This window comes from Nitrosopumilus sp. (assembly GCF_025698945.1).
In the GTDB taxonomy this organism is placed as follows: domain Archaea; phylum Thermoproteota; class Nitrososphaeria; order Nitrososphaerales; family Nitrosopumilaceae; genus Nitrosopumilus.
In genome coordinates this window covers 57,672-115,342 of record NZ_JAILWM010000005.1, presented here as the reverse complement: position 1 = coordinate 115,342, position 57,671 = coordinate 57,672, and the positions used below count along the sequence as shown (strand labels likewise).

62 protein-coding genes, 3 tRNA genes and 1 other RNA gene (2 of these 66 cut by a window edge) are annotated in these 57,671 nt (G+C 31.2%); 32 read left to right on the top strand and 34 right to left on the bottom strand.

The features are described 5' to 3' along the window. On the top strand, nt 1–459 hold the end of the coding sequence (locus tag K5790_RS10175) for a tetratricopeptide repeat protein (protein ID WP_297594747.1). 501 nt of this gene lie to the left of the window's left edge; only the last 459 of its 960 coding nucleotides appear in the window; the start codon falls outside the window, past its left edge; it ends in the stop codon at nt 457–459. Here K5790_RS10175 and K5790_RS10170 read toward each other — a convergent pair. Further along, a tRNA-Gly gene (locus K5790_RS10170) sits at nt 460–533 on the bottom strand. A 51-nt stretch (nt 534–584) separates the two neighbouring features. Here K5790_RS10170 and K5790_RS10165 point away from each other — a divergent pair. Further along, nucleotides 585–758 carry a zinc-domain-containing protein gene (locus K5790_RS10165; RefSeq protein WP_297594745.1) on the top strand — a complete coding sequence of 58 codons (174 nt, stop codon included), beginning with the start codon at nt 585–587 and terminating at the stop codon, nt 756–758. Here the strand turns inward: K5790_RS10165 and K5790_RS10160 are convergent, their stop codons facing one another. Beyond that, nucleotides 759–881: a hypothetical protein gene (locus tag K5790_RS10160; RefSeq protein ID WP_297594743.1), complete on the bottom strand. Its 123-nt coding sequence runs from the start codon at nt 879–881 to the stop codon at nt 759–761. A 74-nt stretch (nt 882–955) separates the two neighbouring features. Here K5790_RS10160 and K5790_RS10155 point away from each other — a divergent pair, with 74 nt between their 5' ends. From K5790_RS10155 to K5790_RS10140, 4 genes are read left to right on the top strand one after another with little or no spacing between them, the layout of a single operon-like run. Then, nucleotides 956–1,366: a S6e family ribosomal protein gene (locus tag K5790_RS10155; RefSeq protein ID WP_297594742.1), complete on the top strand. Its 411-nt coding sequence runs from the start codon at nt 956–958 to the stop codon at nt 1,364–1,366. Nucleotides 1,367–1,397: 31 nt separating this feature from the next. Then, nucleotides 1,398–2,660 carry a translation initiation factor IF-2 subunit gamma gene (locus K5790_RS10150; protein WP_297594740.1) on the top strand — a complete coding sequence of 421 codons (1,263 nt, stop codon included), beginning with the start codon at nt 1,398–1,400 and terminating at the stop codon, nt 2,658–2,660. After that, the gene (locus K5790_RS10145; RefSeq protein ID WP_297594738.1) at nt 2,653–3,021 is read left to right on the top strand and encodes a twitching motility protein PilT; all 369 of its coding nucleotides are present in this window, start codon (nt 2,653–2,655) and stop codon (nt 3,019–3,021) included. The genes K5790_RS10150 and K5790_RS10145 overlap by 8 nt, the downstream gene beginning before the upstream one ends. Before the next feature lie 34 nt (nt 3,022–3,055). Next, nucleotides 3,056–3,514 carry a YbhB/YbcL family Raf kinase inhibitor-like protein gene (locus K5790_RS10140; RefSeq protein ID WP_297594736.1) on the top strand — a complete coding sequence of 153 codons (459 nt, stop codon included), beginning with the start codon at nt 3,056–3,058 and terminating at the stop codon, nt 3,512–3,514. A gap of 41 nt (nt 3,515–3,555) precedes the next feature. Here the strand turns inward: K5790_RS10140 and K5790_RS10135 are convergent, their stop codons facing one another. The 3 genes from K5790_RS10135 to cobO are packed head-to-tail and all read right to left on the bottom strand — an operon-like array spanning nt 3,556 to nt 5,084. Further along, nucleotides 3,556–3,711 carry an RNA-protein complex protein Nop10 gene (locus K5790_RS10135; RefSeq protein WP_297594734.1) on the bottom strand — a complete coding sequence of 52 codons (156 nt, stop codon included), beginning with the start codon at nt 3,709–3,711 and terminating at the stop codon, nt 3,556–3,558. A gap of 1 nt (nt 3,712) precedes the next feature. After that, the gene (locus tag K5790_RS10130) at nt 3,713–4,510 is read right to left on the bottom strand and encodes a translation initiation factor IF-2 subunit alpha (RefSeq protein WP_297594732.1); all 798 of its coding nucleotides are present in this window, start codon (nt 4,508–4,510) and stop codon (nt 3,713–3,715) included. Between the two features lie 40 nt (nt 4,511–4,550). Further along, the gene (gene cobO, locus K5790_RS10125; RefSeq protein ID WP_297594730.1) at nt 4,551–5,084 is read right to left on the bottom strand and encodes a cob(I)yrinic acid a,c-diamide adenosyltransferase; all 534 of its coding nucleotides are present in this window, start codon (nt 5,082–5,084) and stop codon (nt 4,551–4,553) included. A gap of 87 nt (nt 5,085–5,171) precedes the next feature. Here cobO and K5790_RS10120 point away from each other — a divergent pair, with 87 nt between their 5' ends. Beyond that, nucleotides 5,172–6,527 (top strand): cobyrinate a,c-diamide synthase, encoded by a 1,356-nt coding sequence (locus K5790_RS10120; protein WP_297594728.1) that lies wholly within the window; start codon nt 5,172–5,174, stop codon nt 6,525–6,527. On the opposite strand, the gene K5790_RS10115 is transcribed toward K5790_RS10120, so the two are convergent. From K5790_RS10115 to K5790_RS10100, 4 genes are read right to left on the bottom strand one after another with little or no spacing between them, the layout of a single operon-like run. Beyond that, nucleotides 6,516–7,157 carry a precorrin-8X methylmutase gene (locus K5790_RS10115; RefSeq protein ID WP_297594726.1) on the bottom strand — a complete coding sequence of 214 codons (642 nt, stop codon included), beginning with the start codon at nt 7,155–7,157 and terminating at the stop codon, nt 6,516–6,518. The two genes, K5790_RS10120 and K5790_RS10115, sit on opposite strands and share 12 nt — an antisense overlap. Further along, complete coding sequence (locus K5790_RS10110) at nt 7,147–7,899, bottom strand: sirohydrochlorin chelatase (protein ID WP_297594724.1); 753 nt, start codon at nt 7,897–7,899, stop codon at nt 7,147–7,149. The genes K5790_RS10115 and K5790_RS10110 overlap by 11 nt, the downstream gene beginning before the upstream one ends. Continuing rightward, nucleotides 7,896–8,948 (bottom strand): cobalamin biosynthesis protein, encoded by a 1,053-nt coding sequence (locus tag K5790_RS10105; protein ID WP_297594722.1) that lies wholly within the window; start codon nt 8,946–8,948, stop codon nt 7,896–7,898. Before K5790_RS10105 ends, K5790_RS10110 begins: the two co-directional genes overlap by 4 nt. A gap of 31 nt (nt 8,949–8,979) precedes the next feature. Next, a complete protein-coding gene (locus K5790_RS10100; RefSeq protein ID WP_297594720.1) occupies nt 8,980–10,074 on the bottom strand; it encodes a cobalt-precorrin-5B (C(1))-methyltransferase in 1,095 nt (364 codons plus the stop codon). Nucleotides 10,075–10,158: 84 nt separating this feature from the next. Here K5790_RS10100 and K5790_RS10095 point away from each other — a divergent pair, with 84 nt between their 5' ends. Beyond that, the gene (locus tag K5790_RS10095; protein WP_297594718.1) at nt 10,159–11,028 is read left to right on the top strand and encodes an NAD-dependent epimerase/dehydratase family protein; all 870 of its coding nucleotides are present in this window, start codon (nt 10,159–10,161) and stop codon (nt 11,026–11,028) included. On the opposite strand, the gene metK is transcribed toward K5790_RS10095, so the two are convergent. Continuing rightward, nucleotides 11,005–12,171, bottom strand: a complete 1,167-nt coding sequence (metK, locus tag K5790_RS10090) for a methionine adenosyltransferase (protein ID WP_297594716.1) — start codon at nt 12,169–12,171, stop codon at nt 11,005–11,007. The genes K5790_RS10095 and metK overlap by 24 nt on opposite strands. 12 nt (nt 12,172–12,183) lie before the next feature. Further along, on the bottom strand, nt 12,184–12,429 hold the full coding sequence (locus K5790_RS10085; protein WP_014964213.1) for a U6 snRNA-associated Sm-like protein LSm6: 246 nt from the start codon (nt 12,427–12,429) through the stop codon (nt 12,184–12,186). A gap of 108 nt (nt 12,430–12,537) precedes the next feature. On the opposite strand from K5790_RS10085, the gene K5790_RS10080 reads away from it, so the two are divergent. Next, nucleotides 12,538–13,188: an ATPase domain-containing protein gene (locus K5790_RS10080; protein ID WP_297594714.1), complete on the top strand. Its 651-nt coding sequence runs from the start codon at nt 12,538–12,540 to the stop codon at nt 13,186–13,188. A gap of 107 nt (nt 13,189–13,295) precedes the next feature. Continuing rightward, nucleotides 13,296–16,037 carry a DEAD/DEAH box helicase gene (locus K5790_RS10075; RefSeq protein WP_297594711.1) on the top strand — a complete coding sequence of 914 codons (2,742 nt, stop codon included), beginning with the start codon at nt 13,296–13,298 and terminating at the stop codon, nt 16,035–16,037. On the opposite strand, the gene K5790_RS10070 is transcribed toward K5790_RS10075, so the two are convergent. After that, the gene (locus K5790_RS10070) at nt 16,034–17,410 is read right to left on the bottom strand and encodes a single-stranded DNA-binding protein (RefSeq protein ID WP_297594708.1); all 1,377 of its coding nucleotides are present in this window, start codon (nt 17,408–17,410) and stop codon (nt 16,034–16,036) included. The genes K5790_RS10075 and K5790_RS10070 overlap by 4 nt on opposite strands. A gap of 244 nt (nt 17,411–17,654) precedes the next feature. On the opposite strand from K5790_RS10070, the gene K5790_RS10065 reads away from it, so the two are divergent. After that, nucleotides 17,655–18,593, top strand: coding sequence for an ABC transporter ATP-binding protein (locus K5790_RS10065; RefSeq protein ID WP_297594707.1), 939 nt, complete (start codon nt 17,655–17,657; stop codon nt 18,591–18,593). Next, the gene (locus K5790_RS10060) at nt 18,577–19,338 is read left to right on the top strand and encodes an ABC transporter permease (protein WP_297594705.1); all 762 of its coding nucleotides are present in this window, start codon (nt 18,577–18,579) and stop codon (nt 19,336–19,338) included. Before K5790_RS10065 ends, K5790_RS10060 begins: the two co-directional genes overlap by 17 nt. Nucleotides 19,339–19,342: 4 nt before the next feature. Here the strand turns inward: K5790_RS10060 and K5790_RS10055 are convergent, their stop codons facing one another. The 3 genes from K5790_RS10055 to K5790_RS10045 form a co-directional block, all read right to left on the bottom strand. Further along, the gene (locus K5790_RS10055) at nt 19,343–20,083 is read right to left on the bottom strand and encodes an NAD-binding protein (RefSeq protein WP_297594703.1); all 741 of its coding nucleotides are present in this window, start codon (nt 20,081–20,083) and stop codon (nt 19,343–19,345) included. A 66-nt stretch (nt 20,084–20,149) separates the two neighbouring features. Beyond that, a tRNA-Gln gene (locus K5790_RS10050) sits at nt 20,150–20,222 on the bottom strand. A gap of 69 nt (nt 20,223–20,291) precedes the next feature. Then, a complete protein-coding gene (locus tag K5790_RS10045) occupies nt 20,292–21,320 on the bottom strand; it encodes a DUF354 domain-containing protein (protein ID WP_297594701.1) in 1,029 nt (342 codons plus the stop codon). A 65-nt stretch (nt 21,321–21,385) separates the two neighbouring features. On the opposite strand from K5790_RS10045, the gene K5790_RS10040 reads away from it, so the two are divergent. Genes K5790_RS10040 through K5790_RS10020 form a run of 5 tightly spaced genes read left to right on the top strand, consistent with a single transcriptional unit; the run spans nt 21,386 to nt 26,659 of the window. Continuing rightward, nucleotides 21,386–22,525, top strand: a complete 1,140-nt coding sequence (locus K5790_RS10040; RefSeq protein ID WP_297594699.1) for a hypothetical protein — start codon at nt 21,386–21,388, stop codon at nt 22,523–22,525. A 35-nt stretch (nt 22,526–22,560) separates the two neighbouring features. Next, the gene (locus K5790_RS10035; protein ID WP_297594697.1) at nt 22,561–23,136 is read left to right on the top strand and encodes a nucleotide exchange factor GrpE; all 576 of its coding nucleotides are present in this window, start codon (nt 22,561–22,563) and stop codon (nt 23,134–23,136) included. Then, complete coding sequence (gene dnaK / locus K5790_RS10030) at nt 23,133–24,974, top strand: molecular chaperone DnaK (protein ID WP_297594695.1); 1,842 nt, start codon at nt 23,133–23,135, stop codon at nt 24,972–24,974. The genes K5790_RS10035 and dnaK overlap by 4 nt, the downstream gene beginning before the upstream one ends. A 49-nt stretch (nt 24,975–25,023) precedes the next feature. Next, nucleotides 25,024–26,112 (top strand): molecular chaperone DnaJ, encoded by a 1,089-nt coding sequence (gene dnaJ / locus K5790_RS10025; RefSeq protein WP_297594693.1) that lies wholly within the window; start codon nt 25,024–25,026, stop codon nt 26,110–26,112. A gap of 7 nt (nt 26,113–26,119) precedes the next feature. Beyond that, entirely contained in the window at nt 26,120–26,659 is a 540-nt protein-coding gene (locus K5790_RS10020) for a hypothetical protein (RefSeq protein WP_297594691.1), read from the top strand. On the opposite strand, the gene K5790_RS10015 is transcribed toward K5790_RS10020, so the two are convergent. Then, the gene (locus K5790_RS10015; RefSeq protein WP_297594689.1) at nt 26,656–26,820 is read right to left on the bottom strand and encodes a hypothetical protein; all 165 of its coding nucleotides are present in this window, start codon (nt 26,818–26,820) and stop codon (nt 26,656–26,658) included. The two genes, K5790_RS10020 and K5790_RS10015, sit on opposite strands and share 4 nt — an antisense overlap. A 77-nt stretch (nt 26,821–26,897) precedes the next feature. On the opposite strand from K5790_RS10015, the gene K5790_RS10010 reads away from it, so the two are divergent. Continuing rightward, nucleotides 26,898–26,982: transfer RNA gene (locus K5790_RS10010), tRNA-Leu, on the top strand. A gap of 6 nt (nt 26,983–26,988) precedes the next feature. Here the strand turns inward: K5790_RS10010 and gatE are convergent. The 3 genes from gatE to K5790_RS09995 are packed head-to-tail and all read right to left on the bottom strand — an operon-like array spanning nt 26,989 to nt 32,418. Continuing rightward, nucleotides 26,989–28,896, bottom strand: coding sequence for a Glu-tRNA(Gln) amidotransferase subunit GatE (gene gatE, locus K5790_RS10005; protein WP_297594687.1), 1,908 nt, complete (start codon nt 28,894–28,896; stop codon nt 26,989–26,991). Between the two features lie 13 nt (nt 28,897–28,909). Continuing rightward, nucleotides 28,910–30,199, bottom strand: coding sequence for a Glu-tRNA(Gln) amidotransferase subunit GatD (gene gatD, locus K5790_RS10000; RefSeq protein WP_297594685.1), 1,290 nt, complete (start codon nt 30,197–30,199; stop codon nt 28,910–28,912). A gap of 32 nt (nt 30,200–30,231) precedes the next feature. Then, nucleotides 30,232–32,418: a CDC48 family AAA ATPase gene (locus K5790_RS09995; protein ID WP_297594684.1), complete on the bottom strand. Its 2,187-nt coding sequence runs from the start codon at nt 32,416–32,418 to the stop codon at nt 30,232–30,234. A 103-nt stretch (nt 32,419–32,521) separates the two neighbouring features. Here K5790_RS09995 and K5790_RS09990 point away from each other — a divergent pair, with 103 nt between their 5' ends. Together K5790_RS09990 and K5790_RS09985 are read left to right on the top strand one after the other, a co-directional pair. Beyond that, nucleotides 32,522–33,256, top strand: a complete 735-nt coding sequence (locus tag K5790_RS09990) for a 50S ribosomal protein L2 (protein ID WP_297594682.1) — start codon at nt 32,522–32,524, stop codon at nt 33,254–33,256. Between the two features lie 50 nt (nt 33,257–33,306). Then, complete coding sequence (locus K5790_RS09985; RefSeq protein WP_297594680.1) at nt 33,307–33,585, top strand: acylphosphatase; 279 nt, start codon at nt 33,307–33,309, stop codon at nt 33,583–33,585. On the opposite strand, the gene K5790_RS09980 is transcribed toward K5790_RS09985, so the two are convergent. The 4 genes from K5790_RS09980 to K5790_RS09965 all read right to left on the bottom strand — a co-directional run bounded on the left by K5790_RS09980 (nt 33,582) and on the right by K5790_RS09965 (nt 36,446). Further along, on the bottom strand, nt 33,582–33,914 hold the full coding sequence (locus tag K5790_RS09980) for a DUF5655 domain-containing protein (RefSeq protein WP_297594678.1): 333 nt from the start codon (nt 33,912–33,914) through the stop codon (nt 33,582–33,584). The two genes, K5790_RS09985 and K5790_RS09980, sit on opposite strands and share 4 nt — an antisense overlap. Nucleotides 33,915–33,945: 31 nt before the next feature. Next, an RNA gene (ffs, locus tag K5790_RS09975) (signal recognition particle sRNA) lies at nt 33,946–34,257 on the bottom strand. A 34-nt stretch (nt 34,258–34,291) separates the two neighbouring features. After that, nucleotides 34,292–35,206 carry a TIGR00269 family protein gene (locus tag K5790_RS09970; RefSeq protein ID WP_297594677.1) on the bottom strand — a complete coding sequence of 305 codons (915 nt, stop codon included), beginning with the start codon at nt 35,204–35,206 and terminating at the stop codon, nt 34,292–34,294. A 43-nt stretch (nt 35,207–35,249) separates the two neighbouring features. Beyond that, nucleotides 35,250–36,446: a site-2 protease family protein gene (locus K5790_RS09965; protein WP_297594675.1), complete on the bottom strand. Its 1,197-nt coding sequence runs from the start codon at nt 36,444–36,446 to the stop codon at nt 35,250–35,252. Nucleotides 36,447–36,489: 43 nt separating this feature from the next. On the opposite strand from K5790_RS09965, the gene cutA reads away from it, so the two are divergent. Beyond that, complete coding sequence (cutA, locus tag K5790_RS09960) at nt 36,490–36,816, top strand: divalent-cation tolerance protein CutA (protein WP_297594673.1); 327 nt, start codon at nt 36,490–36,492, stop codon at nt 36,814–36,816. On the opposite strand, the gene K5790_RS09955 is transcribed toward cutA, so the two are convergent. Next, nucleotides 36,798–37,841 carry an mRNA surveillance protein pelota gene (locus K5790_RS09955; RefSeq protein WP_297594671.1) on the bottom strand — a complete coding sequence of 348 codons (1,044 nt, stop codon included), beginning with the start codon at nt 37,839–37,841 and terminating at the stop codon, nt 36,798–36,800. The two genes, cutA and K5790_RS09955, sit on opposite strands and share 19 nt — an antisense overlap. A 33-nt stretch (nt 37,842–37,874) precedes the next feature. Next, complete coding sequence (locus K5790_RS09950; protein ID WP_297594669.1) at nt 37,875–38,291, bottom strand: hypothetical protein; 417 nt, start codon at nt 38,289–38,291, stop codon at nt 37,875–37,877. A 170-nt stretch (nt 38,292–38,461) separates the two neighbouring features. Here K5790_RS09950 and K5790_RS09945 point away from each other — a divergent pair, with 170 nt between their 5' ends. Continuing rightward, entirely contained in the window at nt 38,462–38,881 is a 420-nt protein-coding gene (locus tag K5790_RS09945; protein WP_297594667.1) for a secondary thiamine-phosphate synthase enzyme YjbQ, read from the top strand. Here the strand turns inward: K5790_RS09945 and K5790_RS09940 are convergent, their stop codons facing one another. The 3 genes from K5790_RS09940 to K5790_RS09930 are packed head-to-tail and all read right to left on the bottom strand — an operon-like array spanning nt 38,882 to nt 40,317. Beyond that, complete coding sequence (locus K5790_RS09940; RefSeq protein WP_297594665.1) at nt 38,882–39,046, bottom strand: hypothetical protein; 165 nt, start codon at nt 39,044–39,046, stop codon at nt 38,882–38,884. Nucleotides 39,047–39,095: 49 nt separating this feature from the next. Next, the gene (locus K5790_RS09935; RefSeq protein ID WP_297594663.1) at nt 39,096–39,548 is read right to left on the bottom strand and encodes a metal-dependent transcriptional regulator; all 453 of its coding nucleotides are present in this window, start codon (nt 39,546–39,548) and stop codon (nt 39,096–39,098) included. Between the two features lies 1 nt (nt 39,549). After that, nucleotides 39,550–40,317 carry a TrmB family transcriptional regulator gene (locus tag K5790_RS09930; protein WP_297594661.1) on the bottom strand — a complete coding sequence of 256 codons (768 nt, stop codon included), beginning with the start codon at nt 40,315–40,317 and terminating at the stop codon, nt 39,550–39,552. A gap of 116 nt (nt 40,318–40,433) precedes the next feature. Between K5790_RS09930 and tes the strand changes: the two genes are divergently transcribed. From tes to K5790_RS09910, 4 genes are all read left to right on the top strand, one after another. Next, nucleotides 40,434–42,098, top strand: coding sequence for a tetraether lipid synthase Tes (tes, locus tag K5790_RS09925; RefSeq protein WP_297594659.1), 1,665 nt, complete (start codon nt 40,434–40,436; stop codon nt 42,096–42,098). Nucleotides 42,099–42,242: 144 nt separating this feature from the next. After that, the gene (locus tag K5790_RS09920) at nt 42,243–44,309 is read left to right on the top strand and encodes an STT3 domain-containing protein (protein WP_367182893.1); all 2,067 of its coding nucleotides are present in this window, start codon (nt 42,243–42,245) and stop codon (nt 44,307–44,309) included. 64 nt (nt 44,310–44,373) lie between these two features. Then, the gene (locus K5790_RS09915) at nt 44,374–45,336 is read left to right on the top strand and encodes a Gfo/Idh/MocA family oxidoreductase (protein ID WP_297594655.1); all 963 of its coding nucleotides are present in this window, start codon (nt 44,374–44,376) and stop codon (nt 45,334–45,336) included. Then, nucleotides 45,333–46,340: a Gfo/Idh/MocA family oxidoreductase gene (locus K5790_RS09910; protein ID WP_297594653.1), complete on the top strand. Its 1,008-nt coding sequence runs from the start codon at nt 45,333–45,335 to the stop codon at nt 46,338–46,340. Before K5790_RS09915 ends, K5790_RS09910 begins: the two co-directional genes overlap by 4 nt. A gap of 190 nt (nt 46,341–46,530) precedes the next feature. On the opposite strand, the gene K5790_RS10800 is transcribed toward K5790_RS09910, so the two are convergent. Beyond that, nucleotides 46,531–46,704 (bottom strand): hypothetical protein, encoded by a 174-nt coding sequence (locus K5790_RS10800; protein ID WP_367182891.1) that lies wholly within the window; start codon nt 46,702–46,704, stop codon nt 46,531–46,533. Between K5790_RS10800 and K5790_RS09905 the strand changes: the two genes are divergently transcribed. The 3 genes from K5790_RS09905 to K5790_RS09895 are packed head-to-tail and all read left to right on the top strand — an operon-like array spanning nt 46,691 to nt 49,710. Beyond that, the gene (locus K5790_RS09905) at nt 46,691–47,434 is read left to right on the top strand and encodes a hypothetical protein (RefSeq protein ID WP_367182890.1); all 744 of its coding nucleotides are present in this window, start codon (nt 46,691–46,693) and stop codon (nt 47,432–47,434) included. The two genes, K5790_RS10800 and K5790_RS09905, sit on opposite strands and share 14 nt — an antisense overlap. Continuing rightward, a complete protein-coding gene (locus K5790_RS09900) occupies nt 47,424–48,341 on the top strand; it encodes a polysaccharide deacetylase family protein (RefSeq protein WP_297594650.1) in 918 nt (305 codons plus the stop codon). Before K5790_RS09905 ends, K5790_RS09900 begins: the two co-directional genes overlap by 11 nt. Nucleotides 48,342–48,393: 52 nt before the next feature. Further along, nucleotides 48,394–49,710 (top strand): aminotransferase class III-fold pyridoxal phosphate-dependent enzyme, encoded by a 1,317-nt coding sequence (locus tag K5790_RS09895; RefSeq protein WP_297594649.1) that lies wholly within the window; start codon nt 48,394–48,396, stop codon nt 49,708–49,710. A 9-nt stretch (nt 49,711–49,719) separates the two neighbouring features. On the opposite strand, the gene K5790_RS09890 is transcribed toward K5790_RS09895, so the two are convergent. Further along, complete coding sequence (locus K5790_RS09890) at nt 49,720–50,733, bottom strand: polysaccharide biosynthesis protein (protein ID WP_297594648.1); 1,014 nt, start codon at nt 50,731–50,733, stop codon at nt 49,720–49,722. Nucleotides 50,734–50,774: 41 nt separating this feature from the next. Next, nucleotides 50,775–51,776 carry a Gfo/Idh/MocA family oxidoreductase gene (locus K5790_RS09885; protein ID WP_297594647.1) on the bottom strand — a complete coding sequence of 334 codons (1,002 nt, stop codon included), beginning with the start codon at nt 51,774–51,776 and terminating at the stop codon, nt 50,775–50,777. A 126-nt stretch (nt 51,777–51,902) separates the two neighbouring features. Here K5790_RS09885 and K5790_RS09880 point away from each other — a divergent pair, with 126 nt between their 5' ends. Continuing rightward, entirely contained in the window at nt 51,903–53,036 is a 1,134-nt protein-coding gene (locus tag K5790_RS09880; RefSeq protein WP_297594646.1) for a DegT/DnrJ/EryC1/StrS aminotransferase family protein, read from the top strand. Here K5790_RS09880 and K5790_RS09875 read toward each other — a convergent pair. After that, nucleotides 53,026–53,724, bottom strand: a complete 699-nt coding sequence (locus K5790_RS09875; RefSeq protein WP_297594644.1) for an N-acetylneuraminate synthase family protein — start codon at nt 53,722–53,724, stop codon at nt 53,026–53,028. The genes K5790_RS09880 and K5790_RS09875 overlap by 11 nt on opposite strands. 51 nt (nt 53,725–53,775) lie before the next feature. On the opposite strand from K5790_RS09875, the gene neuC reads away from it, so the two are divergent. Further along, nucleotides 53,776–54,918, top strand: a complete 1,143-nt coding sequence (gene neuC, locus K5790_RS09870; RefSeq protein ID WP_297594642.1) for a UDP-N-acetylglucosamine 2-epimerase — start codon at nt 53,776–53,778, stop codon at nt 54,916–54,918. 14 nt (nt 54,919–54,932) lie between these two features. Next, nucleotides 54,933–55,328, top strand: coding sequence for a DapH/DapD/GlmU-related protein (locus K5790_RS09865; RefSeq protein ID WP_297594640.1), 396 nt, complete (start codon nt 54,933–54,935; stop codon nt 55,326–55,328). A gap of 1 nt (nt 55,329) precedes the next feature. Here the strand turns inward: K5790_RS09865 and K5790_RS09860 are convergent, their stop codons facing one another. After that, nucleotides 55,330–56,109, bottom strand: coding sequence for a hypothetical protein (locus K5790_RS09860; protein WP_297594638.1), 780 nt, complete (start codon nt 56,107–56,109; stop codon nt 55,330–55,332). 5 nt (nt 56,110–56,114) lie between these two features. Beyond that, nucleotides 56,115–57,671, bottom strand: the 3' portion of a protein-coding gene (locus tag K5790_RS09855) for a hypothetical protein (RefSeq protein WP_297594635.1). It continues 294 nt past the right edge of the window; only the last 1,557 of its 1,851 coding nucleotides appear in the window; its start codon lies beyond the right edge, outside the window; the stop codon is at nt 56,115–56,117.

Below are 57,671 nucleotides of genomic sequence, written 5' to 3'. Positions count from 1 at the left end.
GATAATGAATCAAATAGATTGTGTCTGATTTCTGAGAGATACCAAATTCAAAATAATTTTGCAAAGGCAGGAGAATTATTAAAAAAAGCAATAGAACTTAATCCAAACAACTCTACTGCATTACATCTTTATGGTTCCTTACTAAATTCACAAAAATCATCAGAGTGTACCCAGTTTTATGAAAAATGCTTGAAATCAAATCCTAATTCATATCTTAGTTATAATGGATTGGGTAATTTTTATCTAAAATCAAATAAATTCGAAAAGGCTGAGGAAAATTATACAAAAGCTATTGAAATTAATCCAAACAGATCTGCCAAGATTTACAAAAATCGTGCATACATACGAGAAAAACAAAATAATATTTCAGGAGCCAAAGAGGATCTAAAAAATTATTTAAAATATTATCCACGAGCACCAGATAGAGGAATAATAGAACAAGCAATCAGAGAATTATAATGCGGAGTGCGGGATTTGAACCCGCGACCTTCAGCTTGGGAAGCTGACATCTTACCGAGCTAGACTAACTCCGCTAGAAAATCTTGTTTGATTATGATTAAATATCTTAATTGAGAATATTATACATGGATGCAAGATGCCCAGAGTGTGAAAAAGTTGCGATTTTAGATGATGATATTACAAATGTAAAGTGTCCACATTGCAATTTTGAAGCAGATTATGATACTTATCTTGAGATTATGAAAGATCAGGCAGTTAACATGGCAACTGATTACATACCAGATCGACCGGGAATTTAACTACCAAAAATTTCCTTTATCAGAACAATCCAAGTGAGCCCCACAATTAGGACAAAACATATGACATGCTTGCATATCTACCATTTTCTTATCACATCTTGGACATCTGATTTCTTCTGTCATGCCTATCTTTGATAATCTTGATTTAAAAATAATGTCCAAACGTTAATTAGTCGTTCATAATTTTTTTGGAATACTTGGCAAACTTCAAGCTAACAATTTCAGATATCACAGGAAAATCCATTTCTAAGGAACTCAAAGATAGCGACGCTAATCCATTACTGGGATTAGAATTAGGAAAAGAAACTGATGCATCAATTGTTGGATTGAATGGAAAATTAAAACTTACTGGAGGAAGTGACAAATCTGGCGTTCCTATGAGAAATGATATTCATGGTTCTGCAAGAAAATATGTTTTACTTTCAAAAGGAGTTGGTCTTCAAGATGCAGAAATTGGACAAAGAGTTAGAAAATTAATGCGAGGAAACACTGTATCTGAAGAAATCTATCAAATAAATTGTAAATTTGATGGTGAATTACCAGTTGAAGCTCCTGTAGATGAAACTTCTGAAGCTACAGAAGAAAAAACTGAAGATAAAAAAGAATAACTTAACATATACCGATTCTTCATTTTGATTCATGCATTGGAGAGATACACTTCCTGAATGGTATATTAAAAAATATGGATATCAGCCTTGTGTAAATATTGGAACTGCTGGTCATGTAGATCATGGAAAAACTACTTTAATTCAAGCATTAACAGGCTCATGGACTAGTGTTCATAGTCAAGAATTAAAACGTGGTATCACTATTCGTGTAGGTTATTCTGATGCAGCATTTTACAAATGTAAAAAATGTGAAGAACCTTTAGGATATTCTACTACACCAAGGTGTAATAATTGTGGTAAAGAAAGTGAATTATCAAGGGTAGTTAGTTTTGTTGATAGTCCAGGCCACGAAAGTTTAATGGCAAATATGCTCTCAGGTTCTGCATTAATGGATGGTGCTATGTTACTGGTTGCCGCAAATGAAAAAGTTCCAAAACCCCAAACCAAAGAACATCTTTTAGCTCTTCAAACATTAGGTATTCAACAAATCGTTGTGGTCCAAAATAAAGTTGATTTATTATCTTACAAAGAAGCACTTGACAATTTTCAGGAAATATCAAAATTTGTTAAAGGAACTTTTGCAGCTAAAGCACCTGTAATACCAATCTCAGCTCAATCAAAATTAAACATTGATGCACTAATCGGCGCTATAGAAAACACCATTAAAACACCTGAAAGAGATGAAAAAAAAGATACTGTTATGCATGTTCTAAGATCATTTGATGTAAACAAACCAGGAACTAAATTAAAAAATATCAAAGGAGGAGTTATTGGTGGAAGTCTTACTCAGGGAATTTTTAATGTAGGAGATGAAATAGAAATTAAACCTGGAATTTTAAATGAGAAAAAAAAATCATATGAACCATTACTTACAGAAATTACATCATTAGGTACAGCTGCTGGGATTGTTGAATCCGTAAAACCAGGTGGTTTGGTAGCCATTGGAACAAAATTAGATCCATCCATGACTAGAAGTGATTCCTTTATTGGTTCAGTTATTGGAAAACCTGGTACACTTCCTGAAAACTCTACATTGCTAAAACTAGAAGTAAATCTTTTTGATTCTGCTGTAGGTACTACTGAAGATATTAAGGTACAACCAATCCAAGCAGGAGAATTGCTCAGATTAAATATCGGAACTGCTCCTGTGCTAGGAAAGGTTACTAAAATTAAATCAAATAATATTGAAATTGAATTAAGACGACCTGCATGCATTTTTGATGGTGGAAATGTAGCAATAAGTAGAAGAATATCAGAACGATGGCGATTAATTGGTGCAGGAATAGTTGGTTGAAGTTATCTGTGATACAAATTTTCTAATTCATATTGCTAATAAAAGAATAAAAAATATAGATAATTTAGGTACAGAAATTGGCCAAATTACTTTTGTAGTTCCTCAAGTAGTAAAAAATGAATTATTAAAATTATTAAAAAATCCAGAAAAGAAAAATAGCATATCGATAACTTTAGATTTCATAAAAAAATTCAAAATAATCCCTATTAATGGATCATTTGCCGATAAAAAATTACTTAATTATGCTTCAAAGAATAATGTAATTATTGCAACAATGGACAAGGAACTTAAAAAAAATGTTAAAAAACTTGGCAGCTCTATCATTTCACTTTCAAATGATAAAATAGTTTTGGAATCTTAGAAAAATTTAACTTAATGTATTTTAAATAAAATCTATGGTGTCATTAACTCTAGAAAGTGATGCATTCCAAAATGGAGAAGTAATTCCAAAGAAGTTTGGTTATAAACATGGTAATCATAATCCTCCACTAAAAATCAAAGGAGTTCCAGATAATACGTTATCACTGGCATTAATTATGGATGATCCTGATGCTATGGGGGCTGTTGGAAAGGTTTGGGTTCATTGGGTATTATGGAATATTGAACCTAACTCCCTAGAAATTCAAGAAAATTCTACTCCAAAAAATAGTATTGAAGGTAAAACTGATTTTGGAGAAATTGGATATGGTGGTCCTGCTCCGCCAGATAAAGAACATACTTACATCTTCAAACTATATGCATTAGATACAAAATTAGATCTAAAAGAAGGTTCTACCAAAAAAGAATTAGAAAATTCAATGAAAAATCATATTATTGCTGAAACTAAACTTGAAGGACGGTATTCACCACCCTAATAATTCTTAAATGTTATGAATATTTTCTCTAAAAATTTAATCTAAGTATATCTGTCTGCTAATCTGTATCTCATATATTTGTCATCAGGTGAAAATTTTGCTGGATGTGCAGAAATTGTATCTTGGTTACACTTTACACATTTTTCTTTTAATGTATAATGATTACAATTCAAACATTTTCTTAATTGAAATCTCATTTTAGTTCTCTCTGGTTTTCTTAGATTCTTCCCTAGTAAATTTGAATGATCCTTTCTTTTTTTCTATATTAGTTTGTATTTCAGCAATTATTGGTTTGAGAGCTTTTTCTGCAGCTTTGAAATTTTCAGATGTAATTGATAATCGATATTTTGGTGCACCAAGATAAGTTATATCAATAGTAGAATCTTTTTTTATTGCATCCAATAAAGTTTTTTTAATTATTTCTACACCATCTGATCCTTGATTTGTAATTTCCATTATTCCTCTTATTTCTACTGATGGCAGCTTAATCTTTGAGCAAATCTCTTCAATAACTGTTGCAGTTTTTTTTGCGAGTTTTAGATCTTTTACTGATTCAATTCCATTTCTTGCTATTTCAATAAATGCATCATATACTGAATCAAATTTAGAATAAATACTGTCTTCTAATTTTTCAATTTCAGTATCAGATAATTTTGCCTTTTCTTTTACATTTTGCAAAATTGTCTTACCTTTTTCAAATTTTTTAACTTCTTTTAGTTTTTGTTTTTTCTGATCATTTGATACTTGTTTAAGTGACAAGTCAATATCTCCACGCTGTGAATTTACCTTCTTTACAAGGAGAACTTTTTTCTCACCATCACGAATAAATCTATTAACTGATCTTATCCACCCTGGTGCAATCTCTGAAATATGTAAAAATCCCTGAATATCATCATACTCATCTAATGTAACATATGCCCCATGATCCATCACTTTGGTAATTGTAGCAAGTACAATTTCTCCCTGTTCAGGCATTTCTTGAATTTCTGTAGACATTTCTTCTAAAACCCCTATCTGTGTAATTTAATGTTGCTGACTAAAAATCAATTCCTCTTTTGGCTTTAATTCCTTTTTGAAACGGGTGTTTTATCTCCTTCATTTCTGTAACTAGATCAGCCATTTCAATAACCTCTTCTTTAGCATAGTTTCCAGTAAGTACTAAATCCAATTCTTTCGGTTTGGATTTTATTAAATTTAAAACATCATTGAGTGATACCAATCCTAAATTTACTGCATAATTAACCTCATCTAAAATTATTATATCGTAATTTTTTGACTGGATTTTTTCACTACTGATCTTTATTGCTTCATTTGCAATTTTTTCATGTTCTTCCTTTGTACTCCTGTCATCAATAATTCCAACAAATCCTTTTCCTATAGCTACCATTTCAAATTCTGGTTCTAGCCTCTTTGATGAATCCATTTCTCCATAATGCCATGATCCTTTAATGAATTGAATCATGCAAATTTTTTTTTGATAACCAGTAGCTCTCAAAGCTAATCCTAAAGCAGCAGTTGTTTTTCCTTTCCCTTTACCAGTATAAACAATAACTAACCCATCTTTTTCCATGTTCTTTAGTTTAATATTCTAACTAAAAACATTGAGGATTTCTAAAAACATATCACTTTAAATAAAAACTGGTTCTAGTCATGCAAATTGCAAATTCCTAGAATAGTAATAGCTGGAGCAACAAGTGGAGTAGGAAAAACTTCTATTACCTGCTCTATCATTTATGCTCTTCAAAAACAAGGATTTTCAATTCAACCTTTCAAAGTAGGTCCTGACTATATTGATCCTAGTTATCTTTCAAGTATTTCAAACCGTGAAGTATACAATCTAGATGCTTGGTTGATGGGAAGGACTAATCTTTTGAAAAGTTTTATCTCAAATTCTAAAAGCAATATATCAATTATTGAAGGAGTTATGGGTTATTATGATGGATTCTCTGGTCACTCAAACTTTGCTAGTACACATCATGTTGCTTCAATAACAAAATCTCCTGTTATCTTAGTTTTAGATGCAAGTAAAACAGCCCGCTCAATTGCAGCAACACTATTGGGATTTCTAAAATTTCATAATAATTCTCGAATTGTAGGTGTAATTCTTAATAAAATAGGAAGCAAAAAGCATGAATTTTTATGTAAAAATGCATTAGAAAAAATTAAAATTCCAATTATTGGGACAATTCCAAAAAATCCTCTTTTGAATTTAGAATCAAGACATCTAGGATTAATTTCTACATTGGATAAAAAAACTCTGAAAAACCAAATTGAAAAAATCTCAAAAATTATATCAAAAACTTTGGATATTCAACAAATAATTTCAATAGCAACTAATTCAATTATTCTTCCAAAAATATCTAAACCTGAACATAAAAAAGAAAAAATTACTATTGCTGTAGCACTAGATACTTCATTTAATTTCTACTATCAAGATAATTTAGAATCATTAAGAAGAGAAGGTGCAACTATAAAATTTTTCAGCCCAATTAAAGACAAAAAAATCCCAAAATGTGATGGAATTTACATAGGTGGGGGATTTCCTGAAGTATTAGGTTCATCACTTGCAAAAAATCAGTCAATGAAAAAAATAATAAAAAATTTAGCTGAAGATAATATCCCTATCTATGCTGAATGCGGTGGATTAATGTATCTCACAAAATCTATAGAAATTGATAATAAAAAATACCAAATGATTGGTTTGTTTGATGCAAAAACAAGAATGACTAAAAAAATGACACTAAATTACACAAAGGGTAAGATAATTAAAAAAACTCCCATTTCATATAAACCACATTCCATTCAAGGACATGAATTTCACTATTCTAAATTAGAAGATGTTTCTAATGATTCAAAATTTGTATATGATTTAGAAATTGGTGATGGGATCAAAAATCATAAAGATGGAATGATGCAAAATAACACTCTTGCATCATATGGCCATCTCTATTTTGATAGTTCTAACTATGCAAAAATTTTTGTAAATAATTGTATAAAATACTCAAGAACCTAATTCTGCTCTGATTAATTTGAATAGTGCATTAATTATTGCAGAGGCAGCTGAACTTCCACCTTTTCTACCTAAATTAGTGATAAATGGTATTTCTTCTAGTTTTGATAATTCTTCCTTTGATTCTGCTGCACAAATGAATCCAACTGGTATTCCAATAATTAGAGCTGGTTTTACAATTCCTTCCTCTACCATCTGAATTACTTCCAAAAGTGCAGTTGGTGCATTTCCAATGGCTACAACTCCTCCATTAATATCTGATTTTGCTGCCCTCATTGATACTTGAGAGCGTGTTTTTCCCTCCTTTTTTGCCAATTCCATCATTTTTGGATCTGAAATATTGCAGATTATATTATTCCCAAAATCTTTTGGATTTTGTTTATTCAAACCCCCAATCACTCCATTTACATCAACTACAATACTGCATCCATTTCTTAATGCATTTATTCCACTTTGAATTGCATTTTTTTGAAAAATTACTCTGTTCTTATCTGCAAAATCAAAGTCAGCTGTTGAATGAATTATTCTTCTAACGATTGGCCATTCCATTTCATTATAACTGTGTTCACCTATTTCTTCCTCAATCATCTGCATACTTGCATCTTCAATTGATTGGCCTTTTTCAGTTTGCATCTTCTACCTCTTTTGCTCTCTCAATAATTAAATCAATAATTTTTTGATCTGTTCCTATGTGTTTTGTTATGTATGATTTTTTTATATTAGACTTATCTAATGCTGGAATTAAATCATTATTGATATCAGTTTTGACATGTGCTCCTTCATGAAGAAAATAAAAAACAATCACTAGAACTTTGGGTTCATCTTTTTCACATTTTTTTATTCCTTCAAAAATATCAGGCTGTTCAATTTCTAACCAACATCTGCTGACATTTCTATAAGAATTTTTTAAATCATTTACAATATAATTAAGTGATATCTGAGCATTAGGATCTTTGCTACCGTGACCAATAATCATTACATCCACTTCTTTCTTTGGAATGGTTATTTGATTCTCTTTTAGAGTTGTAGATATTCTATTTTCTACAATATCAATTAATGTTTTATGCATGCTCATTGGTTTTGTCACTAAAAATTTTACCTTGGTATCTTTTTGAAATTTCATTACATCTGTTACTGCATTTTTAACTTTTTTACCGGGATACAAAAAATATGGAACTATAGTTAAAGAATCAATATCCTCTTTAAGACATTTTGATACCCCGTCTTCAATATATGGCGGTTCTACCTCTAAGAAACAGAAATCTACAACTTCATAGTTGCCTTTAGCCATAATTCCTTTACAAATTATTTCTAATTCTTCTGATGCCTCTCTTTCCCTGCTCCCTCTATCGATTAATAATAATCCCCGCTTCAATTTACAATCCTCGCTATAGCTATTGTCAAATTTGGTGGAAATTTCTGCTTTTCTACAACAAGTTCTCCACCAGAAACTTTGATTGCTGCAGCTTCTGAAACACTTGCAGTTCCTTCAAAGGCTTTTACAGTTTCTGAAGGATTTGGGGCAGTAATTTCTGCAAGATCCTCTCTGTTGACATATTCCACGGGAACTTTTAGTTCTTTTCCAATGTCTATTAACCCTTGCACATCTTGTGGTTTTTTTATAGATACAAGCTTTGAAATTGATTTTTCACTTAATCTAAACTTCTTAAGACATAACTTGATCCCATTCATGATTTCTTCTTTTGTAGTATCCCAGTGAAGTCCAACACCAATTACTAAACTTGGGGGACGATAGATGACAGATTCTTTTGATAATACATCATCAATTAATTCATCAGAAATTATTAGATATGCTTTAGAATTTGATTTTTTTAATTGTTCAAAATCATCATAAATTGTTACATTTTTTGGTAAATTTTTGTACCAATTTTTATTCCCAGCTTGTTGAAATACACCAATAGGCTCTTCATTTACCATTTGTGCACTAATTCTAGTTACTGTAGAATCATCATCAATTTTCCACCCAAAATCTCTTCCAACAAGATCAACTGCTATTGTTTTGTTAACATCTGCCGCTGTAGTGATTACTGGTATTGCATCTAATTTTGTTGCAATTTCTTGTGTTAGCTCATTTGCACCTCCTATATGTCCAGATAAAACACTAATCACAAAATTTATTTTATCATCAATTACAATTACTGCAGGATCTGTTTTTTTATCTTTGAGATGTGGGGCAATCAATCTAATTACTGCGCCCAATGAAAAAAGACAGATTAATGCATTATTATTTTTGAAAAGTTCTATAATTTTATCTGATGTAGGCTCAGAATACCAAATAATATTATTATTTTTATCTGAAAATTTTTCTGGAGCATAAATTCTCCAATTTGGAAATAATTCTTTCAAATTTAATCCAATATTTACCCCATTTTTAGTAATTGCTAAAACTGAAGTTTTTTCCATATTCAAAACCTTCAGACTTTAATAAAATACCTTACTCTTCAGATTTTCTAGCCAAAACATTTCCTTCAAAATCAAACAATATTACATCAATTGATACTTTTTCTTCAGAATGTTTTCTCATATGTTTATGAGTTTCATTACATATTAATTCAAAAAAACCATCTATCTTATTTTCTTGAATTATTTCAGATACATGTCTTGCAGTATTTGCCTTTTTGATATCTTCAATTACACTATCTTTGGCATTAGCTTTTTTTGCAAGTTCTGATAAAAATAACATATCTACTTTAGATCCCTTAACATGAGTTTGTTTTACACCTGCAGCCATCTTTGCAAGCTTTCCTATGAATCCAACAACAAATGCCTTTTTGATATTTTTTTTACTACACTGTTGAATAGTATATCCAGAAAAATCTCCCATCTGAACGAAACAATGCTCTGGTAAATCTACAATTTTCTTTGCAAAATCTTCACTTCTTCCTCCTGTTGTTAACACAACTGTGTCATTACCCATAGCAATTGCTACATCCAAATTCTGTCTAATTGATGCAGCATAAGATGCAGTAGAAAATGGTACTACAATTCCACTTGTTCCTAAAATTGAAATCCCGTCCTTAATTCCTAATCTTGGATTATCGGTTTTTGGTCCTAATTCTTTTCCTTTTGGAACAGAAATTAGAATTCTAATTCCATTTTTTTCAAGCATTTTTTCTCCAATTTCTCTTAAATTCTCAATAATCATTTTTTTAGGAACTGGATTAATTGCTGGCTTGTTTATCTCCAAACCCAAACCAGGTTTTGTAACAATCCCAACACCTTCACCACCATTAATTTCAATTGTGTTACTTTTTTCAGTAATTTCTAATTCAACAACGATCTCAGCACCATGTGTAACGTCAGGATCATCACCTCCATCTTTAATCACTACACATCTTGCAAAGTTTGTTCCAAACTCACAAAAGTTAATTGGAATTTGTATTGAATTTCTATTTGGTAACAAAATTTCTACATTTTGAATTTTTTTATGATTTATTATTGATAATAATCCTGCTTTGGCAGCAGCAGTAGCTGAACTTCCAGTTGTGAAACCTGTTCTTAACTTTGTCTTTTCTTCCACATTTGTCATATCAATTTTACTGTATTAACTCTTGTTTGTACCTGTTTCTTCAATACCAAATAGATTAAAATAAAAAAATTACCTGTAATTCTCATGGTTAAATTAAATCAAGTTGTCATTACTGGTGCAACTGGATTTATTGGAAAGAATCTAAGAAAATATTTGTCTAAAAACAATGTTAAATTGATTTCAATTTCGAGAAGGGATTTCAAACCATTAAAAAATGAAATAAAAATTATCTCAAAAAACTTTGATGAAAAAAACATAATTTCAAAAATTCAAAACTCAGATGCACTAATTCATTTAATAGGTATTGGAAAACAATCTGTAGAAATTGATTATAATTCTATTAATGTTGAACTAACAAAAAAAATTGTAAACTTGTGTGAAAATGCAAAAATTAAAAAAATTGTTTATCTAAGTGGTCTTGGTGTTTCCTCAAACACTTCTTTAGGTTATTTCATTTCTAAGTATAAAGCAGAGCGATCAATTATTAATTCAGGATTGAATTTCACAATTTTTCGCCCATCCTACATCATTGGAAAAGATGATTATCTTACAAAACTATTAAAAAAACAAATTAAAAATAATCAACTACAAATTCCAGGCCCAGGAAACTATTTGATTCAACCAATTTACATTGATGATGTAGTTAAAGTCATTTTTGAATCAATTATGAGAATAGAATTTCAAAATAAAATCCTAGATCTAGTTGGTCCTGAAACTGTTACTTTTGAACAATATGTAAAATTATTCTCTAAAAAAACAAAGACTTCCATACAAAAAATAAATTTAGAAGATTCATACTATAATGCTATTAATAAAATTAAATCTGATTATGGAGTAGATGATCTAAATATTCTGATAGGGAATTTTAAAGGAAATCACCAAAAACTAACAAAAATCTCTCAAATTAAATTTCAATCTGTACTGGAATTATTAGAGTCCGGCAGACTGTTTTAGTATTTCAGCTTTGTCTGTTTTCTCCCATGTAAATTCAGGTTCATTTCTTCCAAAATGTCCATATGAAGCAGTTTTTTTGTAAATTGGTCTTTTAAGATCTAACTGAGAAATAATTCCAGATGGTTTCATATCGAAATTTTTCCTTACCAATTCCTCAATCTGATTTTCTGGAATTTTATTTGTTCCAAATGTATTTACATAAAGAGAAACTGGTTCAGCTACTCCTATTGCATATGCAACTTGAACTTCACATCTCTCTGCTAGTCCAGCGGCAACAAGATTTTTGGCAATATATCTACACATGTAACATGCAGATCTGTCAACTTTGGAAGGATCTTTTCCAGAGAAAGCCCCTCCACCATGTCTTCCAAATCCACCATATGTATCAACAATTATTTTTCTACCAGTTAAACCAGCATCCCCATGAGGACCACCAATTACAAATTTTCCAGTTGGATTTATGTGGATTTTAATTTGATCATTCCAAAGATTTCCTAATACTGGTTTGATTACTTTATCAATTATTTTTCTTGAAATTTCCTCTTGAGATATTTCTGGTGCATGTTGTGTTGAGACCACAACTGTTTCAATTTTTGTTGGTTTATTATTTTCGTATCTTACTGATACTTGTGATTTACCATCAGGTCTAACCCAAGGTAAAATCTTCTCTCTTCGGACTTGTGATAATCTTTGAATAAGTTTATGAGCTAAAAGTATTGGCATAGGCATCAACTCTTCTGTTTCATTAGTAGCATAACCAAACATTAATCCTTGATCACCAGCTCCTTGCTCTTTTTCTTCTGTTGCTGTAACTCCTTGGCTAATATCCGGACTTTGTGAGTGCAGCTTTAAATTAATTTGACATGTATCCGCATCAAACATCAAGTCTTTGTTATCATATCCTATTTCTCTTATTGTTTTTCGAGCTAATTCCTCTTGTTCTTTTTTATCAAAATTAGCCTTTGATGTAACTTCTCCGGATATAACTACATAATCCGTAGTAACCATTGTTTCAATAGCAACTCTGGAATTGGGATCTTGTCTAAGATATTCATCTAAAAATGCATCAGAAATATTATCACAAACTTTGTCTGGATGACCTTCTGTTACTGATTCAGATGTGAATAGGAAATTATTTGTCATAGGAAAAACCTACTAGAGTTCATTTTCTAATTTAATGAACAACACGTTATTTCCTCTAACAATAACTCTGCCATAATTTGCAATTGTTTTACCGTCATGAAGCTCTTCAGCATCAGTCATAATCAAATTCATGTAAGAATCAACATTATCCATCTTCCCTTTGTACTCTACCTCATTTTTTAGTCTCACGGTAACTTTCTTTTTGGTACTTTTTTGAAGAGTAGTTAAAGGTCTTTTTGCACTGTTTGATTGAGACACTAATTATTCACTTGAATTGCAACTTTGTTCTCTAGAATAAAAGCCTTACCTCTTTTGTAAAAATTGAAATTCCTTAAATTTTTTCTTCTTTTTCAATTAATTATACAAATGATCTCTACTGGTTTACAAAAAATAGATGAATTCTTGTCAGGTGGAATTCCAGAAGGTTTGATAGTAGATATTTTTGGAGGAAATGGAACAGGAAAAACTCAACTTCTACTTCAATTATCAATAAATTCAATCAAAAATGGTGGCCATGTTCTATATTTTGATACAACTGGTGGATTTAGGCCAGAGAGAATTTTAGAAATCCAAAAACAATCAATGAGTGAAATAAATTTTCTAGAAAAAATTACTGTTTCAAGAATAAGAAATTCTTCTGAACAAATAAAATCTATTAAAAATTTTGAAACTAATGATTATTCTCTAATAGTAATTGATAATATTACTGATTTATTTTCATATGAATACAAAACTGATGAATCCACATTTAAAAAAAATTCCCTCTTCATGAGATATATGCAAGAATTATCAAAATTTGCAATAAGTAAAAAACTTCCTATAGTAATATCAAATATGATTAGAAATATTGAAGGAAAAGAAGTAGAAAACATGAAAAGTGCAATAGATCCCTTTACTCATATCAAAATTCATTTATTCAAAACTTCATCCAAATATTCTGGGAATATTTACTGGGCACTTGACAATGAATCTTTTTCTTACCAAATTCATGCTTTAGGGTTATCTGAAATTGGTTAAGATTTTTAATGAGTCATTCCAAAGTTTATGAATGGCAGAAATTTTTGATTCAATTCCAGTAATTACTGTGTTTTTATTTGCACTTGGTTTAGTCGGTGTAATTGCTTATGAAAGATTACGAACAAATTCAACAGACAAACCCAATTCTTGAATCTCTATTTAAAAAATTTGGATTTACTAATTTAACAGAAATTCAGAAAAAAGCTTCACCAATTATACTACAAAAAAAAGATTGTCTTGTTATTGCTCCTACTGGTTCTGGAAAAACCGAATGTTCTGTAATCCCAATCTTTTCACTTTTAAAAAATTCAAAAATAAAAGGAAAAATAAAAGCTCTTTACATTACTCCATTACGCGCTTTAAATCGAGATGTTTTTAGAAGAATCACACAATATGCTCATGAAAATGAATTAACTCTTGAAATAAGACATGGTGATACTTCTCAAAAAGATAGAAAAAAAATCAATGAAAATCCACCAGATATTCTTATTACAACACCTGAAACTTTAGTGATTCTTTTGACACAATTAAAAATGCTAAATGCATTATCTGAGTTAGAATGGTTGATAATTGATGAAGTACACGAATTACTTGCAAGTGAAAGAGGCTCACAACTTTCTTTAAGTGTTGAAAGACTGGAATTAAATTCTAAATTTCCTCTTACAAGAATAGGATTATCAGCAACAATTGGAAATTTTGAGGAAGCAGGAAAATTTGTTGTAGGTACCAAAAGAAAATGTGAAATCATTCAAGATACATCAGTAAGAAAATATGACGTAGAAGTAAAGTATGTTGATGGTTCAATTTCAGATGTTGCTGAGAAAATTATTGAGTATGTTATAGATCTCGATTTGAATTCCCCTATTTTGTTATTTACTAACACAAGGGGTGAAGCCGAATTTCTTGCTTCGATCTTAAAAGAAAAGTCTTCTATCCATATTGAATTGCATCATGGTTCATTATCAAAAGAAGTAAGAGAAGAAACAGAGCAAACACTGCGTGATGGAAATAAAGGAATTGTTGTATGTACATCATCTCTTGAATTAGGATTAGATATAGGTTCAGTTGAATTGGTTATCCATTATGGTTCCCCTAGACAAGTATCAAAATTAGTTCAAAGAATAGGTAGAAGCAGACATAATCGTGAAGCTTCTGCTAAAGGACTAATCATTACAAATAATTCAGATGATGAATTTGAAGCTCGTGCAATTCTTGATCGTATTAAAGAAGGCTCAATTGAAGAACAAAATATTCATCTAGGTTCATTGGATGTTTTAGCACATCATTTAGTAGGATTAACTATGCAAATTGGTGAACTTTCGGTCGATCAAACTTTTGAATTAGTTACTAAGGCATTCCCATTTCGAAATTTGAAGATTGAAGAATTGATTGATGTTTTGGATCTATTGGATTCAAACTATTTGATATTTTTTGACAGAACAAAAATGACTTTTTGGAAGAAAGGACGATCATTCAAATATTATTTTGAGAATCTTTCAACAATTCCTGATATTCTTAAATTCAAAGTATTTGACAGTGTTGGAAAAAAAATCATTGGTTCATTAGATCAAAGATTTGTGGGAGATTATGGTGATTCAGGAAATATCTTTGTTTTAAAAGGATCTCAATGGAGAATACTAAATGTTGATGAAAAATCATTTACAGTAAATGTTGAGCCATTTAGAGGTAGGGGAATAACCGTCCCTTATTGGGAAGGTGAAAGTATTCCCATTGATTATAAAACTGCAAGAAAGGTAGGTTATTTTCGGAGTGAGGTTAGAAATGGTAAACTTGAATTAACCAATAAAATTATCGAGAATTTAAAATTTCAAGATATTCCTGATGATAACCATATAATAGTTGAATCAAATAAATCCCAAGGGTCAATTTGTATTCATTCATGTTTTGGAACAAAAATTAATTCCACATTATCTACACTATTATCCTCAATGCTTTCTTCTGTATTAGGATCAGTAGTTGATTCAAGATCCGATGGTTATAGAATAGTTTTATCATCAAGATCAAGAATTTCAGAAAAACTTTTCTTCGAAATTCTTAAAGATGATTATGATCTTAATTCGATTATTTCTGCATCCCTAACCGGAACTCATAATGTGAATTGGAGAACATGGTGTGTTGCAAAAAAATTTGGTATTGTAGGACGAGGTGCAATTTATGAACGAAAGTCTGCCCGATTTTTATATGAAAGATATTCAAAAACTGCACTTGTAAATGAGGCACTTCGTGAACTATTTCATGATAAATATGATTTGAAAAATTCTGATAAAATATTAAAAAAAATTCGAAATAATGATATCTATGTTAAATGGATGGAAGTTGATAATTTTTCAAAATTAGCCGAACCAATTTTAGATCATACATCAAAATATTATTCATCACCAGCAAATCTAGATAAAGGAATTATAGATCTTGTAAAAGCAAGGCTTGAAAAAACAAAACATAGATTGATTTGTGCTAGATGTGGAAAATGGGAAAAAGTAGTTGAGACATCAGAAGTAAAAAATATCTTAGTATGCCCATATTGTAAAGGTAGACAAATTACTACAACATACTATTCTGATTATGATCTTCCTAAAATTATTCGAAAAAAACATGAAGGAAAAAAACTATCTGCTGATGAAAAACATAAGTTTGTTCGTGCCTGGAAAGTTAGTTCACTGGTGGAGAATTTTGGCAAAATTGCTATCACTGTAATGTCTGGATATGGTGTTGGTGCAGATACTGCTGCAAGAATATTACGTAATATGGTTGATGAAGAACATTTGTTCAAACAAATCTATGAGGCAGAGAGACAATATGTTGTAACTAGGGGGTTTTGGGATTCTTAATTTTTCTTAGTAATTTTTGAAAAAGGTGTCAAAAAAAGTTCAATTCTTCCTTCAAGACCAGCTTTTGAATTTAATCCAGTAATTGAAACAATCTCTCCTAATTCACATTTATCAACTAGTCTTGCTTGATTTCTCCATCCTTTAACCCAAATTTGGCCTGTGTCATCTTCTACAAACATCTCTGAGAGTAATATTGATTCGCCAGACTTTGTTTGAACTTCTCGTCTTTCTGGAACTTTTAAGACAATGGCTTCTATACAATAATTTCCATCAACTTTAACATCATTGATTTTCGTTCTAATTTGAGAAATAGTTGGTATTGATTCATCATTATCTAGTTTTCTTACAAAAGAATTATTATCTAATGTTATTGAATTTCCATAAACTTTTGATGGCATGCATTCTATAACATCACCTTCAACACAAATACTTGTAGAGTTTGAAAAATCCGTGATGTTGTATAAGTTTCTATTATTATCAACTGCTAGAATTAAATTTCTTCCATTTTCGCTTGGTGATAATGAAAGCACTCTTGCTATTACTGGTTCAGCTTCTTTTCCACCTTCAATTTCTATAATAGTTGCATCATTTCCATGAATTTCCAATCCTTGATTTCCAGATTTTACTCTGACTCCAAGTAATCTTACTTTGGCTGATTGCGATATCATATTTGGAATTTCTGATTCGTCTTTACCCCATAAAACAACTCTCATGCCAATTCCTTCTTTTCCTTTGAGCCTCATTCTGAGTGCTTTTCCAGGCTGCCCTCTAGAATTTGTAAATTGCATTTCACTAATTATCCCATCAATCATTCCTGAAACAACAAGATCTCTTTGACCTTCCTTTAATTCACTTACATCCTTTGTAATAGTGTCAATTGTTGGAATTTCACTTTCTGTATCTGTAGTTTCAATATTGGAGCCTGAACCAATATTGATTGTTGGTGAACCATCAAGATCTGATTTTACATAAGCTTTGATGATTTTAATTAAATCACCCGGTTTTAGATTTTCAATACCTGGAAGATTGGCTTTTTCATCCCATAGTTTCACACTAGCGGTAGAATTTGTATCGTATACTGTCATTGTTCTAAGATAAAATGGCGAACCATCTTTTCTTGAAAATTGTTTTGCGGGAGAAAGATTCAAAACTCGTGTTTCTAAAGAGATCTCTTTGGCTCCTGCATAAAGATCTTTTAATGCCATTTCAGCTTTAAGGGGCTCTGATAACGTAACTCCATAATCTGAAGCAATTAGAAATAGTGCTCCTTGATCAGTCAGATAACCTGCACCAATTTTTTCTTTTTTTTGCTTTATTAGTTCATCAATAATCCCTTTTGTTAACTCTGGTTTTTGTTCGATCAATTTATTCATGAGATCTTCTAATTCAGACAATTCATTTTTTGTAAACTTGTTCTATTAATAAAAATTTCATATGCATGAATGTTTCTTTAATTCAAAAAATTGATCGCAAAATTACGTCATTTTAGGAATACTTCACATCTAAATCTGCTTTTTCCTTAATTCCTTATTTTCTATTAAAGTACAATTATGCTCTTTTGAAATCTTCCTAATATTATCTCATTAACTAAATTAAGAGGAAGATCGCAGTTTTATCATGTCTTGTATTAATGTAGAAAATTTAACAAAATCTTATGGTTCAGTAAAAGCTGTTAATGATTTACAATTATCAGTAAAATCAGGACAAGTTTTTGGATTTTTAGGTCCTAATGGGGCTGGGAAATCTACTATGATCAAACTTCTTACTACTTTGATTCCTCCTACTACTGGCTCTCTTTCTATATTAGGAATAGATGCTGTAGCAAATCCTCTTCAAATACGACACAAAATTGGAGTAGTGCTCCAACAACCAAGTTATGAGCCTACACTATCTGTAGAAAAATCTCTTGATAAATATGGAATGATGTGGAATGTACCAAAGCATGAACGTAAGCAAAGAATTGAACAACTTTTGATAGATTTTGATCTAGTTGAAATTCGAAAAAAAAGAAATGAGGATCTTTCCATTGGACAACGAAGAAGAGTTCAGGTAGCACGTGAATTTATGCATGATATGGAATTATTGTTTTTAGATGAACCTACTGTTGGTTTAGATCCTAGTGCAAGAAGAAATCTCTTAGATTATTTAAAAAATAAAGTAAAAACTGGCCTTACAATTTTTTATACAACACACATTCTATCCGAAGCAGAATATCTTTGTGATGAAATTGCAATTATTGACAAAGGTAAAATTCTAACAGTTGATTCACCTGATGCACTCAAGAATAGATTTGGTAAAGAAAAAACCATAAAAATCCACTTGTTGAAAAAACAAAATGAAATTATTTCTCTTTTATCAAAAATTTCTGATTGTAGAATTGATTTTGAGAATGGAACTAATATTATCATTCATTCTAAAAAATCTGAACTTGTATTGCTACAAGTCCTAAGAATACTTAATGAAAATAATATTGATATTGAAGACTTGTCAGCAGTTCCTACAAATCTTGAAGAAATATTTTTAAAAATGATGAGAGATAATGCATCCAATAATTAGACTCGTAAATAGAAATCTGACAATTTCTCTAAATCCTGGATTTTTAATTTGGCAAGTTATATTCCCATTAATCTATATTTTTGTAGCAGGGTTTGCTTATGCACCTTTAATTAATGATGTACCTTTTGGAGCAAAAGATCTTGATTATCCTGCATATCTTGCTTCAGGTATGATTGGATTCAATATAATGAATAGTACTCTTGTTTCTGGAATTATTATTTGGAATGATAGACGACATGGAATGTTTGAACAGATAATGTCAGGACCGTTTACCAGAAGTCATTACATTCTGAGCAATATCTGTACTATAGGAATTGTTGGATTAGTAAGTGCAACTTTGATAGCCTTAGTTGGATATCCTGTATTTTTTGAATCAGTTGAATTTTCATTAATTACAATACCGATAATTGTATTTGGTGCAATTACTGGTTCTGTATTATTTGGTTCATTGGCATCAATCATTTCTACCAGATTACGCTCAAGTGAAGGATTTAACGTAATTATTAATACTGTTTTTCTTTTTTTTGCATTTGTTAGTACTGCATTTTATCCTGCTGCAGGTGCTCCAGAACCATTAAGATCAGCGTTTTATCTAAATCCATTAACATATCTTGTAGATGTAATTAGAGCTGGAATTTTTGGAAATATTACTGACTTTGTAATTTTTGAAATGTTGGTACTTGTAGGAATTGCATCCACTTTATTTATTATTGCTTCAAAACTTCTCACGAAACTAGATTTTTAAAACATCATTCTTTTTTTGATTTTTCAAACGTTTCATTTATTTTTTTAATAATTTCCAAGTTGTCATATTCTATTAGACTTAAATTCGGAATGACACAGTGTCCTCCTATAATTCCAGGATACATTTTTGGTCTATTGCCCAAGTATTCATGAATTTCATCTGCAAATTTCCACATTTCATCAAAATCAACTCCTTCCTTTTCACATATCATTTTTGTAATTTGAGCATAATTTATTAGCCATCCATAATATGTTGTATCAACTAAAATTTTTGCTAACTCTGCTGTTTTTGTAGTTGACATCCAATTAATTTTATGAAATCTTTGTTCTAAACCCAATTTTATTTTTGAATCAAGCTGATTCATATCAGATGAAATAAATTTTGTATATTTTTTAATATCCTCTAAAAATCTTCTATGAACTCCTCTAACTGGAGAATACAAAATAGGAATTTCAGATTTTTCTTGAATTTTTTTTGTTGTTCCCGGTTTAACTGTTGAATGAATCAAAACAGCTTTTAAATCATTAATTTTGGTAATGAAATCTAGGACTGTCTTTTCAAATTCTTCTATTTCTCCTGGCAAGCATACATGTAGATATTCAGGATTAACAATCGTAGATATTTCAGAAAAATTTTTGCATTTTGAACTATCTATATCAATTCCTACACAATCAAAATTTCTCTCAACTAGTAACTCATAGATGGTTTCACCGACTTCTCCCATTCCTAAAATTATATCTGTCATTACGCCTATTTTTAGAAAAACTCACTATGTTATATTCGTGTTACAGTCTACTTTATTTTAAAAAAGTAGCCCGGCCCAGACTCGAACTGGGGTCAAAGGCTTCAAAGGCCTCTATGCTTGACCGCTACACTACCGGGCTGCTAAATCGAGCACACTCATTCCCTTAATGAACTTTTTATTCAATTTGTTACTAACTACTAAACTAAATCTATTCTTTGATAATCTCAATTAATTTTTGAATTGGATCTTCCATATTTTCTACAATTTTTTGTGCTCGTTTTTGACTAAAATTATTCTTTGATTCAAAACTTCTTTTTATAAAATTAGAAATTTTTTCAGGATTTGTTTCTCTTTTCACCAGTTTTTTTAATACCAAAAAATTCTCAATAATGTTTGGAACTGCATTATATGAAATTGTTGGAATTCCCATTAAAGCTGATTCAGCAGTCATAGTTCCACCCGATCCTATAAAAATATCTGTGTTATTTAACAAATGCTTTCCATCATATCTCATTTTAACAACTTTCACTTTTTTACCTAGAATTTTTTGAAGATTGCTAATTTGGTTAGTATATCTTCCTAAAATTACAATATTTTTATTATTGTGATCTTTTATAATTTTTTTAATAATTGGAATAATGTTACTTGATTTTGATGTGTATGCTGCTTCTTCTTCTTCAATTCTGATTAGAATATTCTTTTGTTTATTTTTATAAAATGGTAATCTTTCATTGTTATTAGTTCTCCTTTGTATTGTTACAAAAGCATCTATTGCTTTATATGAAATTATATTTTTTTGGTTAATTCCAAATTTACTAAATTCATTTTTTGGTATTGCATAAGGAATTAGTAGTTTTTGAATTAATGGTAGGGTTAATCTCATTACAGCATCTGCATGTGGAGAATCACAAAACGCTATATGCTTAATTCCCAAACCAAACGAAATTCTTGCTGCTTCAGGAGAACAAAAACTAATTACAATATCCGGCGAAAATGATATTATTTTTTTGGAGAGTTTTTCGATTCTGTTTATGCTGGCTTCAAGCTTGGATTTTTTATCTCCTCCACCATGTTTTCCTACAAAAATAAGGTCAAAATTACGTATTTTTGCCAATTTTGACACTTCTCCATAATCTCTAGAAGTGCACAAAAGTTGATGTTTTTTCCCTAATTTCTCAATTATTGGTTCTGAAAACAATAATTGTTTTGGAGTAAGAATATCTATCCATATTTTCAAGTAATTTTCATAATTCTAGATAGTTCAATAAGTTTTTCTTAGTCTATTACTTAGCTGTTAGTGTAATGGGGGGAGCAAAAGTTGTTGTTTATGGACTCAGTACAGAGGGATATGCTATTGCATCTCAAATGGCCATAAAGGGAGCAGATGTTTACATTATTGATGAATCAACTCCATCAGCAATTTCTCTAAAAGCTGAAATTGCTAAAACTTACCCAAATGTATCCTCTCTAAAAGAAGATGAACCTTTGTTAGCAATGGAACCAATAGATGTAGCAATCTCAAAAGCACAATACCTGTTCTTTACTCCCAGAATTAGAAAAACAGGACAAGATATCAAAACAGAAATTCATTCAAAATTTAAGGATGCAGTTACATCACTAAAAAAAAATAGTTCTGTTATTTTTACTCTACCAACAGGATTTGGGGGTAATAATGAAAATATTTCATTACTTGAACATGTAACAGGACTTGAAGTTGGAAAACAAATTTCTTATTTTTATTATCCTTTAGAAGATCTTAATCAACAACCAAAAACTATTGGATCTTTCAATGGAAAAGAAGACTCTTCATTATCTGATTTGCTTACAACAGGAAAAAAAGAGAAAAGGTTTGTTGCAATTTCATCATCTGAACATTTTCATGCGATTAACATACTATCCAGATTTTCCAGTTTGTGCAGTGTTTTAGAAGTCTGTAAATATGCTCAAGATGACATTACAAAAAATGATCTATCATCAGATGATTTTCAAGAAATATATCTTGATAATATGATAAGTGGGCTTTTTGATCTAAAATCTCTTGGTTCCTCATTTGAAGGAGCAAATTCTTTAATGTATTTAATTAATGGAAGTGTAAAAGGAATTGATGGCTACATTAAACGTCTAATTGATGAAATTCGTGCCACTTTAAAGAAAAATGATCTTAAAGCTAGTAGAACAAAAATTGCATTGTCATGGACTTTAGATCAACATGCAATGAGAGGCGATAAAATAGAAATGCTTCAAAATCTGACTTCACGATTACGCGATTACATTGGTGATGTTGAAGCTTATGAAGATCCAAATTTTGATTTATTTCATAGCGATAAGACCACAATAGTTGTAGCATGTTCAAAATCAGATTTTGATAATATTGAAAAATCAAAACAGAATTCTGATTTGATTGTAGTAAAGGCTAATCCTTTATGTGAAACAATCCAATAAGAGTATAAATTAGCTAATTTATTATTCTGTTTGAAATGTCTGATGAAAAAAATCCTGATGAAATACCTGTTAGTGTAGTAAAAGAAAATAAAACTGAAGATAATCAGCTTGATCAAGTATTAGAGGATTCAAAGAATAAAATTGAAGAACTAGAAAAATTATTGGACATTGAAAAGAAAAAATCAAATGAAACTGAAGAGAAATTAAAACATGTTTTAGCTGATTTTCAAAACCTAAATAAAAAAACACAATCCGATATTGAAAGGGGAGTTAATGCAAAAATTGATGAATTTGTTTTAGATTTTCTTAAAATATATGATGATTTTGTAAGAGCAAAAAATGTTTTTTCTGAAAGTAAAATTAACACTGAAGGTCTTGAATCAATTCTAAAAAATATGGATTCTTTATTGAGTAAATACAATGTAGTTCCTATTGATGCATTAGGTGAAATTTTTAATCCAAATTTGCATGAAGCTATTTCAATAATTTCTGATCCAGATTTAGATGATAATACAATTACAAAGGAGATCAGGAAAGGATATATTTCTCATGAGAGGGTTATAAGACCAACATTAGTAGAAATTTCAAAAAAGGATGATGATAAAAAATGACAAAAATAATTGGAATCGATTTAGGAACAAGTAACTCTGCTGCTGCAGTAGTTATGGGTGGAAAACCCACAATCATTCCTGCTGCTGAGGGTTCCACTGTAGGTGGTAAAGCATTTCCATCTGTAGTTGCGTTCACAAAAGACGGTGATCTATTAGTTGGAGAACCTGCAAGAAGACAGGCTGTAACTAATCCTGATAGTACAATTGTGGCAGCTAAAAGAAAGATGGGAACTGATTATACTTTTAAAATTAAAGATAAAGAATACAAACCACAACAAATCTCTGCTTTTATTCTCCAAAAGATTAAAGCTGATGCAGAATCTTTTGTTGGTGAAAAAGTTGAAAAAGCAGTAATTACTGTACCTGCATATTTTGATGATAATCAGAGACAGGCAACTAAGGATGCTGGAACAATTGCAGGTCTTGATGTTGTAAGAATAATCAATGAACCAACTGCAGCATCTTTGGCATATGGATTGGATAAAGCTAAAGATGATATGAAAATTTTGGTATTTGATTTTGGTGGTGGAACCTTAGATGTAACTATAATGGAAATGGGTGGTGGCGTATTTGAAGTAATGAGTACTTCTGGTGATACCCAATTAGGAGGAACTGATATGGATAAAGTTCTAATTGATTACATTGTAGATGAATTCAAGAAAAAGGAAGGAATTGATCTTTCAAATGATTCAACTGCAATGACAAGAATCAGAGAAGCATCTGAAAAAGCAAAAATTGAATTATCTACTGTGATGGAAACAGATGTTAATTTACCATTTATAGCACATGATCCATCAACTGGTGCAAAAAATCTTGAATTGAGAATTACAAGAGCAAAACTAGATGAATTAATTCGACCAATTGTTGAACGATGTAAGCCTTCAATTATTAAAGCATTAGAAGATGCAAAACTTTCAAATTCTGATATTAGTAAAATTGTAATGGTTGGAGGTCCAACTAGAATTCCACTAGTTAGAAAATTTGTTAGTGAGGTTGTAGGTCAAAGTGTTGAATCAGGAGTTGATCCAATGGAAGCAGTAGCTATGGGAGCAGCAATTCAGGCAGGTGTTATTGCAGGAGATGTTACCAGTGATATTGTTTTACTTGATGTAACTCCATTAACTTTAGGAATTGAAACTCTAGGTGGTGTTAGAGAGCCACTAATTGAAAGAAATACAACAATCCCAACCTCTAAAAGCAAAGTTTTCACAACTGCTGCAGATAATCAAACTGCTGTAACTATCCATATTGTTCAAGGTGAGCGCCCTATGGCAACTGATAATGTATCTTTAGGAAGTTTCAATCTAACTGATTTACCACCAGCTCCTAGAGGAATCCCACAAATTGAAGTGAAATTTGATATTGATGCTAATGGAATAATTAATGTAACTGCTAAAGATCTTGGAACCCAAAAAGAAGCAAAAATTACTATAGAATCCAGTTCAAAACTATCTAAAGAAGAAATTGAAAAACTAAAAGAAGATGCAGAAAAGTTTTCTGATGAAGATAAAAAGAAGAAAGAAAAAATTGATCTTAGGAATGAAGCTGAAAGCTACATCTATACTACAGAAAAATTAGTTAATCATGATCTTAAAGATAAAATCTCTCAAGAACAAGGAATTAAAATTACTGATGCTGTTAAAGAAGTAAAAGAAGTCCTTGATAAAGAACCCTCTGAGTTAAAACCTAAACTAGAAACATTACAAACCCTTGTTAACGAAGTAACTACTGAGCTTTACAAAAATGCAACCCCACCACCTGGTCCAGAAGGACAACAAGGATCTGCTGAAGGACAACCTAATGAATCATCTTCAACTGATGAAAATAAATCCAATTAGTTTTCTAAATTCAATCATTTATACGGCATTCACAATAAAGGAATGACTTATGAGTGCAAAACGTGATTACTATGAGGTTTTAGGAGTTTCAAAAACAACTTCGCCAGAAGAGATTAAAAAACAATATAGAAAATTAGCTTTAAAATTTCATCCAGATCGAAATAAATCTGATGAGGCTGCAGAACATTTTAAAGAAATTTCAGAAGCATATGCCGTTTTATCAGATCCTGAAAAAAAACAAATCTATGATCAACATGGTCATGCAGGTGTAGATGGACGATATAGTAGTGAAGATATTTTTCAAGGTGCACGTGGTGATTTCAGTGATATATTTGGTCGTGGTGGAGGCGGATTTGAATCCATTTTTGAATCAATATTTGGTCGTGGTGGAGGCGGAGGATTTGGATTTAATCAACAAAGAGGCTCTGATATTCTTTACCAAACTTCTGTGACATTGGAGGATGTTTTACATGGTAAAAAAATGGAAATTGAAATCAATAAACAAATCCAATGTAATACTTGCAATGGAACTGGTTGTAAACCCGGTACCAACAAGAAAACATGTTCTTCATGTAATGGTCAAGGACAAGTAAGACAGAGTAGAAATATGGGATTTGCTTCCTTTGTTACTGCTGTTCCATGTTCTTCATGTAGAGGCAATGGTACAATAATTGAAACTCCATGTGATGATTGTAAAGGAAGAGCCATTAAACAAGGTTCCAAAAAAGTAACTTTTGAAATTCCACCTGGGATAGATTCAGGTGATTACACTGTACAAAATGAAGGAAATGAGATCCCTAATGGTTCTAACGGTGATTTGATTATACGAGTTAGAGTTCAACCTCATTCAATATTTAAAAGAGATGGAAAAGATATTTTTTATGATCATAATGTTTCAATGGTTGACGCTGCTTTAGGCTGTGATATTATTGTTCCAACTCTTGAAGGTTCTGAAAAAATAAAAGTTGATTCTGGAAGTCAACCCAATACTATTGTAAAGCTTAAGGGAAAAGGAGTACCATACATAAATTCTAGAGGTAGAGGAGATCAATATGTTAGAATTGTGGTAAACATTCCTCAAAAACTCAATAAACAACAAAAAAAACTTCTAGATGAATTTAAAAAAATCAGTGAATAGATAACTTATGAAAGTAGCCTTAGATGTTGATGGAGTACTTGCAGATGTAATCAAATCTTGGTTAAATGTTAGTAATAAAAAAAGACCTAAAATAACTAAAGAACAAATTACTGATTGGAATTTTTGGAACAAATTTCAAATAAATCAATTTGATTTCTATGTTGAATTGAATTCATGCTGGAAAGACTGGATTTCTGTGCCACCAACTGAAAATAATTTATCTACTGTAACAAAAAATCTCTCAAATTTTGCTCAAGTAGATATTGTTACGGCAAGAGAACGTTCTACTGACTCTTTTGTAAAAAACTGGTTAAATCACCATAATATTACATATGATAACTATGTTTCAGTTATTGATGGTCCGATGAAGGCTGATCTAGATTATGATGTATTCATTGATGACTCTCCATTAAATGCCAAAAAATTTCTTGAACATAAAAAAAATGTAATTCTGTATTCACAACCTTGGAATTTACATATCAATGATAATAATATCACCCGAATTTCAAAACTTTCAGAAGCAATAGAACAAATATCAAAAAATTAATCTTTTACAAATTTTCTTATGTTTACTTGGTGTCCGTTTCTAATGTGATTTGAATGAGTTGTTTTAAGTAGTTCTCCAATTTTATCTTCATTGTAAAATTTAGTATTATAACGTCCAAGTACTTTTTTACAATTAATACAATAAACTTCTCTAAATTCCATTTTTACACTTGATTCACTTTTTGTAGTTCCCTATTGTATAATAAAGAAACTTATTCTAGATTTTAAAAATTTACGATGCGGGAGTCGCCCAGCCTGGTCAACGGCGTAAGGTTCAGATCCTTATCTTCTAGGAGTTCGTGGGTTCAAATCCCACTTCCCGCATTCTAGTCAAACACTTTGCAATTTTTTCTTAATATTTTTTAAAAGTAGATTGTTAATAATTTCTCCAGAGGCTTTTCCTCTTAATTCTTTCATGGCAATTCCCATTAATGGTCCAACTGCTCTTTCTTTTTGATTTTTAATTATTTCTTGATTTTTTTCTACTATATTTTCAATAAATTTCTCCAGATCAACTTCATTTACAGCCTCAATTGAAGTATTTTTCATTGCCTCTTCAATAGTCTTAGATTTTCCAGCCATTATATTTTCAAAAATTATCTCAATTGATTCTTTAGCAATTTTTCCATTTTCTAACAATTCAAATATTTTTACAACATCTTCATTTTGTAATAAATTAGAATTTAGACCGTTTCTCTCTAAATTAGTAATTGTAGAACATAAAATTGATGCAACAAATGTGGGATTGATGCTAATTTTATCAACAATTCTTTCAAACAATTCCAAATACCTTGAATCAAAAATTTGTTCTGCTAGTTGTGGATTAATTTTATATTTTATTTGCAATTCTTTGATAGATTCATCCCATGATTTTGGTAAATTGTTTCTTGTATCTTCTAATTCATTTTTTGAGATTAAGATGGGGGGAATATCTGTTTCTGGATACATTCTTGCAGCACCAGGTCTAGGTCTTAGAAATTTTGTCTCACCTGTTTGCGTAGCTAGTCGTGTATCTATTGGTATTCCTTCATTTTTGATATGTTTTATTCTTAAAATAATTTGATCAATAACTGTGTGCATCATTTCAAATGGAATAGCTAAAACTAAAAATGCATCATTCTCATTAATTTTTAAAAATTCTTTCAAATTTTCTATATCTTTTTCTTCTATTCCATAATTTGGTAGCTCATCGGAATGAAAAACTCCACCTAACCCAAAAAATCTTACTAATTCTGCAACTTCTTTCCCTAATCGAATTCCTTCATAAGGTGAATATCCAAAAATACCTTTCATGTTTTTAAATACTATTGAAACGATCTCCTGATTTTTCTTTATAGCATTTTGAATAATTTTTGATTTACATTTTTCAAATTGTTTTGTGACTATTTTTCGATCATCATCAACATTATGATTCCATTCTAATTCTTGTAGTTTATTTGAAATTTTTAATAAGCCATGTTGTCTTTTAGCCTCAAATTCTACTACTTTTTCTAATTGATCTAATTGTTGAACTCCTTTTACTTCAATTACAACTCCCCCATCTTTAATTGAAACATTAACATCTTGTCTAATTGAACCCAATCCTCTTTTTACTCTCTTGGTGCTTCTCAAAATTCTTCCTAATCCTAAAGCAATTTTTTTAATTTCTTTAGGATTTATTTCGAATGGCTCAGTTGCAATTTCCACTAAAGGTATACCAAGACGTTCTAAGCCAAATTTTCTTATAGATCCTTCATCACCTAAATTTTTTGCGGCATCTTCTTCAAGACATATAGATTGAATTCCAATACTTTTTCCTTCAACTTCAAAATTACCACCTTGGGAAATTAACATAGTTCGTTGGAATCCAGTTGTATTAGAACCATCAACAACTGTTTTTCTCATAGGGTAAATTTCACTAAAAACATTTGATTTTAATATTGAAGCAATAATTAATGCCGTTTTTCTTGCATCTTCATCTAGTTTATGTGGTGGTTCTTCGTCTTGCTCTACTAGACAACTACTTTCTGGATTAGCATAATACATTATTGTTTTTGACTTGGATTTTTCAAACAGTGCTGCAGGATCATATTCACCTAATTCACTTTTTGATGCTCGTAATTTTCTCTGAAATTTTATAAAATATTCATCTGATTCCAACTGTTTACAATTACAAAATAATTTTTTGTTAGTAGCTAGTTGTTGATGAATTTCTAGTCCTACTTTTACCCCCACATCATTTATGGAAAATTCTGACATTCTAACTCCCTCATTAGTATGATAATTCTGATGCTATATTTTCAAGCATGATTTTCTTTATTTCTTCAGCATCTTGAAAATTTCCCATTGCCCACATTGTTTTTACTAGAGCTACTTCTGGAATCATATTTTCTAATGGAATTATGCCTAGATCAAGTAAATCTCGTCCGCTTTCATATACTGTCATACTAATTCTACCATCAATACATTGAGAGGTCATACCTAAAAAAATCCCTTTATCTTTTGCTTTTTTTACACTCTCATACATTGAATTTCCAATGTGACCTAATCCAGTTCCTTCAAAAATTATCCCTCTATACCCCATCTCAATAATATGATCTAATAATTTGGGATTATATCCAGGATAATATTTTACTAATGCAACGCGTGTATCGATTTTAATTTTAGATTGAAATTCATTTATCTTAAAAACATCTTCAGAAATATTTTTTTGAATTTGATTTTCTGTAATTATAAATGCTGGATTATCTCCAATTGTTTGAAATGCTCCTCTCTTACTAGTGTGATTCTTCCTGACTCTCGTTCCAATATGACATGCTAGTGTATCATCATTTTCATCTTGATGCATTACAACGAAAACACCTTTGGTGTTACTTTCTATGATAAATTTTGTTGCTCCGATCAAATTTAATGCTGCATCTGATGAAGCGCGATCTGATGATCTTTGAGATCCGACTAATACAATTGGTATAGGAAAACCTGCAAGGGCAAATGACAAAAAAGATGATGTATAATGCATTGTATCTGTACCGTGTGCAATAATAATTCCTGAATAATCTGATTTTGAATAATCATTAATTTTTTCAGCAATTTGTAACCAATGCTCTGGTGTGATATTTTCAGAATATTCTGATAATAGAACCTCTGCATCTATACTTGCCATTTTAGCAAGTTCTGGAACAGACGAATTCAATTCTTCAGCTGTTAATACTGGTGTAACAGCTCCTGTTCTGTAGTCAATCTTGCTTGCAATTGTCCCTCCAGTTGATAATAATAGAATTTTTGGTAATCCTGAAACTTTTTCTACTTTTTCATGTTGCTGATTATCTTTTTCAGTAGATTTGATTTTTTCAATTCCTTTGATCTTTTCAATTTCTAAACCAATATTGTATCCACTCTTTAATTTCAAAACTATGTGTTTATCATCACTATGCTCATATCTTGGCATAATTATGCCTGAATAAGTAATATCGGCTAAAATTTTTACAGAATCACTAACAGATATGTTATTTGATTTAAGAAATTGTAAAGAATCTCCCTCATATCCTCTATAATCTGACATTTATGAGAATTAGATTGGTTATTTTATTAAAACTACCTGTAATAGGAAGCTACTAATTTTTCGCCCATCTTGAGGTCTTTTTGCTCTCTTACTTTCTTTACAGCCTCTTCAAAATGTTTCATAGTAACCTTCGCATCAATAGTGGTTTTCTCAATATCTTTCTCATCTGGATGTGAATCCAAGAATTCGTGAATAACTAAGGAAACTGCAGTATTTGCAATTGATGCAGTATCAGCACCACTCAAACCATCAGTTAATTCTGCAATTTTTTCTATATTGACACATTGAGGATCACTTTCGTCAGTAACTGTTGGTATTTTTGCAGCATTGATTTTTAAGATACTCTTTCTACTTTCTTTGTCTGGAAGTGGGATTTGAATAATTTTATCAAATCTACCTGGTCTTAATAATGCTGGATCTATCATATCAGCTCTATTTGTTGCAGCTAAAACTATTACACCATGCATATTCTCCATTCCGTCTAATTCAGTAAGTAATTGACTCACAACTCTTTCAGTAACTGCCGTTTCTCCACCAGCTCCTCTAATTGGTGCAATTGAATCTATTTCGTCAAAGAAAATCACACATGGTGCTGATTGGCGTGCTCTTTTGAAAATTTCTCTTATTCCTCTTTCTGATTCTCCAACCCACTTTGAAAGGAGCTCGGGTCCTCTTACTGAGACAAAATTAGCTTCACTTTGTGTTGCAACTGCTTTTGCAAGCAATGTTTTTCCAGTACCACTTGGACCATGTAATAAGATACCTCTTGGCATACTATGTCCTAGTTTGTCATAAAGTCCAGGATATTTCATTGGCCACTCTACGGCCTCTTGCAACTCTCGTTTTACATCTTCTAAACCACCAACATCATCCCATTTTACATCAGGATTTTCAATGAAGACTTCGCGCATTCCTGAAGGAGTTACTTCAATCAATGCCTTAAGAAAATCATCATTGTTTACAATTAATTTGTCTAATGTCTCAGGAGGAATTTTCTCTTCTTCTAAGTTAAGCACAGGAAGTAATCTTCTCAAGCATTTCATTGCTGCTTCTTTACAAAGATATTCTAGATCTGCTCCTACATACCCATGACTAACTGATGAAATTTTATCAATATTGACATCATCAGATAACGGCATGTTTCTACTGTGAATTGCAAGAATGTCTTTTCTTCCTTTTTTATCCGGAACTTTAATCTCAATTTCTCTATCAAATCTTCCTGGCCTTCTAAGTGCAGGATCAATTGCATTTGGTCTATTGGTTGCAGAAATTACAATTACTTTTCCTCTTGCTTCAAGTCCGTCCATTAATGATAACATTTGAGACACAACTCTTCTCTCAACCTCACCGGTGACTTCTTCTCTCTTTGGTGCAATAGAATCGATTTCGTCAACAAAGATAATTGAAGGTGCTTTTTCTCTGGCCTCTTTGAAAATTTCTCTTAATCTAGCTTCACTTTCTCCATAAAATTTACTCATAATTTCTGGACCTGAAATACTGATAAAGTGTGCATTACTTTCATTTGCAACTGCTTTTGCAAGCAATGTCTTTCCTGTTCCAGGAGGTCCGTACAATAAGACTCCTTTTGGTGCTTCAATTCCTAGTTTCTCAAAAATTTCTGGATGTCTTAATGGAAGCTCTATCATTTCTCTTACTTTTTTAATTTCATCTGTTAAACCACCAATATCTTCATAGGTCACCTGTGGAACACCACGTAATGTTTCACCTTTTTCAGCAATATGGAAAACAGTTTTTTGAGTAACTAAAACAGCATCAGCTGCTGGAGTTACTCCGATTACTTGAAAAGTTAAACGCCCACCAAAGTATGGAACCATTACATTATCTCCTTTAATCAAAGGAACACTTTCTAAAGCATCAGCTAAATATCTCTCATCAATTGGAGGAATAGCCTCTAGTGGTGCAACTACTACTTTTTCTGCTGCAACTGCTTTAATTTTTCTAACTGAAATGGTGTCTCCAATTGCAATTCCTGAATTATTTCGTCCAAGACCGTCAATTCTGATTATTCCTTTTCCTTCATCTGATGGATAAAGTGGGAGACATTTTGCAACTGTCCTTCTCTTTCCTTTGATCTCTATTACATCTCCAGTTGAAGCATTTAGAGTATCCATAGAATCATAATCTATTCTTGCTACTCCTCTACCTACATCTCTAGTATATGCCTCGAGAACTTTAAGAGAAAGAGCATTTTGACTCATACTCAAATGCCCCCTGTCTAATTTTTATACCTTTGTGGTAATTTTATCAACTAACAAGTATCACCACAAGCTTAAAATCATCTTTCTGAGGGAAACGATCAACTTGGGTAAGAGACCATTAGTTAGACGACGTGGCCGTGGAGGATTTCAGTTTAGATCTACATCTACTGGAAAATTAGGTTCCAAGGCAAATTATCCACGTTTTCCACTAGCAGAACAACATGAAGGAAAAATTATTGACTTGGTTCATGAACGTGGACGAGAAGCTCCATTGGCAAAAATAAGATTTGAGGATGGCTCTGTTTCTTATGTGCCTGCAGTTTTGGGTGCCAAAGTAGGTGAAACTTTACAATTTGGATTAAAATCTGAAATTCAAAAAGGAAATGTGATTAGTGTTCAAAATATTCCTGATGGAACTATTGTTTGTAATATTGAAAAACACTTTGGAGACGGTGGTGCTATAGTTAAATCAGCAGGAACCAATGCAACTGTCTTTTCACATGGTGATGAAGGAGTTACTGTAAAACTTCCTTCCGGAAAATTTGCTATTCTTAACCCAAAAAATAGAGCTATGATAGGTACTCTTGCTGGTGGTGGAGCAAGTGAACGTCATTTTATGAGTGCAGGAAACAAGTGGCGTAGTTTTAAAGCTAAAGGAAAGAAATATCCAATTGTTAGAGGTGTTGCACAAGCAGCATATGTTCACCCACACGGTGGTGGACGTCATCAACATGTTGGACAAAGCTCTACAGTTTCAAGAGATGCTCCTCCTGGTGCCAAGGTAGGTAGCATTGCAGCACGAAAAACAGGAAGAGCTAGAATTAAAGAAAGAAAGTAGTTTCTCAATTAACCTAAAATTGATTAATACCTGATTTCAAATTATTTCTAATGTCAAATCAACGAATTAGAATATTTGTAACAGGTAAAGTACAAGGTGTTTTTTTTCGTCAAGCATTAAAAGTCATGGCAAAGAAAAATGATGTTTTTGGATGGGTTAGAAATCTCAAGGATGGACGTGTTGAGGCTGTTTTAGAAGGTGATGAAGAAAAAATTAGCAGATTAGTTGAATGGGCACATGGAGGTCCTGCAAATGCACGAGTTGAAGATGTTGAGATACGTAATGAAAAATTTACTGGTGAATTTTTGAAATTTGATGTATTGTATTAATGAATTTCTTCATATGCTTCTTTAATCATTTTATCCCAATCTGATTTTTTCTGGTTTTGATTTATTTGTATTATTTGTGGAATCTCTTTTCTGTTTTTTTGAATTTTGATTAAAACACCATCTTTTTGAGGTTCTACGTCTGCAAACCATCTAAACGTCATAGATTTACAAAAAACAACTCTGTGCATTCTAACATCTTCTATTACATTTTCTCCTAGAGAAAAACAATATTCTCTTAATGAATCAAAAAGAGGAAGAACTGAGTTTGGAATTTGTTTTTTAAAGTCTTCATACGTTCTCTTGTTACCAAATGAAATTATCCCTTCCATAATCTTAAAAATTAAATTTTTATTATAAAGGTAGTAGTACTGTTGGTTCCAGTCTAGACGAATAGCCCCATTTCAAGGCATACAAGATCCGCCACGTTGACGAGGAAGCGTGGATGCTCCACCTTAGGATTGCTCCCTCCCGGACCTCATCCCTTTCGATGGTTCGGTCTTAGACGTTATCCCTTCGGATAATTCTAGTCCTGCAACCACCCGCCTCGGCGTGATTTCATTTCCGCACACCAAGCGGGAATTACCCATCTAGAGATTTACCCAACAGTTGCTGATCTCTGCATATAGCCGGTTTCAGAATAGGGCACGGCTGGCACCCTGATCCTACCTACTACCATTTTTTCTTAAGAAAGTATGTTATATTTGCATTAGGTTTGATTTTCTTTTAGTTTTAAAACCATGTTGCATACTGAGCATACGTTTCCAGTACATTCATTACCACATTTTTCACAATTTGTTTTGATTTTTGAATTTGAATTCTTTACAATCTGGGATACTTTGAGAACTGATTGATACAAATTATTTTTAATTCCACTATGTTGATTTTCTAAGGTGTTAAGAAATTCACGAATCTCTGTTCTTATTCCCTCATTCATATGTGGACAAGGTTCTGATTGAAAAGGAAGATCATTTGTAAATGCATAAAACACAATTTCAGATTCATAAATTTCACAAAATGGTTTTATCTTTCTAACTGAATTATTTGTTGTATCAGGATCCATCCATCCAATTTTATTTGTATCACCTGAGAGCATGTTAATGACAAATGTTTGAAGCGTATCATCTAAATTATGACCAGTTGCAATTACATCAGCTCCTATATCTTTTGCAGCATGATCAATTGCACGTCTTCTAAGAGTTCCACAAATTGAACAAGAAGATGTCTTTTCACTATCTCTTAATTCTAATGCTTCATCAAGGGTTAACTCAAAGAGATCCTTGTAAGAATAAACTTTATGTTCTACATTTAATTTCTCACAAAATTTTTCAACAATCTCTAATGCCTCATTCCTATATCCTGGAATTCCCTCATCAATTGTAATTGCTTTGATTTTAAAATTATGAGTAGATGCCATTTCATGAATTACTTTAAGTAATGCCAAAGAATCTTTTCCACCAGAAACTGCAACTGCTACTAATTCATTATGATTGATCATGTTGTATTTTGATATCGTTTTTGCTGTTTTTCTTAAAATAGAATGAGAGAAACAATGTGAGCATAGTTTTTGACCAGAATATTTTCTAGTATAGACTGCTTGATTCTCACATCTATCGCATTGCATAATTTCAGATATAATTTTTCATTAATGATTCTTTAGGTATTTTTTAGATAGTAAACCAACCCGATTTCATATATGATAAAGCAATATTGAGACCAAACAGGACAAAAGTGAAGGCGTAGATTCCCCACATTACACCATTAATTGATTTATCTGAAATTCTCTTATCAATTATTGTATGAATGAATTTTCCTCCATCCAGGATTGGTAATGGTAACATGTTGATAATTCCTATGAAAAATGAAATCATCCAAAGCCATAACAAAAACATTGAAACATTGGGATCATTCCATTCGATGAAGTTCATTACAGGTTTGTATGCAAATGTATTATCTCGCATTATCCCAATTAATCCCCGATCTGGATCTTCAGGTGATGGAGTAATTTCTACACCAAAGTTCAACAATTGACCGTCTCTAATCACCGTAACACTTGCAGTTTCTCCAGGATTCAAACTGGGAAAATCTATTGGACTATGAATCGGTATATCGTTAATTGAAGTTATTATATCATTTGCCTGCAAGCCCGCTTTTTCAGCTCCAGAATTTTCAATAATTGATAATACTAAAACACCATCTGGCAATTCATAGAATGCACTCAAAAGTGGTTCAGGTAAAACCATTGCAAAAAATGGATTTGTTAATAGAATTGCTCCTAAAATAAATGCAAAAATTACATTTGATGTAGCACCTGCTCCAATTACTCTTAGTTTTGAAATCTTTTTAGCCTTTTCAAATTCTTCTTCGTCTGGTTCCACAAATCCTGCAAACATTGCAATAAAAATTGCAAATCCTCCAGTTTTGATTTTGATTTTTTCTAATGCAGCAACTATTCCATGTGCTCCTTCATGAATTACTAGAACAATTGGAATGGATAGCAAAAAGTAAGTAATTGATGATGATGAAGTTAATGTGACTCCTGGAATTAATACTGTTAATTCAGAAAATTCACTTTGAGCTACAAAATAATTTGAAACGTTATTTAACAAAAACCAAAATGCAAAACCCATCATAATAAATCCAGAAATTACACTTACATCAGCAAAAACTCTAATGCCTCTTTTTGTTCTGCTCAAAATTTTGATTAATACTGAATTGACTTGTTTATTTTTGTAAACTAAACTATATGCCTTTATCTCAAAGCCATACTTTTCAAATTTTAGACCTTTTGCAATGATAACAATTGCAACCCATGCAATTAACACATAGATGATCGAATTCTGAGTAATAAAATCAAGTTCCAAACTAATTGTTAATTTTTTAAAGTACGTACATTTATCGGTTACTATGAAACCAGTGATAATAATCTCTACTTATCCTGACAAAAAATCAATTTTAAAAATTGCAAAAGAACTTGTAAAAAACAACGATATAGCATGTGTAAACATTTCAAAAATCTCTTCTGTTTATTCATGGAATAAAAAAATAGAAAATACTTCAGAATATCTAGCTATTTTTAAAACATTGACTAAAAATAAGAAACTAGTAAAAAAGAAAATTCAGGAAACACATCCATATGATGTTCCAGAAATTGCAGAAGTGAATATAACATCAATTAACAAATCATATCTAAATTGGTTAATAGAATCTACAACTCAGGATTCAACAGGATAACGCAATAATGAAATTATTCCTCCTAGACCTGTTACCCTTAAGCCTATATCTGTAGATGAATCTACACTGTAAATTTTAACTCCCTTACTTTCAACATCATTTAAAAAATTAATCATTTTCTGCTCATCAATTTCTTGAATTGCTTTGTCTGAAAAAACTAGCGAATCAACTGCACCAATTTGATTTGCATTATATGTTTCATCAAAACCCATAGTAAATTTTCTACTTTTTTTATTTACCAAATGCATTACTTCATCAATAATTGATGAAACTTTAGCTAATTTACTATCTGACATTATCTCTTGCATTGTCTTTGATTTGGTAAATGTGTAGATCCCATCTTCACCACCTGAATCAATACCTTCAACAACTTGAATTTTGTATTTTTGTGACTTTGCAATAAAATTTGAAAATCTTTTTTTAGTTTCACCTGGACCAAAAATTACAAGCGAATCACCTTCTTTGATAATACTTGAAACAGCTTGTTGTATGTTTTCAAAGAATTTTTCAATATTGAAATTGGTTTTGTATCTCTTCCCACCTGAACCTGAATAAATATTTGGCATAAACTCCAAATGTGTTCCTCTAAGCCTTGCAATTCCACAATCTGCAGTATCTATGGCTACAAGTACAAAGCCTAATTGATTATTACTTGCCTCTAAAAGATTTTTTTCAATTGGTAGCCATTTTTTCTTTGAAATTGTAATTCCATCATTTACTTTAAGAATAAATGAATGGTGTGATCCATGTGGTACTGATTCATTGCTTGATTCAGAAATTGTACCTCCAATTCTTAATCTGTCTAAAACATCATCAAGTGAGATCTTTTCTACAGTTAACGCAATTCTTATTTTGATTCTTTCACCTTTGTCTGGTCTTGCATAATCCTTATCTTGTTTTAGGACTCTAGTTGTGTCTCCAACCACTTTATCGTTTTCTTTAATTATTCTACGTAAACTTAACAGATCATCGGAATCTTCTGGTATTACAGAAATTGAATTATCATCAATAATTTTTGTAATCATGATTATCTCTCTATTCTACAGAAAGAAAAGAGTTTAGCTTGTAACTTCGTTAGTTTTTGTTTCTTCTGATTTTTTCTTTAGGTAGTTTTCAACCCAATCCAAGGTTAGAACTCCTGATTCTGCAAGATTTGTTAGTGAGTTTGCAGAAGCTTCACCAGAAACTTTTCCATTAGTTCTTCGAATTTGACGCCATTTCAGAGATGTATTTCCACTCTTTGAATTATAAATAATTCCTAAAACATCTCTAGCATTAACAAATGTAATGTCTCTAATTTTTTTTAATGTGACTTTATCAGCTGCTTCCACATAAATTGCTCCTAGTTCATCTTCTCTTTCTGCAAAAACCTCAAAATCATCCAAATAACTTCTTGGTGCATATGATTTGCATGTACTAGAAATGATAAATCTTCTAAAACTTTCCAATGAGGCAGGAGTATCAATTGCAACCATTTTGAATGATTGAACTCTTGGCCATTTATCAAGCTTCTTGAAAGACTCAATAGGAATCTGCCTCAAATATGGCATGCAGGCTGTGATGAACCTATCCCTTTGATTGGTGATGAGGATCTTGAGTTCTGAGCCTGCTTTAGTATTTTAATGGATGATTTTCTATTAATCATATGAAATCTCTAACTGAATATCTAACATTTCAAGTTAAAACCAGACGAGCATTTGTTAACATTACACCTGATGTAAGAAAATTAGTTTCAAAAAGCAAAATCCAAGAAGGACTATGTCTTGTCAATGCAATGCACATTACTGCAAGCGTTTTCATTAATGATAATGAAAGTGGACTTCATCACGATTATGAAAAGTGGTTGGAAGGATTAGCACCACATGAACCAGTTTCTCAATATGAACACAATAACACTGGGGAAGATAATGCAGATGCACATCTTAAACGACAAGTAATGGGAAGAGAGGTTGTAGTGGCTATAACAAATGGTCAATTAGATTTTGGTCCATGGGAGCAAATCTTCTATGGAGAGTTTGATGGAAAAAGACCAAAGCGAGTTTTGGTTAAAATTATTGGTGAGTAATTATCCGAAATCTGCATCACGTTTTTGACTTTGGGATTCATTCTTTCTTGCAGCCGCTCTGAATTCTTCATCATGATTTTGTGGTCCGTGACCGCATTTTACACATGCAATTTTGAACCCATCTTCATATTTTTCATATGTTTCACATCCACAAAAGCATGCCATGATTAAATATTATTTCTAAGATGATATATCTTTTGGGATAATGTTTTTGTTATGAAGATTTGCAGCATTCGCCCATTGGAATTTTATGATCATGGGGACATTTTCTTGGATGTTTTAACATTGTACAAAGCGCATCGGTAAATTGTTTGTTCATATGATGTTCAATCCCACATACCATTTCTTCATCAATTTCTACTTTGAGAGCACTATCCATCAGAACTTCTAATAATCTACTATTTCTCATCATACTAGAACCAATTTTTTCTCCATCTTCTGTGAGTTTAACTCCTGCTTTATTGTAATTTACCAAATTCTTTCCATTTAGTTTTTTGAGCATTTGAACAACACTAGGTTGTCTGACATTGAGCATTTTAGCTATTGTGCTAATCTTAACTTCTTCTCCTCTCTCTTTAATGTGCCAAATTGCCTTTAGATACATTTCAACATGTTCAGCATCAGCAGTTCCTACAAACAGAACTTCTTCATCATCTAGAGAATCCATACTATATCACCTTTGAATCTTTTAATAAATATTCAAAGTAATTTCGTGCAAATCCTGCTAGTCCTGCATGATCTGCCCATATTGCTACAACATCTGATGAATTTGTTCCTCCAATCTCAGGGCCTAAAAGAATCACAACATATCTTTTGTCTGAAATTATGCCTCCACCAAACAAACCCTTTTTGATTTTTACAGTTGCAACTCTCTTGATTGCCTTGATTGATTCCTTGTCCATCTTATCTGATGTTAATATTGTAATATCTACTCCTTTGTCATGAAGTGATCTTAGTTTTGGTAATGCTTGTTTTACTAGTTCTTCTCCAGCTTCTGGTAATGCTATCATTACTTCATTTCGGCAAGTCTCTACCATTTCTAAAATTTTAGCTGCAATGTTTATAGCTCCTGAGAGTACCCAAATATCAGGTCTTTCACTTGTTCCACTTTTCTCATACAATGGTACTAATTCATTTAAAATTACACTTTGATTCTGAGAAAAATCATTTTCCATTTTCTGCTTTGTAGTCTCTAATCCTGTTGATGGTGATTTTGCAAAATATTTTGTTGGTCTTGCATCATCTGAACCAATCCAACCTTTGTCTTCTAGAGTTCCTAACACTTCGTAAATTTTAGAATATGGAACTCCTGACTTTTGACTTAGGTCTGATGCTGTTAACTCTCCTGACTTGAGCAAAGCAGCAAATGTTCTGATCTCATAACTTGTTAGTCCAATTTTCTCTAATGCTTTTTTTGTCTTGTCAGAGATACTCATGCGATCTAGTCGATCATTTTTGCTATTTAAATCACGCATGCCTACATCCTAAATTGCACACGGGGCCAAGTATGAAATGGATTATATACTAATTTGGAAAAATCACCGTTGTAGGCATGGCTCTAATTCAGATATCTAATCAATCAACTAAAAATTTAGGTAAAAAATCCACAATTCGATTCACTCAAAGCATATGTCCTGACTGTAACATGATACTTGATGCAGAGGTCTTTGAGAGAGATAACAAAGTCTTCATGTCCAAAGTATGTCCAACTCACGGTGAATGTGAGGAATTATACTTTGGATCTTATGAGATGTACAAGAAATTCAGCACATATTGGATGGATGGTAAAGGCGCTCATGCTCCAAACGTAATGATTGACAAATGTTCCTGTCCAAACAACTGTGGATTGTGCTCTAATCACTTGTCTCACAGTGGATTAGCAAACATGATTGTAACTAATAGATGTGATTTGACATGCTGGTATTGCTTTTTCTATGTAAAGAAAGGCCTTGAAGGCGCTTACATGTATGAGCCAGATCATACTCAAGTCAGAGCAATGATGAAGACACTAAGGGCTGAGAGACCAATTCCAGGAAACTCTATGCAGATTACTGGCGGTGAGCCAATGCTCAGAGAAGATATTGCTGATGTTATTAAAATAATGAAAGAAGAAGGTGTTGACCATATTCAAATGAACACAAATGGAATCCGACATGCAATGGATCCTGAAGCAGCAAGAGAAGTAAGACTTGCTGGATGCAACAACTTGTATCTATCTTTTGATGGCGTAACTGCTAGAACAAACCCAAAGAATCACTGGGAGATTCCATATGCACTTGATAGTTGCAGAAAAACCGGTACTACTGTAGTATTTGTCCCAACCGTTATCAAATCAATTAATGATCATGAATTAGGTGGAATTATCAGATATGCTCAAAAGAACATGGATGTAGTTCATGCTGTAAACTTCCAACCAGTATCACTAACTGGTAGAATGGGCAAGTCTGAGCGTGAGAAATATAGAATTACAATTCCTGATTGTATTCAAAGAATCGAAGAGCAAACAAATGGTGAGGTAACTGTTGATGACTGGTTCCCAGTCCCAAGTTGCATGCCATTAACAAACGTAATTGAAGCATTCTCAAGCAAGCCAAAATATGAATTATCAATTCACTTTGCTTGTGGTGCAGGAACATACATCTTTGAAGATGAAGAAACAAAGAAATTTGTTCCATTAACAAAATTCTGTGACATTCAAGGAATGCTGGAATTATTTGAAGATAAAGCAGAAGAGATTCGTTCTGGTAAAAACAAGTACTTTACAATGCTTGAAGTTGTAAGGAAACTCAAAGGCTTTGTTGATACAAAGAAACAACCAGCAGGATTAGATTTGGCAAAGATGTTTGGTAACATTTTGATGAAGAGATCATTTGATTCAGTTGGTTCGTGGCATGTCAAAGGATTATTCCTTGGTATGATGCACTTCCAAGATAAATACAACGAAGACTTGGAAAGACTACAAAGATGTGATATTCACTATCTAACTCCTGACCTTAGAATTGTTCCATTCTGTGCATTTAATGTTATTCCAGAATGGTATAGGGATAGAATCCAAAAGAAATATTCTATTACTGTAGAGGAATGGGAAGAAAGAGAAGGCGTCAAATTAGAAGATGGTCTTTATCGTGGTCTTATGAGACGTGGAGCAGGAGATGAGCTTGCTGCTGGTTGTGCAAAGAGCCAAATGTTTCATGATGCTGCCCAAGCAACAATGTAAATCTGATTTCTTAGACGAATTTTTTTCAAAAGAGTAATAACCACACAAATTATTACAAATTCATTGAATGCAAGAGCTAGCCTATTTCAAGTAGGCAATTTTGATTTCAGATTAAATCATTTACTGATAATAGGTGTCTTGATTTTGTCATTTTCAATATCTATGATGGTTCGCTCCCAAGGAGCAGACTATGGATTTGAATTAAATGAGTTTGATCCATTTTTTAATTTTCGCGCAACTGAATTTTTAGTAAATAATGGTCCATCTGCATATTTTGATTGGCATGATGATAAGAGTTGGTATCCTGAAGGAAGAAATGTTTCAGGTAGCTCACAGGTAATGTTGCATGTAACTGCAGCTATTACATATCAAATCTTTGGTGGCAATTCAGATCTATACGACTTTACAATTTTATTTCCTGCAGTTATTGGTTCGTTAACTGCAATCATAATATTTGCTTTAGTCCGGGTAGTAGGAGGAACATCTGCAGGATTGTTTGCAGCTTTACTATATTCAGTATCTGTTCCAATAATTCTAAGAGGAACATTAGGGTGGTTCAAATCAGAACCATTGGGATTGTTTTATGGACTGCTGGGGGTTTATCTATTTTTGAGCGCAATAAAGTCTGAGAATAAAAAAATTACAATCTCTAAGATGATTGCAGGAGGAATATTGTTGGGATTTGGTCTTGCATCTTGGGGAGGAATTCAGTTTTTCATAATTCCTGTAGGCATATTTCTGCTTGCACTTCCATTTCTTAGAAAAGATTTTGGAATTCTGATATGGAGTATTCCGATGTTTGTAATTTCATTTTTGGCAACTGTAATGATGTTTGAGAGACCAGGGGCAGGGTTTGTACTTGGCTTGGGAGGAGTTTCATTAATTGCACCCACTGCTTTTTTTGTTGTATGTAGTTTTATTCAAAAGATCAGCAAACCTGAAAAAGTAATACGAAATTGTTTGTTATTATTATTAGCAATAATCCTAGTGGGTTCTGCTTTAATTATTATCAATGCTGATTCTCAATTTTTGCCTCTGCCAAGTTTTAGATATCTTAATGCAATTAATCCATTTTTAACGACTACTGATCCTTTGGTTGACTCTGTTGCCGAACATGCAACAACTACCATCTCACAATCATTTTTCATGCATTCTATTTTGATGATTTTTGCTGGTTTAGGTGCATGGATCCTTTTCAATAAAATAAAATCTAGTTCTCTTAATGCTTTTTCAAATGATATGATTTGGTTTGCATTAATTTTTGGAATTACGGGCGTATATGTAAGCTCTGCATTTTTGAGATTGGAATTATTTGCATCCCTTTCTATAATTATTCTTTCATCAATAGGATTATCAATAATTCTAAAAGAAATAATTAATTTCAAAAAACCAATTTTTACTAATAAAGATAAAATAATAAAATTTTCTAGCGTCGGTGTTATCCTGATTTTTATAATTTCTCCGTTAATGACACCTGCTAATGGAAATTGGATTTCTGTTGTTGATGTTCCTCCAACTATCCTTAATGGTGGAACAAACTATCAGATTGCAACAAATGATTGGAAAGATACACTAGAATGGATTAAAGTAAACACTCCGCCAGATTCTGTTGTTACTGCTTGGTGGGATTATGGATATTGGATTACCACAATGTCCGATAGAACTACACTTGCAGATAATGCAACAATTGATGCAATTCAAATTCAAAATATTGCCAAGATTTTTCTTAGTTCACCTGATGACGCATGGATGATGCTTCAAGAAATGGGAAGTGATTATGTTTTAGTTTTTGTTGCAGCACAAAAACTAAACATACCTGATGAAAGAAATCTTTACCTTTTATCTGGTGGAGGTGATGAATCCAAAAAACAATGGTTTATGAGAATTGCAGGTGAACCAGTAGCAAAGTATCTTCAGACAGATGGAATTAGTGGAACTGACTATTTCTGGAATGAGACATTACTAGGCAAAATGATCCCTTTCTCAACTCTTGCATATGTTAATTTCAATAACAACCAACAATCTGCTGTATATGTTCCTGGATATACAGGGGTATATGTTGATGATATAAAATATCCTTCAGACGGTAATGGGCCATTACAATTGGTATATGCATCACCCTCATTTACTGACCAAAAAGTAGGGCCGGTAATTGGAGTTTTTGTTTATGAAGTCAATGATGAGTATAGTGCCACAAATCTTTTTGAATAAATTCACTAAATGTTCTTTTAAAATTTCTACACTTTAATAATAAGAAATTATGCAAAAATCAACATTGAAAAAAAAAATTTTGTTAGTTGGTTGCGGTAATATTGGAAGTCGCCATCTTCAATCATTAACTAAATTACCATATGAAACAGAAATCACAATTGTTGAACCAAACAAAAATTCTCAAATAATTGCAAAAAAACGTTTAGAAGAAATGACTTTTAATGGTTCTAATTTTGTTTTCAAATGGAAAACATCTCTTGATAAATTAAAACCAAGTGATTTGGTAATAGTTGCAACCCCTTCTAATGAAAGAGTTAATCTCCTTAAAAACTTGCTTGAAAACGGTCATTCGACATTTTTGATAGAAAAAATGGTTTGTCAATCTAAAAAAGAATACCAGTTTATTCAAAAACTTATAAAAAAATCCAAGGCAAAATGTTGGGTTAATACATCTAGACGATATTATGAATCCTATAAGTCAATCAAAAAGATTTTTTCTAAAAAAACAAATTTGATTGTGACTGGAGGAAATGTGGGTCTAGGTAGTAATGCTATTCATTATATTGATTTATTTTGTTGGTTTAATGATACTATAGATATTCAATTAAATGGGGATTTTTTGTTTGAAAAGATTTTCCCAAGTAAACGTGGAAATCACTTTAGTGAATTTGCAGGTGTAATTATCGGAAAAAATCTCAAAAATTCTTCATTATATCTAAATTTTTCAGATTTGAAAAATTTTCCTGTGACTGTAAGACTTTTTGATAAAGAAAATGATCTATTTATTGATGAAACTAATCAAAAAATTCTTAGTTATCATGGAAACTCGAAAATAACTCGAAATTTTAAGATAGATCCACAAAGTGATTTAACTGTTAAAATGGCTAGTGATATTTTAAAAAATAACAAATGTGATTTACCAACTATTGATGAAAGCTATTTTACCCATAAAGAATTGTTTAGAATTTTTAATAATCATATCGAAAAAATAACAAATGAAAAAAAGGAAAAATGTCCAATAACATGAATAACCCTTCACATTCTTATGATTTGCTGACAAACTTATCGTCATTAGATTTCAAGGACAAATCAATTCTATTAATTGGATCTGGATACATGGGTGAGCATTATGCAAATGCATTATCTAGTATGGGTATTACAAATGTAACAATTTTTTCTAGAACAGCTGAAAAAGCAAAACAAATTTCTCAAAAATATGGGTTTGAATTTTATTTTGGAGACCTAGAGGATTTTTTAAAAGGAAAATCTGAAGCAGATCTTACAATTATTGCAACATCTATTGCATCCTTATTACCTACTGCAAAAAAAGCTATGGAATATGGACAAAAAAATATTCTAATTGAAAAACCAGGTTCGTTATATTATCAAGAGTTATTGAAATTAAATGATATTGTTCATGATCAAAAATTAAGAATTGGTTATAATAGATTAGTTTATCCCAATTTACATAAACTAAAAAAATTAGTTGCTGTTGAAGGTGGGATTACTTCATGTAATTTTAATTTTACAGAATTTGTTCATACTATTGACTTTCAAAAAGAAGAAAAACTTGCTTATGAAAGATGGGGTATTAGTAATTCACTGCATGTCATATCTATGGTACTAGATCTTATTGGCATGCCAAAAGAATATCTCTTTTATCAGTCAGGAAAACTAGATTGGCATCCTTCTGGCTCAGTATTTGTTGGTAGTGGTTTAAGTGAATTTGAAATACCATTTTCTTATCATGCAGATTGGGGTTCTTCTGGAAGATGGGGAATCGAAATAATGACAAATCAAAGTGCCTATAGATTGATCTCGTTGGAGGAATTGTGGATATGTCCAAAAAAAACTATTCAGTGGCAAAAAATTGATTTTGATCAATCTTACCCAAATGTAAAACAAGGATTAGCTGAACAGATCGCAATAATGTTGGATGAAAATATTGAAGAACAAATTCCTCTTGTGACCCTTAACAAAGCAGCAAAATTTAATCAAATTGCAGAAAAAATTTGCGGTTATGAACAATAGTTTTTGGCATTTCTAATAGTTTTAATTTAAATTCATATAGCATAATTGAATGAAATCATCAGACTGATTTGCCTCGATTTTTCAAAGAATCTGATTCAAAAAATCTAAAAAATTTTATAAATAAAGCCTATGGAAAAAACCACATACTAAACAACAAAATTCATTTCGATTGGCAATTTAACCAAAATCCTTACAATGAATATGAAAAATCTATACTTTTGACCGAATCAAAATCAGAAATTTCATGCCATGTTGGTTTGTTTCCAATTAATCTAAAAGTGTTTGATGAAATTAATACTGCTACATGGCTAATATCTGGTTTCACATCTGAATCATATAGAGGCAAAGGATTGTTTTCATCCATTGTCAAAAATGCTGCAGAAATTTTCGATTTTGTTCTTGTTTTGAGTGCAGGCCCAGAAGCACAAAAAGCGTATAAGAAATTAGGCTGGACAATATTCCCAAATCTGAATAGGTATGTTGCCATTTTAAATAAGAAGCGTTTTGATACGTTTGTTGGAAAAAATTCTTTTGAACAATCTGATTTTCAAAACCAAATTAATCTTGAAAGAATTAAAGTTCTTCCCAGTAATTTTGACACTTTTTGGGAGGAAACCAAGATACGTTTTCCAATAACCACTAACCGAACAAAAAATTATTTAAATTGGAGATACATCCACCATCCCTTAATAGACTATCATTTCTTAGTCTTAAAGAAAAATGATAAAATGGTTGGTTACGCGGTAATAAGATTTGAAACAAACAATGAATCAATTAAAGCGGCACGAATAGTTGATCTAATAGTAAATAAAGAAAAAGAACTTGAAATATTTCAACAAATTCTTAATTATTGTCAAAATAAGGTCGATTTTGTTGATTTCTTTTGTAGTGGAAATTTTTTTGAAGAAGTTTTAAAATATCTTAAATTCTATAATGTTTTAGATTCTGTACCTGTCGTTTTTAATCCGTTAGATCCTAATCGTAAACATGATCTAAATCTGCAATTTACTTCAAAACTAAAAAACTCTGAATTAAATAAATGCGAAAATTGGTATATTGTTAAGGGAGACTCTGATCAAGATCGTGCAAATTAAAATAGTTATGTATCATTATGTTAGACAAATTCAGGACAGTAAATACCCAAATATCAAAGGATTAGAGATATCTGCTTTTAAAAGACAGATTAAATGGTTTCAACAAAGATTTAACTTCATTTCTGCCAAACAAATACTAAATGCAATTTATTTTAATGAATTAGTTCCAAATAATTCAATTTCGTTGACATTTGATGATGGATTGAAAGATCATTATTCAAATGTATTCCCAATTTTAAAAAAAGAAAAAATCCAAGGAATGTTTTTTGTAAGTGGGGAGCCTCTAGAAAATCAGGTTGTTCTTTATGTACATAAACTTCAATTTATCATCGAAAAATGTCCTATCTCCAAAATTTTGAAAGAACTTATGGGTTTTATTCAAGATAACAAGTCAAAATATGATTTATTGGATTTTAATGAATATAAAAAGAAATTATCCACAACAGATCCTTTTGATGATCCTGAAACAGTATTGATTAAACGAATTCTTCAATTTGGTTTGGCTATGAATGCACGAAAACAATTCATAGATGATCTTTTCTTCAAATACGTTACAAAGGATGAAAAATCTTTCTCAAAAGAATTGTATCTATCTATGGATGATATCCATGAAATGAAAGAAGGTGGAATGTATTTTGGTTCTCATGCATATTCCCATGAATGGCTAGAATTTACACATTTGAAAAATGAACTGGAAAAAACTATTCGTTCTTATTCTAAAATAAACCCTGACAAAAATTCATGGATGATGGCATACCCATCAGGTAGCTATAATCCAACAGTGATTGATGAAATTAAAAAATTAGGTTTTAGAGCTGGATTAATTTTTGAACAAAAAGAAGCAATTTTAGATAAGGATCATGCTTTTATTCTTAATAGGTTTGATACCAATGATTTTCCACAATAATTTTATCTCGAATTTAGACTAAATTTATTAAAAGTAAATCAAAACAACGGTCATGAAATCTCTCAAAAATTCTTTTGACTTACTTGAAAAAGCTAAAAATCTAATCCCTTCTTTAACTCAAACATTTAGTAGATCTCCTTACACTTTTGTTGAAGGAACATTCCCAATTTATGCAAAAAGTGCAAAAGGTTCTCATTTTTTTGATGTTGATGATAATGAATATATCGATTATCTATGTGGCTTAGGACCAATCATCTTAGGTCATTGTTATCCAAAAGTGGACAACTCAATTACAAGTCAATTAAAGAATGGAATCTTATTTTCATTACCACATAAACTAGAAATTGATGTTTCTGAACAAATTTGTGATATTGTGCCAAGTGCAGAAATGGTAAAATTTTCTAAGACTGGTTCAGGTTCCGCTACTGGTGCAGTACGTGGAGCAAGAGCATTTACAAAAAAAGATAAAATTGCTTATTGTGGTTCTGGTGGAGTATGGCATGATTGGTATGCTGCCATAATTAGTAGAAATCAGGGGGTTCCAGAATTTAACAAAGATCTGATTTATCCTTTTGATTATAATGATTTTGATGGATTGGAATATATTTTTGAACAAAATAAAAATGAAATTGCATGTGTTTTCATGGAGCCCACAATTTTTGAAAAACCACAAAATAATTTTCTTGAAAAAGTAAAGAAACTTACACATCAAAATGATGCTGTATTGATATATGATGAAATTGTGACTGGTTTTAGATTCTCAAACGGTGGAGCACAGGAACTTTTTGGTGTTGAGCCTGACATAACAGTCCTTGGAAAAGGAATGGCTAATGGCATGCCGCTTTCAGCAGTTGCGGGAAAGAATGAGTATATGAAAATTTTTGATGACGTGTTTTTTTCTACAACCTATGCGGCTGATACCTTGTCTCTTGCAGCAAGTTCAGCTACTATTTCTGAATTTCAAGAAAAACCGGTTGTAAAAACTATTTGGGAAAATGGAACATTACTTATGGAAGGATTCAACAAGCTTTCTTCTGAAAACTCTCTTAACTTAAGTTTTGAGGGATACCCTGTAAGGATAAAAGTCGTAGGTAAAGATAACAAAGGCAATGATTCCATTCTCTTACGAAGTTTGTTTATACAAGAAATGGTCAAGAAAGGAATTTTTCTTCATCCTGGAGTAGAATATATCTCATTTTCACATACCTCAGATGACATTGACTCTACTTTGCAGGCTTTTGCCGACTCAATTTCAGTTTTGAAAAAGGCATCTGATGAAAATAATTTTGAATCATATCTGGAGGGCAAACCATCCAAACCCGTCTATTCCGTTTTAAAATCTTCAATTCATAAACCAAATAATTCATAATTGTTTGGTTTAATATTCATCTAACAATTCATTGATGATTTTTTTTAATTTCTTCTGATCAATCTTCTTTGTTGTTTCAGAACTAAATTCTGACTCTGAAATCTTCTCCTTTGATCTTTCTTTAGAGATCTTATACATTGTTCCTACATCATGACAGAACGGAATCTCTGAAGGTGTTATCAGAAATTCATGGAGTCTTTCTTTGTCTCTCACTTTAGATGTTTTTATTGGTGCAATTCTCGTTTTTGGATACCGTGTTTTGTAAACATCTCTCATTGTTTTTCCTAAATCAAGAATGTTTACTGAAGGCATTTTCAAAATAAAAATTTCTCCATCTTTTGCAATATTTGTAACCCTCAAAATTAGGCTTGCAGCATCAGAAATTGACATGATAAATCTCGTCATTTTTGGATTTGTAATAGTTAATGACTTTCCAGTTTTTAGCTGTTCTTGAAAAATCTGAAAGACAGAACCTCTTGAGCCTAACACATTTCCAAATCTTACAATGGAAAATTTTGTTTTGCCTAGGCCTCTGTAAGATCCTGCATCCTGAATAATTCTTTCTGCTAACAATTTACTTGCACCCAAAGTACTGGATGGATTCGTAGCTTTATCTGTACTTATAAAGACAAATTTTGAAACATTCTCTAACAATGAAGCTTCGATAAGATTGCTTGTACCAATTACGTTAGTTTTTACTGCGTCAAATGGATTTTGCTCACAAATATCAATGTGTTTCATTGCTGCAGCATGAAAAACAATATCAATGTCTCTTATGGCAAGTTTTATTCTGTCTATGTCTCTAACATCGCCCACCATAAAAGTAAGATTTGTTTGATTGGGAAATTTTCTTCTCATTTCAAAAATAGAATTTTCATCGTTTGAAAGAATCCTGATGTTATTTGGTTTGTATTTTATTAATTCTTTTACTATTCCCATGCCTACTGAACCTGTACCTCCCGTAACAAGAATTTTTTTTTGTTTAAACTCAGACAAAATTTGATTCATTATTTTCTTACTCATGTGACTCAACTCTTACTAAGATCTGATTTTTAAATTTTGTACTAATTTCCGACATTTTTCTTTAAACCACTCTCACTACTACTTTCAATAATTTCTAGTATTTTTAAAATTTGAAGATCTTCTTTAAACGTATATGGTTGCTCTATTTTTTTTTGTATTGAGTCTAAAAATGAACTCATTTCTTCAATGTATGGGCCTTCTCCATGAATGTAATTTTCCTCAACTATTCCATCATCAACTTTATTTTCAGTCCATCCATTTTCATTTGTATAATACTTTACATTCTTTTCAGACCAATCAGCAAGAATTACTCCTTTTTCTCCTAATATCTTCAATTGCCTAAATGGAAATCTTGCAATCACATCTACAGTTAGAGTGGATTCCATCCCATTCTCAAACTCTAAAAGAATATTGTAAATATCATCAATATCCACCTCAAGATGTGATACCTTGGATTTATGTCCAGAAACAGTCTTAATTTTTCCAAACAAATCTGTTAACCAAATCAATTCAAACGGGACAATTTCACGGCACGCCCCTGTTTCCTTTTTAGCAACATAAAATTTTCTATAATCTTCCCAAGGATGCCAATCGGGGAGATATTGACCAGAATGATATAAGAAACTAAGAGGTTTTCCAATGATGTTTTTTTCAAGTATGGTTTTTATCATTTTTACAATCGGATGATATCGCATTGTACAAGAAGGCAGTCCAACAATGTCGTTCTTCTCAAGCATTTTGATGACTTCTAGCATATCATCTTGCACAACACTTGCTTCTGTAAAAAAATGAATATTGTTTTTTATTGCAATTTTTGCATATGCCATATGAAGATCAGGAGGAGTTGATATTATCATGGCATTGGGTTTTTCTTTGAGTGCCTGATTGATATCTTGAAAAGACCTAACTCCATATTTTTCTAAAACTTCTTTACATCTATCTTCCCTAGGATCAAATCCTATGATTTCTTCTTGTCTTAGGTACTGCATATTTCTAATTCTCCTCTTCCCCATTGAACCTAAACCGACAATCAAAATTTTCAATTATTCCATCCTTTTAACTTGCTTTTTTCCTTCTTAATATGTAATTTCATAGAAAACAAAACACTACTTTCATGTGTAAAATTTAACTTTTAATACATATTAGTTAGAATTAGAAGACTCATTCAATTGTCGCATCGAAAAATTCCTCTATATAAAATCAATACTAACAGAAATGATGTTAATTCGGTTTCTAAAATAGTCAAAAAAAATATGAATTGGGCTATAGGTCCTGAAATTGAAAAATTTGAAAAGAAATTAGCAAACTACGTTGGAAGTAAATTTTGTGTCACATTCAATTCAGGAACATCAGCTCTTCATGCATCATTACTGTCTATTGGATTGAAATCTAATGAAGAGGTGTTGGTTCCATCTTTCACGTTTGTTGCAACTGCTAATTCTGTGCTTATGGCAGGTGGAATTCCGCATTTTGTTGATATTGAAAAAGAAAAATTCGGATTAGATCCTGCTTTAACTGAAGAATCTATTGACAAAAAAGTTAAAGCGATAATGCCCATTCATTATGCAGGTTTACCGTGCAAAATTGAAGAATTACGTAAAATCGCAGATAGAAAAAAAGTTTTTCTTATTGAAGATGCAGCTGAATCTTTAGGTTCTATATTAAACAAGAAAAAAGTAGGCTCATTTGGTGATCTGTCTGTACTTAGCTTTGCGCCAAATAAAATAATTACAACTGGAGAGGGTGGAGCTGTACTGACTAATTCTGAAAAATTTTATGAAAAACTAAAGCTTCTACGTTCTCATGGAAGGTTAGAAAATTCTAATTATTTCTCATCATCGCAAAAACCGGAGTATGTGCAACTAGGATATAACTGGAGGATGGCTACGATGGTTGCAGCATTGGGAATTTCTCAACTTTCCAGAATTGAAAAACTTATTGCAATGAGAAGAAATAATGCAAAATTCATTTCAACAAAAATAAAGAAATTTTCTGAAATAACTATTCCACCAGAACCAAAAAACAATAAACATGTGTTCCAGCTCTACTCTATTTTATTACCTGATTCAAAAATAAGAAATGATCTAATGCAATTCCTTGGAAAAAGAGGAATTATGACTAAAGTTTATTTTGAGCCAGTACATAGAACCCCATTTTATAAAAAAATTACATTGGATAAATTCAAACTAGATAATACTGAGGAAATATCTGACAGAATCCTGTCCTTACCTATTTACCCAGATTTGCAGCAAAAAGATCTTCAGTATATTACATCTTCAATTTCTGATTTCTTCAAAAATTGATTCTTTCAATTTTTCTAATATACTCAAGAAGTAATCGCAATTCATTCAAATCAAAACTAACTGGATTATCCACAAAAGATCTTGTTTTGTCTGATGTTATGTGAACTTCTATTATTCTTGCACCGCATACGGCAGCTGTTATTGGTGCAATAATTTCTGGACAATGATTCGAAAATCCGTCAAAATCCCTTATATGTTGAAATTGCAACTCATTTAATTCACAAGGATATTTTGGGACTACATATAGCCACTTAATTTGTGGGTCTTTCCAATATTTGGAATTCTTAGGTGATTTCTCTGAACTTATTATGACTTCTTTTTTAGTTTTTTTTATTTTTTTGACTAACTCTGTCTCCACATCCTTCAAAAGACTTCTGCCATCATATTCGCGTAATTTGAACCGACTTACAAATGGATTAAGAAATTCAACTGCTTCTGGAAACATTGGAGTAGAAAACCATTCGATTCCTATTGATTTTGCCAAATTATCTATAATTTCAATATTTTCTGGTAAAATTGATGATTTTATTAGACGCTTACTTTCAGGATGATCTTTTATCATGTCTTCAGAAAATGATTGGAATTTCACAGCATCACATCCTGCATTTTTTGCTGCTTGAATCATTTCTGAGGCTATTTTTTTATCTCCGTCCCAGTTTACTCCTATCTCAGCTACTACAAAAAACATGATAAATTTCTCCCTAATTCATATAAATACTCTAATCCGTTCTTAAATGATTTGACAAGAAAAATCTCAATCACTACTGGAACAAGGGCAGAATATGGAATTTTACGACCTTTGTTATTTGAAATACAAAATAGCAAATCCTTGGAATTGTACCTTTTGGTAACTGGCATGCATTTATCTGAAAAATATGGAAAAACAATCAATGAAATTAAAAAAGACGGCTTCAAGATTTTCTCAAAAATCCCAATGATGCCAAACAAAGATTCTACATTAGAATCAACAAAACAGTTAGGACATGCAATTATTTTATTTTCTCAAGCTTTTGATAAAATTAAACCTGACATAAATCTAGTTTTAGGAGATCGAGATGAAATGTTGGCATCTTCAATAGCTGCATATCACATGAATATTCCTAATGCCCATATTCATGGTGGAGATCGCTCAAAGGGTGGAATTGATGAATATAATAGACATGCTATAACAAAAATGTCTAATATCCACTTTGCAGCATCCAAAAAAAGCAAATCTAGAATTATTAAAATGGGCGAAGATCCAAAACATGTTTTTTTCACAGGTTCTCCAAGTATTGATGATGTTGTATCAAAAAAAATAATCGGAAAAGAATTTTTAGAAAAAAAATATGATATCAAATTTTCTGGAGATGAGATTATTCTTTTACAGCATTCTGTAACTACACAGATTGATGAAAGTGAAAAACAAATACTATCTACTTTGGATGCAATTAGAAAAATTGGAAAGAAAACAATTGCTATAGCTCCAAATTCTGATCCTGGAAACTCCGCTATATTTAGAGCATTAAAAAAATATTCAAAAAAATTTGATTTTATTAAATTCTACAGTAACGTTCCACGTGATGATTATTTGGGATTTTTAAAATATGGGGGAGTTCTAGTTGGAAATTCTAGCAGTGGGATGATTGAAGCAAGTTATTTTGGAATACCTGTAATAAATATTGGAATAAGGCAGATAGGACGTGAACATGGTAAAAATGTAATTGATGTAGACCATTCTAGCAAAAAAATTCTCCAAGCCATAAAAAAATGCTTAAAAACAAATGTTGTTAGAAAAACTGATAAGATCTATGGTGATGGAAATTCCTCCAAAATAATTATAAAATACCTTGAAAATATCAAATTAAATAACGATATCCTCAAAAAGCAAATTAGATATTAGAATTTAGAAAAAATATGACTGTGTGGAAAAAACCAGAAATCAAACATGGAAAACCTACAAAATATAACTACATTGTTCAATATCCTGAAAAATTAATTTTGGGAAAAAATTTTGATATTGGAACTTTTTCATACATCAATAGTTCTTATGGTGTTGAAATCCAAGATAATGTCAAGATTGGTTCTCATTGCTCCATTTACTCTAATTCTACAATAGACTCTAAAAAAGGAAAAGTTATTCTAAAAAAAAACTGTAAGATTGGCACTCATAGCACTGTCATGCCTAATGTGACAATTGGTGAAAATTCTATTGTGGCTGCATATTCTTTTGTGACTCAGGATGTTCCCAATAATGAAATCTGGGCTGGCGTTCCAGCTAAAAAAATTAAAAAAATACCATATAAAGATTGATTCAAATTTTTGAATTTTTTAGTTTTATTTTCGTTGATTTGCTTTCAAAATTTTTTTTATAAATTTCTAATAATCCTTCATTTATTTTTTTTAATTCTGGTTTATCGGAAAATAACTTAGTTATGTCGAAAAGTGAGAATGGTTCTTCTAGATTTTTATAAATTTCTTGGAATAATTGATAATCTTCAGGATAATCCAATGTGAGACGAATAGATTTTTCATCTGACTTTATTTTATCTGATGAAAGGTACTTGATTTTAAACAATCCTGTTTCTGTAAAGAATTTACCCCAACCAGTTTCAGTGTCGTTTGTATCTTTTTTTTCCCAAATTTTTTCCAGAGCTTCAAATTTTATTCCAATGGGTGTTGTGCCTAAAGGCAGATCCTTCCAAGCAACATAATCATATTTATTTCCTGAAAGGACATTGTTGGTTTTTTCTATAAATTCTGGTTCACAAAAAATATCATCACCATCAATATTGATTATATTTTTTATGTTGAATTCTTTTGCAGCATGATAGTATCTGTCAATGATGTCTTTTTCCTTACCACGATAAATCTTGATATTCATTTTTTTTGCTAAATTAACAATTTTATCATCTTCAGAATTGTTGGTTGTACATAATACAACTTGTTGTATTCCTCTGGATCTTTTTATTCTCTCTACTAGACGTTGAAAACATGGTTTTCCTGATAAGTCAAGCAATGATTTTGCTGGTAATCTTGAAGAAGATAATCTGACTGGAACAAAAGCAGCAGTATTCATAATTTTTCTATCCAAATCGTTTATTCACAACTTTCTAACTCTTTTATGATTAAATTGACTGCCTCTTTACCCTCTTTGTGAATGAATCTTTCAATATGGTAGTCCGGAGTTAACCCCTCATTAATAAATTCATTTTGTTTCTGTTCATATTCATCTATTGATGTAACAAATGGAATGCTATCAATTCCTATAAAATTCAAATTGCTTTTTAAATTAATTATGATTACCGGTTTATTTTTAATTGCAGCTTGAATTAACAATGTGGAACCCTTTCCTACAATTATTTCTGCATTGTTTATCAATGACTCTACATCGATATTTGAACTACCTTCTAACAAAATAATACTATTTAATTCTCCAATTTTTTCTTTATAGAATTGATTTGATAGTGATGGATGTAATTTTACAACAAGTCTATATCCCTTTGGTAAAACTATGTGGATTTTTTTAATCGTAAAAATTTCTTCTTCTAATGACAAAATATATTCAAGCTTATTTAGATTTGCACCAGCAATATACAAAATGTATTTACCAAATTCTGAATTTTCAATTTTCTCATTTTGAATTTGCCAAAACCCTACTTTTTTTATTAAATTTGAAGGGTAATTTCTATTTTCTAATATTTTTTTGTGGTACTCTCCCCATACAAGATATGTTGGAAGAATTTTTTTATCAAAATTTTTATGAATCAAAAAACCCATGTTAACTGGAATCTCTGAACTAATTATGCCACCTTGTGGTGTGATGACTTTTTTATGTATTTGTGATGCCCTAAAACAAAGTGCTCTACCTGCAGGACTGATTGAGTCAGTCGTAAAAATAATTCTTGGATTATTCTCAATAAAATATTTTTTTGAAATTTCTAACTCAAGCCTTACAAATGCTAATAATCGGGGAATTTGCTCAAGAAAAATTCTGTTGAATAATTGAAACGAGTCTACATCTTCAATTTGAAATACCTTTCTAAATGAATGTTGATCTTTTAACTCTTCAAATTTTTTTGAATAAAATTCTGTATTATTTTTAAACATTTTCAAGTCTGAAAAAGATGAATATCCGATCCAAGGATAAAATATTCCAGAAAAAATCATTAAGAAATTTTGTAAAATATTGCTGATTCCTTTTTTTGTTCCTGGTAAATTGCGAGATATAAAACTAAACTTTTCTCTATTTTCAAAAAAATATTCTGTAAATTCATTTACATAATGATCTATTATTAATTTTTGACCTTTTCTATTTTTTTCTAATGCTGAACTCCCATGTTTTAAAAAAACTCCTATTTCAGATTTATTTTTTGGATTCTTGATAAATTTTAAAAATAACATTTCAACAAACAATTTGATTTTATACAATAAAGAATCTGAATCCTTCGAAATTTTTTTCATAAAATATTTATTATAATTTGCTGAAAATTTGTACTTTTTTTTAAATATTTCAAGAATTTCCTTGATCGGAAAATCAAATGTTCCGATTACTTCTATTTCATTTGGATTGTATTTTTTAAGCAAAAATTCTATTCCTTTAATATTGTAAAATATGTCAAAAACTCCGTTTTTTGATTCCCAAACTGTATCATA

Coding starts and splice junctions, on each gene's coding strand:
- K5790_RS10165 (WP_297594745.1), top strand. CDS start 585: ATGGATGCAAGATGCCCAGAGTGTGAAAAAGTTGCGATTTTAGATGAT.
- K5790_RS10160 (WP_297594743.1), bottom strand. CDS start 881: ATGACAGAAGAAATCAGATGTCCAAGATGTGATAAGAAAATGGTAGAT.
- K5790_RS10150 (WP_297594740.1), top strand. CDS start 1,398: ATGCATTGGAGAGATACACTTCCTGAATGGTATATTAAAAAATATGGA.
- K5790_RS10140 (WP_297594736.1), top strand. CDS start 3,056: ATGGTGTCATTAACTCTAGAAAGTGATGCATTCCAAAATGGAGAAGTA.
- K5790_RS10135 (WP_297594734.1), bottom strand. CDS start 3,711: ATGAGATTTCAATTAAGAAAATGTTTGAATTGTAATCATTATACATTA.
- K5790_RS10130 (WP_297594732.1), bottom strand. CDS start 4,510: ATGTCTACAGAAATTCAAGAAATGCCTGAACAGGGAGAAATTGTACTT.
- cobO (WP_297594730.1), bottom strand. CDS start 5,084: ATGGAAAAAGATGGGTTAGTTATTGTTTATACTGGTAAAGGGAAAGGA.
- K5790_RS10115 (WP_297594726.1), bottom strand. CDS start 7,157: ATGCAAACTGAAAAAGGCCAATCAATTGAAGATGCAAGTATGCAGATG.
- K5790_RS10105 (WP_297594722.1), bottom strand. CDS start 8,948: ATGGAAAAAACTTCAGTTTTAGCAATTACTAAAAATGGGGTAAATATT.
- K5790_RS10100 (WP_297594720.1), bottom strand. CDS start 10,074: ATGACAAATGTGGAAGAAAAGACAAAGTTAAGAACAGGTTTCACAACT.
- K5790_RS10095 (WP_297594718.1), top strand. CDS start 10,159: ATGGTTAAATTAAATCAAGTTGTCATTACTGGTGCAACTGGATTTATT.
- metK (WP_297594716.1), bottom strand. CDS start 12,171: ATGACAAATAATTTCCTATTCACATCTGAATCAGTAACAGAAGGTCAT.
- K5790_RS10080 (WP_297594714.1), top strand. CDS start 12,538: ATGATCTCTACTGGTTTACAAAAAATAGATGAATTCTTGTCAGGTGGA.
- K5790_RS10075 (WP_297594711.1), top strand. CDS start 13,296: ATGAAAGATTACGAACAAATTCAACAGACAAACCCAATTCTTGAATCT.
- K5790_RS10070 (WP_297594708.1), bottom strand. CDS start 17,410: ATGAATAAATTGATCGAACAAAAACCAGAGTTAACAAAAGGGATTATT.
- K5790_RS10065 (WP_297594707.1), top strand. CDS start 17,655: ATGTCTTGTATTAATGTAGAAAATTTAACAAAATCTTATGGTTCAGTA.
- K5790_RS10060 (WP_297594705.1), top strand. CDS start 18,577: ATGCATCCAATAATTAGACTCGTAAATAGAAATCTGACAATTTCTCTA.
- K5790_RS10055 (WP_297594703.1), bottom strand. CDS start 20,083: ATGACAGATATAATTTTAGGAATGGGAGAAGTCGGTGAAACCATCTAT.
- K5790_RS10040 (WP_297594699.1), top strand. CDS start 21,386: ATGGGGGGAGCAAAAGTTGTTGTTTATGGACTCAGTACAGAGGGATAT.
- K5790_RS10035 (WP_297594697.1), top strand. CDS start 22,561: ATGTCTGATGAAAAAAATCCTGATGAAATACCTGTTAGTGTAGTAAAA.
- dnaK (WP_297594695.1), top strand. CDS start 23,133: ATGACAAAAATAATTGGAATCGATTTAGGAACAAGTAACTCTGCTGCT.
- dnaJ (WP_297594693.1), top strand. CDS start 25,024: ATGAGTGCAAAACGTGATTACTATGAGGTTTTAGGAGTTTCAAAAACA.
- K5790_RS10020 (WP_297594691.1), top strand. CDS start 26,120: ATGAAAGTAGCCTTAGATGTTGATGGAGTACTTGCAGATGTAATCAAA.
- K5790_RS10015 (WP_297594689.1), bottom strand. CDS start 26,820: ATGGAATTTAGAGAAGTTTATTGTATTAATTGTAAAAAAGTACTTGGA.
- gatE (WP_297594687.1), bottom strand. CDS start 28,896: ATGTCAGAATTTTCCATAAATGATGTGGGGGTAAAAGTAGGACTAGAA.
- gatD (WP_297594685.1), bottom strand. CDS start 30,199: ATGTCAGATTATAGAGGATATGAGGGAGATTCTTTACAATTTCTTAAA.
- K5790_RS09995 (WP_297594684.1), bottom strand. CDS start 32,418: ATGAGTCAAAATGCTCTTTCTCTTAAAGTTCTCGAGGCATATACTAGA.
- K5790_RS09985 (WP_297594680.1), top strand. CDS start 33,307: ATGTCAAATCAACGAATTAGAATATTTGTAACAGGTAAAGTACAAGGT.
- K5790_RS09980 (WP_297594678.1), bottom strand. CDS start 33,914: ATGGAAGGGATAATTTCATTTGGTAACAAGAGAACGTATGAAGACTTT.
- K5790_RS09970 (WP_297594677.1), bottom strand. CDS start 35,206: ATGCAATGCGATAGATGTGAGAATCAAGCAGTCTATACTAGAAAATAT.
- cutA (WP_297594673.1), top strand. CDS start 36,490: ATGAAACCAGTGATAATAATCTCTACTTATCCTGACAAAAAATCAATT.
- K5790_RS09955 (WP_297594671.1), bottom strand. CDS start 37,841: ATGATTACAAAAATTATTGATGATAATTCAATTTCTGTAATACCAGAA.
- K5790_RS09950 (WP_297594669.1), bottom strand. CDS start 38,291: ATGGTTGCAATTGATACTCCTGCCTCATTGGAAAGTTTTAGAAGATTT.
- K5790_RS09945 (WP_297594667.1), top strand. CDS start 38,462: ATGAAATCTCTAACTGAATATCTAACATTTCAAGTTAAAACCAGACGA.
- K5790_RS09940 (WP_297594665.1), bottom strand. CDS start 39,046: ATGGCATGCTTTTGTGGATGTGAAACATATGAAAAATATGAAGATGGG.
- K5790_RS09935 (WP_297594663.1), bottom strand. CDS start 39,548: ATGGATTCTCTAGATGATGAAGAAGTTCTGTTTGTAGGAACTGCTGAT.
- K5790_RS09930 (WP_297594661.1), bottom strand. CDS start 40,317: ATGAGTATCTCTGACAAGACAAAAAAAGCATTAGAGAAAATTGGACTA.
- tes (WP_297594659.1), top strand. CDS start 40,434: ATGGCTCTAATTCAGATATCTAATCAATCAACTAAAAATTTAGGTAAA.
- K5790_RS09910 (WP_297594653.1), top strand. CDS start 45,333: ATGAATAACCCTTCACATTCTTATGATTTGCTGACAAACTTATCGTCA.
- K5790_RS10800 (WP_367182891.1), bottom strand. CDS start 46,704: ATGGATGAAAACAATCCTTTGCCTCTATATGATTCAGATGTGAAACCA.
- K5790_RS09895 (WP_297594649.1), top strand. CDS start 48,394: ATGAAATCTCTCAAAAATTCTTTTGACTTACTTGAAAAAGCTAAAAAT.
- K5790_RS09890 (WP_297594648.1), bottom strand. CDS start 50,733: ATGAGTAAGAAAATAATGAATCAAATTTTGTCTGAGTTTAAACAAAAA.
- K5790_RS09875 (WP_297594644.1), bottom strand. CDS start 53,724: ATGTTTTTTGTAGTAGCTGAGATAGGAGTAAACTGGGACGGAGATAAA.
- K5790_RS09865 (WP_297594640.1), top strand. CDS start 54,933: ATGACTGTGTGGAAAAAACCAGAAATCAAACATGGAAAACCTACAAAA.